Source organism: Hymenobacter sp. UV11, assembly GCF_004684095.1.
In the GTDB taxonomy this organism is placed as follows: Bacteria; Bacteroidota; Bacteroidia; order Cytophagales; family Hymenobacteraceae; genus Hymenobacter.
In genome coordinates this window covers 1-55,158 of sequence record NZ_SRII01000006.1, presented here as the reverse complement: position 1 = coordinate 55,158, position 55,158 = coordinate 1, and the positions used below count along the sequence as shown (strand labels likewise).

At 59.7% G+C, this 55,158-nt stretch carries 58 protein-coding genes; 29 read left to right on the top strand and 29 right to left on the bottom strand.

The window, feature by feature from the left end; genetic code table 11:
* Window positions 1–7: 7 nt before the first annotated feature.
* The 14 genes from secY to E4631_RS12095 all read left to right on the top strand — a co-directional run bounded on the left by secY (window position 8) and on the right by E4631_RS12095 (window position 10,099).
* On the top strand, window positions 8–1,324 hold the full coding sequence (secY, locus tag E4631_RS12160; RefSeq protein ID WP_133656916.1) for a preprotein translocase subunit SecY: 1,317 nt from the start codon (window positions 8–10) through the stop codon (window positions 1,322–1,324).
* Window positions 1,325–1,331: 7 nt separating this feature from the next.
* Entirely contained in the window at window positions 1,332–2,114 is a 783-nt protein-coding gene (map, locus tag E4631_RS12155; RefSeq protein ID WP_133656917.1) for a type I methionyl aminopeptidase, read from the top strand.
* Window positions 2,115–2,119: 5 nt separating this feature from the next.
* Window positions 2,120–2,338: a translation initiation factor IF-1 gene (gene infA, locus E4631_RS12150; protein ID WP_035567874.1), complete on the top strand. Its 219-nt coding sequence runs from the start codon at window positions 2,120–2,122 to the stop codon at window positions 2,336–2,338.
* A 23-nt stretch (window positions 2,339–2,361) separates the two neighbouring features.
* A complete protein-coding gene (rpmJ, locus tag E4631_RS12145; RefSeq protein ID WP_068340511.1) occupies window positions 2,362–2,478 on the top strand; it encodes a 50S ribosomal protein L36 in 117 nt (38 codons plus the stop codon).
* A 114-nt stretch (window positions 2,479–2,592) separates the two neighbouring features.
* On the top strand, window positions 2,593–2,970 hold the full coding sequence (rpsM, locus tag E4631_RS12140; protein WP_068343677.1) for a 30S ribosomal protein S13: 378 nt from the start codon (window positions 2,593–2,595) through the stop codon (window positions 2,968–2,970).
* Between the two features lie 139 nt (window positions 2,971–3,109).
* Window positions 3,110–3,502, top strand: coding sequence for a 30S ribosomal protein S11 (rpsK, locus tag E4631_RS12135; protein ID WP_133656975.1), 393 nt, complete (start codon window positions 3,110–3,112; stop codon window positions 3,500–3,502).
* A 26-nt stretch (window positions 3,503–3,528) separates the two neighbouring features.
* Window positions 3,529–4,134, top strand: coding sequence for a 30S ribosomal protein S4 (gene rpsD / locus E4631_RS12130; RefSeq protein WP_133656918.1), 606 nt, complete (start codon window positions 3,529–3,531; stop codon window positions 4,132–4,134).
* A gap of 183 nt (window positions 4,135–4,317) precedes the next feature.
* Window positions 4,318–5,307, top strand: a complete 990-nt coding sequence (locus tag E4631_RS12125) for a DNA-directed RNA polymerase subunit alpha (protein ID WP_133656919.1) — start codon at window positions 4,318–4,320, stop codon at window positions 5,305–5,307.
* A 160-nt stretch (window positions 5,308–5,467) separates the two neighbouring features.
* The gene (gene rplQ / locus E4631_RS12120) at window positions 5,468–6,055 is read left to right on the top strand and encodes a 50S ribosomal protein L17 (RefSeq protein ID WP_133656920.1); all 588 of its coding nucleotides are present in this window, start codon (window positions 5,468–5,470) and stop codon (window positions 6,053–6,055) included.
* A gap of 269 nt (window positions 6,056–6,324) precedes the next feature.
* Window positions 6,325–6,900, top strand: coding sequence for an RNA polymerase sigma factor (locus E4631_RS12115; protein ID WP_133656921.1), 576 nt, complete (start codon window positions 6,325–6,327; stop codon window positions 6,898–6,900).
* Window positions 6,901–7,044: 144 nt separating this feature from the next.
* Window positions 7,045–7,812, top strand: a complete 768-nt coding sequence (locus E4631_RS12110; RefSeq protein WP_133656922.1) for a hypothetical protein — start codon at window positions 7,045–7,047, stop codon at window positions 7,810–7,812.
* On the top strand, window positions 7,802–9,013 hold the full coding sequence (locus tag E4631_RS12105) for a hypothetical protein (RefSeq protein ID WP_133656923.1): 1,212 nt from the start codon (window positions 7,802–7,804) through the stop codon (window positions 9,011–9,013). The genes E4631_RS12110 and E4631_RS12105 overlap by 11 nt, the downstream gene beginning before the upstream one ends.
* 12 nt (window positions 9,014–9,025) lie before the next feature.
* The gene (locus E4631_RS12100) at window positions 9,026–9,544 is read left to right on the top strand and encodes a PPC domain-containing DNA-binding protein (protein ID WP_133656924.1); all 519 of its coding nucleotides are present in this window, start codon (window positions 9,026–9,028) and stop codon (window positions 9,542–9,544) included.
* Window positions 9,545–9,553: 9 nt separating this feature from the next.
* Window positions 9,554–10,099: a PaaI family thioesterase gene (locus E4631_RS12095; protein WP_240734849.1), complete on the top strand. Its 546-nt coding sequence runs from the start codon at window positions 9,554–9,556 to the stop codon at window positions 10,097–10,099.
* Window positions 10,100–10,113: 14 nt separating this feature from the next.
* Here the strand turns inward: E4631_RS12095 and E4631_RS12090 are convergent, their stop codons facing one another.
* Genes E4631_RS12090 through E4631_RS12080 form a run of 3 tightly spaced genes read right to left on the bottom strand, consistent with a single transcriptional unit; the run spans window position 10,114 to window position 12,932 of the window.
* On the bottom strand, window positions 10,114–10,464 hold the full coding sequence (locus E4631_RS12090) for a hypothetical protein (protein WP_133656925.1): 351 nt from the start codon (window positions 10,462–10,464) through the stop codon (window positions 10,114–10,116).
* Window positions 10,465–10,472: 8 nt separating this feature from the next.
* Window positions 10,473–12,020: a DNA integrity scanning protein DisA nucleotide-binding domain protein gene (locus E4631_RS12085; protein WP_133656926.1), complete on the bottom strand. Its 1,548-nt coding sequence runs from the start codon at window positions 12,018–12,020 to the stop codon at window positions 10,473–10,475.
* 57 nt (window positions 12,021–12,077) lie between these two features.
* The gene (locus E4631_RS12080; RefSeq protein WP_133656927.1) at window positions 12,078–12,932 is read right to left on the bottom strand and encodes an energy transducer TonB; all 855 of its coding nucleotides are present in this window, start codon (window positions 12,930–12,932) and stop codon (window positions 12,078–12,080) included.
* A 169-nt stretch (window positions 12,933–13,101) separates the two neighbouring features.
* Here E4631_RS12080 and E4631_RS12075 point away from each other — a divergent pair, with 169 nt between their 5' ends.
* The 3 genes from E4631_RS12075 (at window position 13,102) to E4631_RS12065 (ending at window position 17,239) form a co-directional block, all read left to right on the top strand.
* A complete protein-coding gene (locus E4631_RS12075) occupies window positions 13,102–14,067 on the top strand; it encodes a bestrophin family protein (RefSeq protein WP_133656928.1) in 966 nt (321 codons plus the stop codon).
* Window positions 14,068–14,247: 180 nt separating this feature from the next.
* Window positions 14,248–14,946, top strand: a complete 699-nt coding sequence (locus tag E4631_RS12070) for an ABC transporter permease (protein ID WP_240734918.1) — start codon at window positions 14,248–14,250, stop codon at window positions 14,944–14,946.
* A 97-nt stretch (window positions 14,947–15,043) separates the two neighbouring features.
* The gene (locus tag E4631_RS12065; RefSeq protein ID WP_133656929.1) at window positions 15,044–17,239 is read left to right on the top strand and encodes an FUSC family membrane protein; all 2,196 of its coding nucleotides are present in this window, start codon (window positions 15,044–15,046) and stop codon (window positions 17,237–17,239) included.
* 87 nt (window positions 17,240–17,326) lie between these two features.
* Here E4631_RS12065 and E4631_RS12060 read toward each other — a convergent pair whose 3' ends face one another.
* Window positions 17,327–17,506, bottom strand: a complete 180-nt coding sequence (locus E4631_RS12060) for a hypothetical protein (protein WP_133656930.1) — start codon at window positions 17,504–17,506, stop codon at window positions 17,327–17,329.
* Between the two features lie 150 nt (window positions 17,507–17,656).
* Between E4631_RS12060 and E4631_RS12055 the strand changes: the two genes are divergently transcribed.
* The 4 genes from E4631_RS12055 to E4631_RS12040 all read left to right on the top strand — a co-directional run bounded on the left by E4631_RS12055 (window position 17,657) and on the right by E4631_RS12040 (window position 20,521).
* Window positions 17,657–17,917 carry a hypothetical protein gene (locus E4631_RS12055; RefSeq protein ID WP_133656931.1) on the top strand — a complete coding sequence of 87 codons (261 nt, stop codon included), beginning with the start codon at window positions 17,657–17,659 and terminating at the stop codon, window positions 17,915–17,917.
* 30 nt (window positions 17,918–17,947) lie between these two features.
* Window positions 17,948–18,670: a hypothetical protein gene (locus E4631_RS12050; RefSeq protein WP_133656932.1), complete on the top strand. Its 723-nt coding sequence runs from the start codon at window positions 17,948–17,950 to the stop codon at window positions 18,668–18,670.
* Between the two features lie 28 nt (window positions 18,671–18,698).
* Window positions 18,699–19,457 (top strand): SHOCT domain-containing protein, encoded by a 759-nt coding sequence (locus E4631_RS12045; protein ID WP_133656933.1) that lies wholly within the window; start codon window positions 18,699–18,701, stop codon window positions 19,455–19,457.
* Between the two features lie 62 nt (window positions 19,458–19,519).
* Complete coding sequence (locus E4631_RS12040; RefSeq protein ID WP_166648021.1) at window positions 19,520–20,521, top strand: DUF3089 domain-containing protein; 1,002 nt, start codon at window positions 19,520–19,522, stop codon at window positions 20,519–20,521.
* On the opposite strand, the gene E4631_RS12035 is transcribed toward E4631_RS12040, so the two are convergent.
* The 11 genes from E4631_RS12035 to recA all read right to left on the bottom strand — a co-directional run bounded on the left by E4631_RS12035 (window position 20,507) and on the right by recA (window position 30,580).
* Window positions 20,507–20,797 carry a hypothetical protein gene (locus E4631_RS12035; protein WP_133656935.1) on the bottom strand — a complete coding sequence of 97 codons (291 nt, stop codon included), beginning with the start codon at window positions 20,795–20,797 and terminating at the stop codon, window positions 20,507–20,509. The two genes, E4631_RS12040 and E4631_RS12035, sit on opposite strands and share 15 nt — an antisense overlap.
* A 69-nt stretch (window positions 20,798–20,866) precedes the next feature.
* The gene (tsf, locus tag E4631_RS12030; RefSeq protein ID WP_133656936.1) at window positions 20,867–21,703 is read right to left on the bottom strand and encodes a translation elongation factor Ts; all 837 of its coding nucleotides are present in this window, start codon (window positions 21,701–21,703) and stop codon (window positions 20,867–20,869) included.
* Window positions 21,704–21,881: 178 nt separating this feature from the next.
* On the bottom strand, window positions 21,882–22,655 hold the full coding sequence (rpsB, locus tag E4631_RS12025) for a 30S ribosomal protein S2 (protein WP_133656937.1): 774 nt from the start codon (window positions 22,653–22,655) through the stop codon (window positions 21,882–21,884).
* A gap of 18 nt (window positions 22,656–22,673) precedes the next feature.
* The gene (rpsI, locus tag E4631_RS12020) at window positions 22,674–23,060 is read right to left on the bottom strand and encodes a 30S ribosomal protein S9 (RefSeq protein ID WP_133656938.1); all 387 of its coding nucleotides are present in this window, start codon (window positions 23,058–23,060) and stop codon (window positions 22,674–22,676) included.
* A gap of 45 nt (window positions 23,061–23,105) precedes the next feature.
* Entirely contained in the window at window positions 23,106–23,558 is a 453-nt protein-coding gene (rplM, locus tag E4631_RS12015) for a 50S ribosomal protein L13 (RefSeq protein WP_133656939.1), read from the bottom strand.
* 262 nt (window positions 23,559–23,820) lie between these two features.
* Window positions 23,821–25,359, bottom strand: coding sequence for a hypothetical protein (locus E4631_RS12010; RefSeq protein WP_133656940.1), 1,539 nt, complete (start codon window positions 25,357–25,359; stop codon window positions 23,821–23,823).
* Window positions 25,360–25,513: 154 nt separating this feature from the next.
* Entirely contained in the window at window positions 25,514–26,227 is a 714-nt protein-coding gene (locus tag E4631_RS12005; protein ID WP_133656941.1) for an RluA family pseudouridine synthase, read from the bottom strand.
* A gap of 127 nt (window positions 26,228–26,354) precedes the next feature.
* Window positions 26,355–27,446 carry a cell wall metabolism sensor histidine kinase WalK gene (locus E4631_RS12000; protein WP_133656942.1) on the bottom strand — a complete coding sequence of 364 codons (1,092 nt, stop codon included), beginning with the start codon at window positions 27,444–27,446 and terminating at the stop codon, window positions 26,355–26,357.
* Window positions 27,447–27,601: 155 nt separating this feature from the next.
* A complete protein-coding gene (locus tag E4631_RS11995) occupies window positions 27,602–28,321 on the bottom strand; it encodes a response regulator transcription factor (protein ID WP_240734847.1) in 720 nt (239 codons plus the stop codon).
* 121 nt (window positions 28,322–28,442) lie between these two features.
* On the bottom strand, window positions 28,443–29,255 hold the full coding sequence (locus E4631_RS11990; protein WP_133656944.1) for a DUF3108 domain-containing protein: 813 nt from the start codon (window positions 29,253–29,255) through the stop codon (window positions 28,443–28,445).
* A gap of 206 nt (window positions 29,256–29,461) precedes the next feature.
* Window positions 29,462–30,580 (bottom strand): recombinase RecA, encoded by a 1,119-nt coding sequence (gene recA, locus E4631_RS11985; RefSeq protein WP_133656945.1) that lies wholly within the window; start codon window positions 30,578–30,580, stop codon window positions 29,462–29,464.
* A 410-nt stretch (window positions 30,581–30,990) separates the two neighbouring features.
* Here recA and E4631_RS11980 point away from each other — a divergent pair, with 410 nt between their 5' ends.
* Complete coding sequence (locus E4631_RS11980) at window positions 30,991–32,040, top strand: hypothetical protein (protein WP_133656946.1); 1,050 nt, start codon at window positions 30,991–30,993, stop codon at window positions 32,038–32,040.
* A gap of 1 nt (window position 32,041) precedes the next feature.
* On the opposite strand, the gene E4631_RS11975 is transcribed toward E4631_RS11980, so the two are convergent.
* The 9 genes from E4631_RS11975 to guaB form a co-directional block, all read right to left on the bottom strand.
* The gene (locus tag E4631_RS11975) at window positions 32,042–32,611 is read right to left on the bottom strand and encodes a GNAT family N-acetyltransferase (protein ID WP_166648022.1); all 570 of its coding nucleotides are present in this window, start codon (window positions 32,609–32,611) and stop codon (window positions 32,042–32,044) included.
* 250 nt (window positions 32,612–32,861) lie between these two features.
* A complete protein-coding gene (locus tag E4631_RS11970; RefSeq protein ID WP_133656948.1) occupies window positions 32,862–33,278 on the bottom strand; it encodes a hypothetical protein in 417 nt (138 codons plus the stop codon).
* A gap of 95 nt (window positions 33,279–33,373) precedes the next feature.
* A complete protein-coding gene (locus tag E4631_RS11965; protein WP_133656949.1) occupies window positions 33,374–34,339 on the bottom strand; it encodes a MoxR family ATPase in 966 nt (321 codons plus the stop codon).
* A gap of 189 nt (window positions 34,340–34,528) precedes the next feature.
* The gene (locus E4631_RS11960; RefSeq protein WP_133656950.1) at window positions 34,529–35,920 is read right to left on the bottom strand and encodes a peptidylprolyl isomerase; all 1,392 of its coding nucleotides are present in this window, start codon (window positions 35,918–35,920) and stop codon (window positions 34,529–34,531) included.
* A 96-nt stretch (window positions 35,921–36,016) separates the two neighbouring features.
* Window positions 36,017–38,392 (bottom strand): peptidylprolyl isomerase, encoded by a 2,376-nt coding sequence (locus E4631_RS11955; RefSeq protein ID WP_133656951.1) that lies wholly within the window; start codon window positions 38,390–38,392, stop codon window positions 36,017–36,019.
* A gap of 228 nt (window positions 38,393–38,620) precedes the next feature.
* Window positions 38,621–39,037, bottom strand: coding sequence for an ATP-binding protein (locus tag E4631_RS11950; RefSeq protein ID WP_133656952.1), 417 nt, complete (start codon window positions 39,035–39,037; stop codon window positions 38,621–38,623).
* 88 nt (window positions 39,038–39,125) lie between these two features.
* On the bottom strand, window positions 39,126–39,455 hold the full coding sequence (locus tag E4631_RS11945; protein WP_133656953.1) for an STAS domain-containing protein: 330 nt from the start codon (window positions 39,453–39,455) through the stop codon (window positions 39,126–39,128).
* Between the two features lie 21 nt (window positions 39,456–39,476).
* The gene (locus tag E4631_RS11940) at window positions 39,477–41,582 is read right to left on the bottom strand and encodes a PP2C family protein-serine/threonine phosphatase (RefSeq protein ID WP_133656954.1); all 2,106 of its coding nucleotides are present in this window, start codon (window positions 41,580–41,582) and stop codon (window positions 39,477–39,479) included.
* 228 nt (window positions 41,583–41,810) lie between these two features.
* Window positions 41,811–43,289, bottom strand: a complete 1,479-nt coding sequence (gene guaB / locus E4631_RS11935; RefSeq protein WP_133656955.1) for an IMP dehydrogenase — start codon at window positions 43,287–43,289, stop codon at window positions 41,811–41,813.
* 168 nt (window positions 43,290–43,457) lie between these two features.
* Between guaB and E4631_RS25910 the strand changes: the two genes are divergently transcribed.
* A complete protein-coding gene (locus E4631_RS25910) occupies window positions 43,458–43,610 on the top strand; it encodes a hypothetical protein (RefSeq protein WP_166648023.1) in 153 nt (50 codons plus the stop codon).
* 314 nt (window positions 43,611–43,924) lie between these two features.
* Here the strand turns inward: E4631_RS25910 and E4631_RS11930 are convergent, their stop codons facing one another.
* Together E4631_RS11930 and E4631_RS11925 are read right to left on the bottom strand one after the other, a co-directional pair.
* Window positions 43,925–44,776 (bottom strand): FRG domain-containing protein, encoded by an 852-nt coding sequence (locus E4631_RS11930; RefSeq protein ID WP_133656956.1) that lies wholly within the window; start codon window positions 44,774–44,776, stop codon window positions 43,925–43,927.
* Between the two features lie 170 nt (window positions 44,777–44,946).
* Window positions 44,947–45,780 carry an oxidoreductase gene (locus E4631_RS11925; protein WP_133656957.1) on the bottom strand — a complete coding sequence of 278 codons (834 nt, stop codon included), beginning with the start codon at window positions 45,778–45,780 and terminating at the stop codon, window positions 44,947–44,949.
* A gap of 327 nt (window positions 45,781–46,107) precedes the next feature.
* On the opposite strand from E4631_RS11925, the gene E4631_RS11920 reads away from it, so the two are divergent.
* Window positions 46,108–47,106: an SGNH/GDSL hydrolase family protein gene (locus E4631_RS11920; protein ID WP_166648024.1), complete on the top strand. Its 999-nt coding sequence runs from the start codon at window positions 46,108–46,110 to the stop codon at window positions 47,104–47,106.
* Window positions 47,107–47,207: 101 nt separating this feature from the next.
* Here the strand turns inward: E4631_RS11920 and hrpB are convergent, their stop codons facing one another.
* On the bottom strand, window positions 47,208–49,865 hold the full coding sequence (gene hrpB / locus E4631_RS11915; RefSeq protein ID WP_240734845.1) for an ATP-dependent helicase HrpB: 2,658 nt from the start codon (window positions 49,863–49,865) through the stop codon (window positions 47,208–47,210).
* A 162-nt stretch (window positions 49,866–50,027) separates the two neighbouring features.
* Between hrpB and E4631_RS11910 the strand changes: the two genes are divergently transcribed.
* Both E4631_RS11910 and E4631_RS11905 read left to right on the top strand, forming a co-directional pair.
* Entirely contained in the window at window positions 50,028–50,642 is a 615-nt protein-coding gene (locus E4631_RS11910; RefSeq protein ID WP_133656959.1) for a GDSL-type esterase/lipase family protein, read from the top strand.
* 108 nt (window positions 50,643–50,750) lie between these two features.
* Entirely contained in the window at window positions 50,751–51,479 is a 729-nt protein-coding gene (locus E4631_RS11905) for an esterase family protein (protein WP_133656960.1), read from the top strand.
* Window positions 51,480–51,494: 15 nt separating this feature from the next.
* On the opposite strand, the gene E4631_RS11900 is transcribed toward E4631_RS11905, so the two are convergent.
* Both E4631_RS11900 and E4631_RS11895 read right to left on the bottom strand, forming a co-directional pair.
* Entirely contained in the window at window positions 51,495–52,256 is a 762-nt protein-coding gene (locus E4631_RS11900; RefSeq protein ID WP_133656961.1) for a YqjF family protein, read from the bottom strand.
* A gap of 162 nt (window positions 52,257–52,418) precedes the next feature.
* Window positions 52,419–52,742, bottom strand: coding sequence for a rhodanese-like domain-containing protein (locus E4631_RS11895; protein WP_133656962.1), 324 nt, complete (start codon window positions 52,740–52,742; stop codon window positions 52,419–52,421).
* A gap of 53 nt (window positions 52,743–52,795) precedes the next feature.
* Here E4631_RS11895 and pnuC point away from each other — a divergent pair, with 53 nt between their 5' ends.
* The 3 genes from pnuC (at window position 52,796) to E4631_RS11880 (ending at window position 54,913) form a co-directional block, all read left to right on the top strand.
* On the top strand, window positions 52,796–53,425 hold the full coding sequence (gene pnuC, locus E4631_RS11890; protein WP_133656963.1) for a nicotinamide riboside transporter PnuC: 630 nt from the start codon (window positions 52,796–52,798) through the stop codon (window positions 53,423–53,425).
* An 11-nt stretch (window positions 53,426–53,436) separates the two neighbouring features.
* A complete protein-coding gene (locus E4631_RS11885; protein WP_133656964.1) occupies window positions 53,437–53,949 on the top strand; it encodes an AAA family ATPase in 513 nt (170 codons plus the stop codon).
* Between the two features lie 79 nt (window positions 53,950–54,028).
* On the top strand, window positions 54,029–54,913 hold the full coding sequence (locus tag E4631_RS11880) for an aldose 1-epimerase family protein (protein ID WP_133656965.1): 885 nt from the start codon (window positions 54,029–54,031) through the stop codon (window positions 54,911–54,913).
* Window positions 54,914–55,158 lie beyond the last annotated feature (245 nt).

The following is a 55,158-nucleotide window of genomic DNA, read 5'->3' as shown; positions in this document are numbered from 1 at the left end:
TGTAGCAATGAATAAGTTTATCAACACGATAAAAAATATTTTTGCGATTGAGGATTTGCGTACGCGAATCCTCAATACGCTATTTTTCATTGCTATCTACCGCCTAGGTTGCTATGTGGTACTTCCTGGTGTTGACCCTACCCGTCTAAAAGCAGGTAGCGGTGGCGTATTCGGTATTTTAGATACGTTACTTGGAGGGGCATTTAGTCACGCGTCTATTTTCGCATTGGGCATCATGCCCTATATCTCAGCTTCTATTGTATTGCAGCTACTCACCATTGCTGTACCATACTTTCAAAAGCTTCAGAAGGAAGGCGAGTCAGGTCGTAAAAAAATTAACCAATATACCCGCGTTCTCACAATTCCAATTGTGATGGCACAGTCTGTTGGTTTCTTGGCTACTATCAATGCGGAAGCCATTGTTACTCCAGGTACCTTCTTTACCATTTCGACTATGCTCATTATTACAGCAGGAACGCTGTTTTGCATGTGGCTAGGTGAAAAAATTACTGATAAAGGTATAGGAAACGGTATCTCGATGATTATAATGATTGGTATTGTTTCGCGTCTGCCTGGTGCCCTTATTGGCGAAGCAGCAGCGAAGGGTATTAACAAGTCATTGATTTTCCTGCTGGAATTGGTTGTTCTCTTTCTAGTGGTAATGGCGGTTATCGTGCTCACACAGGCGGTGCGTCGTATTCCGGTGCAGTATGCCAAGCAGGTAGGAGGCACTACGCAATTGGATGCTCAACGGCAATTTATTCCATTGAAAGTCAATGCTGCTGGTGTAATGCCTATCATTTTTGCACAGTCATTGATGTTTGTGCCAAGTATTGCTGCTTCGGCTTGGGATAAGAATAGTGATTTAGCAGCTACCATTGCTGCTTATTTCTCACCAGAGCATTGGGTCTATAATACCGTGTTTGCTTTGTTGATTGTAATCTTCACTTATTTCTACACTGCTATTAGTGTTAATCCTAACCAGATTGCGGATGACTTAAAACGTAGTGGTGGTTTTGTGCCTGGTGTAAAGCCAGGTCGTGATACCTCAGAATTTATTGATGATATTCTAACTCGTGTTACCCTACCGGGTGCAGTTGCCTTGGCGCTGATTGCTATATTCCCAACTCTAGCTTTGTTATTGGGAGTAACTCGGCCATTGTCGTTGTTTTATGGAGGGACGTCGCTTATTATCATGGTGGGTGTGGTATTAGATACACTTAACCAGATAGAAAGCTACTTACTGATGCGTCATTACGACGGCATGATGAAATCGGGTAAACTACGTGGTCGGGCTACTGAGCCGATAGCGTTAGCCTCGTAAGTTATCTATGGCAACTGGTGTCATTCAGTTTAAAACTGAAGAAGAAATTGAGTTAATGCGCGCTGCTGGGCAACTATTAGCGCGTGCCCACGGTGAAGTTGCCGCGCTGGTGCGTGAAGGAGCTACAACACGGCAGCTTGACCGTCGTGCTGAAGAATTCATTCGAGATAACGGCGCTACCCCCTCTTTTAAAGGATACAACAACTTCCCTTATAGTCTGTGCTTGAGTCCAAATTCAGTGGTGGTTCATGGCTTTGCCACCGATGAACCGTTAAAAGGCGGAGACATTTTATCTGTAGACTGTGGAGTTTTCCTTAATGGCTATCACGCAGACAGCGCTTACACTTACCCAATCGGGGAGGTATCGCCTGAAGTACGGCAGTTGCTAAAGGAAACTGAAGCTTCACTGTATAAAGGTATTGAGCAGGCTATAAGCGGTAATCGCGTTGGTGACATCAGCTTTGCCATTCAGAACCATGTAGCACCGAAAGGCTACGGTGTGGTGCGTGAATTGGTAGGGCATGGGGTAGGAGCCAAGCTACATGAGAAACCCGAAGTGCCAAACTATGGTAAGCGGGGCTCGGGGCCACTCTTGCAAACCGGTATGACGCTCGCCATCGAGCCAATGGTAACCCTTGGCAAGAAAGACGTGGTACAGGAAAAGGATGGCTGGACCATTCGAACTCGCGATAAAAAGCCAGCTGCGCACTTTGAGCACACAGTTGTTGTTAGGAAAGACAAGGCAGAAATTCTGACCTCGTTTTCATACATAGAAAAAGCATTGCAGTAGCCCTTATGGCAAAACAAGCCTCCATCGAGCAGGACGGTACCATCCTCGAAGCCCTGTCCAACGCCATGTTCCGCGTGGAATTGGAAAACGGGCATCAGTTGATTGCCCATATCTCGGGTAAGATGCGGATGCACTACATCAAGATTCTGCCCGGCGACAAGGTTAAACTCGAAATGTCGCCCTACGACTTGTCAAAGGGTCGCATCAAGTATCGTTACAAGTAAATTTTTTCGTTCTTTTCAAGGTCATGAAAGTAAAAACCTCGGTGAAGAAACGTAGCGTTGATTGCAAAATCATCCGTCGCAACGGCAAGCTCTACGTTATCAACAAGAAGAACCCCCGCTTCAAGCAGCGTCAGGGCTAAATCAATTTTCAGAATCCCGGAGCCTTGGGTACTGGCTGGTTAGAGCATTTGTTCAGCCGGTCGCCTTCCAAGCCGCTGCCGGGCTTTCTGGTCCGCAAACATCTCACAACCACTATGGCTCGTATCGCAGGGGTAGACATCCCGGACAACAAGCGCGGCGAAATCGCCCTGACTTACATTTTCGGCATTGGCCGGAGTAACTCGGTTAAAATTCTTACCAAAGCTGGCATTGATGTCAACAAAAAGGTAAAGGATTGGACCGAAGCTGAAGCTGGCGAGGTGCGTAGCATCATCGCTTCTGAGCACAAGACCGAGGGTGCGCTTCGCTCGGAAGTGCAGCTTAACATCAAGCGCCTGATGGACATTGGCTGCTACCGTGGCCTGCGTCACCGTAAAGGCCTACCAGTTCGTGGTCAGCGTACCAAGAACAACTCACGTACTCGTAAGGGTAAGCGTAAGACGGTAGCCGGTAAGAAGAAAGCAACGAAATAAATTGTAGCGGCAATCGACTTTTGATTTAACAGTTATCAATTACTATTTAATAAGTGCTCAATTTAAAGAGCTTGTTAAATAGTAATTGATAACTGTTAAATCAAAAATCAACACCTGCCGCGTTTTTAGCGATAACCAAATGGCACAAAAAAGAAAAGACAAAGCCAAAAAGCGGCTTGTCATAGTGGAGCAGGTGGGCCAAGTCCACATCCGTGCTTCCTTCAACAATATCATCATCTCGGTTACCAACTCCAACGGCCAGGTTATTTCTTGGGCTTCGGCTGGTAAAATGGGTTTCCGGGGTTCGAAGAAAAATACACCTTATGCTGCGCAAATGGCAGCTACTGACTGCGGTAAGGTAGCCCATGATTTGGGTATGCGCAAAGCAGAGATATTCGTGAAAGGTCCAGGTGCGGGCCGTGAGTCGGCTATTCGCGCACTGGGTAACGTGGGCATTGAAGTGACGACCATTCGCGATGTGACGCCGCTGCCGCACAACGGCTGCCGCCCTCCTAAGCGCCGTCGCGTTTGATTTTCCAATTCTGTTAGCAACATCCCATGGCACGTTATACTGGCCCTACCGCCAAAATCGCCCGCCGCTTTTCGGAGCCGATTTTCGGGCCGAGCAAAGCGCTCAACAAAAAGAACTATCCCCCCGGCCAGCACGGCCGTGGCCGTCGTAAGAAACAGTCGGAATACGCTGTTCAGCTGATGGAGAAGCAGAAAGTAAAGTACCTGTACGGTGTACTGGAGAAATACTTTGAGAACCTGTTTCACAAAGCCGCTGTACTGCCAGGCATCACGGGTGAAAACCTGCTGGGCCTGTTGGAGTCGCGCCTCGATAACGTAGTGTACCGTCTCGGTATTGCTACTACTCGCCGCGCTGCCCGCCAGTTGGTGTCGCACAAGCACATCACTGTAAACGGTGAAGTGGTGAACATCCCTTCTTACAAGCTGCGTCCCGGCGATTTGGTTGGAGTGCGTGAGAAGTCGAAGTCACTCGAAGCTATCACTACCAGCCTAACTGTGCGCAACTCGCGTCAGTTCTCGTGGCTGGAGTGGGATGGCAAGGACATGGTTGGTAAGTTCACCAACATGCCATCGCGTGACCTGATTCCGGAGAAAATTACGGAGCAGCTCATCGTCGAACTGTATTCGAAGTAATAATGGCATCAAATGCGGCTCGACTTTGGTTCGGGCCGCATTTGTGCTAAGCCGTTGCTGAAGCCAACGCCTTGAGAAAGACGTTGAAAGGCACTAAAAATACTCTTTAAGAGTTTTGGCTGGCTACCAATTTAAAGGCAAGCTTCGGCTTGCTTTCTTCATACATAACTAATTGCCCCACATATGTCAATCTTAGCTTTTCAGATGCCGGAGAAGGTGGTGATGGAGAAATCCGACGACTTCACCGGGACGTTTGAATTCAAGCCACTGGAGAAGGGCTACGGCGTTACGATTGGGAACGCGCTACGGCGCATTCTGCTCTCGTCGCTGGAGGGTTTCGCCATTACGTCGGTGCGCACGACTTCGGTGCTGCACGAGTTTTCGACGATTGAGGGAGTGATTGAGGATATGTCCGAAATCATTCTGAACCTCAAGCAGGTGCGCTTCAAGAAAATCAGCGACGCTATTGAGGACAAGATTACGGTGCGCATTAGCGGGCAGGATACCTTCACGGCTGGCGATATCGGCAAATTTGCCGTTGGCTTCCAGATTTTGAATCCCAAGCTGGTTATCTGCAATCTTGACTCGGCCAAGGAACTGGAGTTTGAGTTGACGATTGCGCGTGGCCGTGGTTACGTGCCGGCGGATGAGAATAAGCCGACCGACCAGGTTTTTGGTCAGATTGCGATTGATGCTATTTACACGCCTATTAAGAACGTGAAATATAGCATCGAGAACACGCGTGTAGAGCAGAAAACTGACTACGAGCGCCTCGTAATTGAAATCCAGACGGACGGTTCTATCCATCCGGAGGAAGCACTGAAAGGTGCGGCTAATATCCTGATTCAACATTTCATGCTTTTCTCGGATAGCACGATGCAGCTGAGTGGCAACCGCCCGGTGGCTGCTGAGCCTATTGACGAGGAAACCCTTGCTATGCGTAAGGTGCTGAAAACCTCGCTCGGCGAGATGGACCTTTCGGTACGGGCTTACAATTGCCTGAAGGCGGCCGACATTAAGACCTTGGGTGAGCTGGTACAGCTTGACATGGCCGACATGATGAAGTTCCGCAACTTCGGTAAGAAGAGCTTGACTGAACTGGAAAATCTAGTAGAAGAAAAAGGTCTGCATTTCGGCATGGACCTGAGCAAATATCGCTTAGACGAAGATTAATTATTGGTTTCTGGCCACTGCCCTTCACTCAGTTGAGAGGGGGTAGGGGCCAGAAACTTTTTTATTTCACCCGCTACGCCCTCGGGGCTAGGGTTCTAATGAGGCTTTTGGGTCCGCCGTGGTCCTGGTCCGCAAGCGTAGCATTTAACCAACTTGTCCAATGAGACACGGTAAAAAAATCAACCACCTAGGCCGTACCGCCTCCCACCGCAACGCGATGCTGTCGAACATGGCTTCGTCGTTGATTATCTCGAAGCGCATTACCACTACGGTAGCCAAGGCGAAAGCCCTGCGCCAGTTTGTGGAGCCGCTGCTGACTAAGGCCAAAGACGATACGACGCACTCGCGCCGGACCGTGTTTGCTACTCTGCAAAACAAAGAGAGCCTGAAGGAGCTGTATGGTGAAATCGCCGGCCGCATTGCTACCCGTCCGGGTGGCTATACTCGCATTTTAAAGCTGAGCGCTACCCGTGCCGGTGACAATGCTGATATGTGCATCATCGAGCTGGTGGATTTCAACGACACTATGCTTGAAGCAAAGAATGCTTCCGAAGCCAAGTCGACTACTACCCGTCGTTCGCGTCGTCGTGGTGGCAAGAACGAAGCTGCGGGCAACGAAACCGGTACTTCGGCTGCCGAAGTACAGGCTGATGCTCCGGCTGCTACTACTACCCAGTCGGCCCCCGCTGACACGGCTACCGATACGCTCACCAACGGCGAAACCCGCGAGGAAGCCACGGCTGAGTAATCTCCGAAAAAGAATTGAGAAGGACCTGCCGAAAAGCAGGTCCTTTTTTTGTGTCTTTACTGACGTATGCTCTGAATAGGGGGGTAGGGCCAAATCTCTTGCCGCCAGCTACGTGGTGCCGGGTGAGTAATAGACTGCCAATAGAATATATTTACGTAAGCTAGTGTCGTTTTGTGGGCTCTGTGCAACCTAGCCGCGTAAGGGCTTGTCTGTTGCGTATAGTACGAAAAGCTGCCAACCTTTGTGCCTACCCCAAGCTTAGTTTGTCTATGGAAGCCGTTGCGTATATTGATATTAATGCACCGCTGGTAGAGCGGTGCCGGGTAAACGACCGGCAAGCGCAAGCTGAGTTGTACCGGCGTTACTCAAAGGCAATGTTTAATGCCGCGCTCCGTATCACGGGTGACTATGCTGAGGCGGAGGATGTGCTGCAGGAGTCTTTCCTGAGTGCGTTTAGAGAGCTAAGCGGCTACAAGGGGGACTCGTCGTTTGGGGCCTGGCTCAAGCGGATAGTGGTGAACAAAAGCATCAATTGCCTGCGGCAGCGACGCTTGCAGCTGGTGCCACTCGAAGACTTTCACCACGATAGCTCGCCGGCTGAAAGCGTTTCACCGCACGCGAAAGAGGATGCCGAAGAGCAGCAATACCGCGCCGATGTGCTGCGGCGTTGCATTCAGGAACTGCCGGATGGCTACCGGGTAGTGTTGTCACTGTATTTGCTGGAGGGCTATGACCACTTGGAAATCGCAGGTATTCTGGGCATTACAGAATCGACCTCTAAGTCGCAATATAGCCGGGCCCGGCAGCGCTTGCGGGAACTGGCCGCTGAGCGCGGATTAAGCTAAAACCGCTATGCTTCTGGCCACTTGGCCCATTATTTGCCCTTTTTTCATCCTTTCCCACCCTTTCCTGCCGGCTTCTACCGCCGGGCAACCGTATTAGCTCGTGGCGTAATAGTAACCTGGGCAGCAACGGGGTGCTTATTCATTATGGAACCTATCAATCCTTATTCACTAGAAAAATACGCGGAGCGGCATCGGGCCGACTTCGACTTGCACGAGCCGCGCCCAGAACTTTGGACCACGCTGGAAAAGCAGCTGCACGGCGAAACTCCGAGTGAGGAGCGCCCCGTAATGGGCATAGCAAAGGATAACCACGTACCGGCCGACCGCCCCGCAGCCCAGCCTGCGATACACGTGCAGGCCACTAAGCGCTGGCAGCACTACGGCCTGGCTGCCGCGCTGGCGGCGTTGGTGATTGCGGCAGGGGTAGGGGAGAGCTGGAAGGCTAATCATGCGCCGGTAGTAGCTGCTAGTTCTGCTGCGGATGCCGGCCTCTACGTAGGGCCTACGACTAGCTTATTGACGGCCAGCCACGGTGAGGGAGCCGACGTGGATGCGCGCCTCGACACGGCGGTGCATGGAATGGAACGCTACTACATTGCGCAGCTGAACGACCGCAAATCGCAGCTGGGCCAGCTGGCGCCATCGGCCACGGCCGAGTGGGCGCACGAGTTGGTAGGGCTCGATTCGAGCTATCAGCAGCTTAAGCGCGAGCTGCCGCAGCACCCGCAGCCAGAAGTGGTGCTGACGGCTATGAACCGCAACCTGCAAATCAGGCTCGATATTTTGGACCGGCAGTTGGAGCTGCACGGCGACGACCAGGCCGCGCTTGCGGCGGGCAATTCCAGCGAGTATGTGCTGGCTGATAGCCGGATGGTGGCTGATAACGTAGTAGTGCGCCGCCATGGGCGTTAGGGTTTACCAGCTATTGCTGGCCGGCCTGAGCTTTACGCTGCTAGGCCACGCGGCGCAGGCCCAGGCGAGCGCCGACCAGGCTACCGAGCGCACGCAGACCAACTACGTGGCGCCGGTGGTAGGCAGTGCGCAGGAAGTGCCGGTGGCGCAGGTACCGGACCAGCAGGAGGCTACCCCCCCCATTGAGCAGCGACGTCACTTTAGCCGCAGCATTAAAGTGACGAAGGTGGGTCAGTCTTTCTCGCTCGATACCCGCTACGGGCGGGTGCGGGTGAGCGCCTGGGACAAGCCGGAAATCAAGGTAGAGGCGGAACTGATAGCCCGCGCCGAAACTCCGGTGGCAGCTACTCAGCTGCTGGATGCCCTAAGCGTGCAGTGGCTTGACTATGACGCCCGCACCGGCGGCGCGGCCGTCTGCTCGCAGTTTGGGCCAGAGTTGAAGGGCAAATGCAGCGGCGCGGGCTGCCGCTACGAAATTAGCTATACTGTGTGGCTGCCGAGCACTACGGCCCTGCACATCAAAACTAAGTTTGCTGATGTGACGGTGGCCGGCGACTGGCAGGGCCCGGCGCAGCTCGATGTGAACTACGGTACCTTGCGCACGGCGCGCCTCAACGGCACGGGCAACGTGGTGCACATTGCCAACGGCGACGCTACCCTGCCCTACGCTCAGCAAGCTACGCTGCAGGCCGACTACGCCAAGCTGCGCCTCGATGCGGGCGAACAGATTGAGCTGCTTACTAATTATTCGGATGTGGATATGGGTACGGTGCGCGACCTGACGGTGCATAGCAAGTACGGCGATGTGGCGCTGGGCAGCGTGCGGACGCTGCGGGGCTCGTCGGGCTACTCGCATTTCAGCGTCGATAAGCTGAGCGAGGGCCTGGATATGGCCGTGCGCTACTGCCCCGATTTTGAGGTGCGCGACATGGGCGCCAACTTCCGGCAGGTAACGCTGGATGGCGGCTACAGCACCATTCGGCTGGGTTTTGCGGAGGCTACCCCCAGCTTTCGCTTCGATGTGAGCACCGAGCAGGGCCAGCTGCTGGTGGATAAAAACCAGGTACGCGTGCTGTCAACGGGTGGCAAAGCGGACGGCATTGCCGATGTAATGGGCGTGTATGGCAGCCGCATGCCGGCGCCGGGGGCGGGCAACGTCAATATCAAGGTGCGCTACGGTACAGTGCGCTTCAGCAAATAGCTTTGTGGGGTGATGCGCCCTCTTCTTTTTCTATTCTTCAGCTGCCTGGCCGGCCCGGCGCTGGGGCAGGCAGCGCCTCCGGCTATGCCTCCTACCCCCTCCTCCAGCGTGCAAGCCTACGCGCTGCGCCTGCGGCCCGGCGATGACCTGCGCCAGCAGGTGCTGGCCTTTGTGGCGGCGCACCACCTGGAGGCAGGCGCGGTGCTGACCTGCGTAGGCAGCCTCACCGACGTGAGCCTGCGCCTGGCCAACCAGGAAGCCGCTACCCATTACCACGGGCATTTTGAAATAGTGTCGCTGGTTGGCACGCTCTCGGCCAGTGGCGGCGGGCACCTGCACCTGGCCGTGGCCGATAGCACCGGGCGCACGCTGGGCGGCCACCTGCTCGATGGCTGCCGGGTGTACACAACGGCGGAGCTGGTGCTGGGCGCGCTGCCAGCGTTGCGCTTTGAGCGGGAAAAAGATGCTACCTATGGCTACAACGAGCTGGTGGTGAAACCGGCCCCGGCCCGAAGCCGCAAAAAGCCCTAGCTTCGCCCGGTGCCGGCCGGGTTCGTTGCGGTGGGCGCTGCTACTATGCTCCCTACCCCCCTCGCCGCCGCCGACTCGCCCCAAGCCGCTGCCTTTCGCCGCCAGGTGCTGAGCCCGGCTAAGCTACGGCTTTTTATGCTGCGCAAGCTGCCGATGGCCTGGCTGGCGGGCCTGCGCCTGCGCGCGCTCACGCCCGAGGCCGCTACCGTGACGATACGCTATAAGTACCTGACCCAAAACCCATTTCGCAGCATCTACTTTGCCTGCCTGGCAATGGCAGCTGAGCTGGCATCGGGTATGCAGGCCATGATGCAGGTGCAGGGGGCGCGGCCGGTATCAATGCTGGTGGTGGGCCTCACGGCCGAGTTCAGCAAGAAAGCCACCGGCTTCATCGCCTTCACCTGCCCCGATGGCGCAGCTATCGCCCTGGCCGTGGCCGAGAGCCGCGCCACCGGCGAAGGCCGCACCGTGGTATGCACCAGCACCGGTGTGGATGAAGCTGGCGATGTGGTGGCGGTGTTTAAGATTACGTGGTCGTTTCGGGCGAAGAGGTAAGCAGTTAGCAGCGTTTACCTCAGTAAGCGCCAAGCAATAAAACAAAGCAAACAAAGCAGCAATAGCAGCCCGGCTGAACGGATTCTGCTCTCGCGGCGGCGCAACTGCTGTTGATAAACAATGGCCTCCGTGACTGGTAGAAAGTAGCCGCGCCACGCATTGTCGGGAGTAGCAAGTGCCCACTGCTCAGCTGTGCCGGACAGTTCATAGCAGGCATCGGGCTGATAAGGCAACAAAAAATCAGCCGCTGATTGCTGGGATATCAGCGCTGCTTGCCCCGCAGCCAGTAACCGCGTAAGCACCGCGTCGAATGCTTCAAATTCTGCCTGGCTGGCAAACCCGTAGTAAGATTTCAGTGGAGACATGCTGATTTCTAAGCGATTCGGCTTTCCGCAAGGTTTTCCTTGGTGAGCACGTCCACCATGCCGTCTTCGCTCACTACCACTACCAGGCAGGGGTAGGGCGAGCTTTCGACGTAGCGCATGGCCGAGTTGTAGCGCGCGCCGCGGGTGCCGTTGCCGTTGCCGGTGGCCACGCCATCGAGGATGACGCCGATGGAGTAGCAGTAGCCGTCGGGGTCGAGTAGCACGGCGCCGTCGATGCTGGTGATGAGCTGGGTAATGAGCGGAGTGAGCGGTACCGGCTCAATGAGGGTGCATTGCAGCTTGAGGCGGTCGGCCTCGGCCAGGGCCTCGGTGGTAATGACGAGCAGCGTGCCCGAGGGCTGCCGGCTGGCTTCGAGCACCACGTCCCAGAGATGGGTAATCTTCTCGGGCTTGACCAGGTCGAACGTGCGCTTGAGGTCACGCTTGAAGCGGGTGCGGTTGAGGCGTGGGCGCGGCAGGTTGGGCAGGCCGTAGCGGGCCCGCAGGAGCACCTGCCCGGCGTGGGAAAATTCCCAGGCGTAGTGCTTTACGAAGTGAATGTCGAACAGGTCCTCGCGGTGGGCATTGTAGTGGCCCACCTGGCGGCCCAGGGCATATACTTTTTCGCCGTCGGCGAGCAGGTGCACGTCGTGGCTAGTCATTTCGAGCAGCTTGCGCACGGCGCGGTAGTCGCTAAGCTCGGTGGGGCAGGTGAGGGCAAATACCTCCTCCACGTTGGGGTGGCCGCGCTGGGCCAGTAGCAGCCGGCCAATGCCCTCCGAGCCCTCGTAGCGCAGGCTGGAAATGGTGTTGAGGGTATAGAAAAGGTTGGCAACGCCGGGGTCGGCGCCCAGGGCGTGGGCGGGCGTGTCGAGCAGGCTTTTGCCGGCGGCGCGCAGCAGTTCCTCCGTTTCGCGGGGCCGGAAGAGGAAGCCCGCGCCCGGCTCCGGCTCGGTCAGCGACTTCAGGCACTCCTCGTTGAAACGGTACATGGCCGCCACCAGCAGCGAGTTGGCCAGCGGCTTGCCACTGGTATAGAAGCGGTTGGGCTGCAGCGACGGGTACGAGCGCAGCGGCTTGCGCCGCACTTGCAGCAGCGTAAACACGAAGTAGCCACCCACCCGCACCGGCCAGCTGATAAAGTGCTGGTGGTGCGTACCCTCATCAAGCGTATTCAGTAGCTCCTGCACCACGGTGCGCACGCCGTAGTTTTCGTAGCGCTGGCGCAGTAGGGCCGGGCTCATCTCCGAATCGAAAGCCAGCGCTGTGGGGGGGCGCATGTCCTGTTGCCGCTCCAGCCCCCGCGCCACGGCCCCGTCGAAGATGTCGCAGGGCAAGTCGCTTTCGGCCGGCTCCTGGCAGGTGGGTAGCCCGGCGGCGGGGTCCATGGGCAGGGCCAGCAGCTGCACGTGGGGGTGCAGGTCGTCGTCGAGGGCATCGAAGAGCGCCTGGGCAATATTCTGCGCGGCCTCGCGGTAGCGCCGCTGGTGCTGCCAGATGTAGTTGGATATAACCGTGGGCTGGGACGGCGGCGAGGGGGCGAGGGTAGCGTGCATAGCAGAAAAGGCGCGAAAGCCGGAGCCGCGCGCCTCCTTCTGGCCATGCGCGAAACTCTACAGCTGAAATATAACCGGCAAGGTCATCTTTTGCTTTATTGGCTTGCCCTGGTACGTGGCCGGCTCCCACTTGGGGGCTGCCTTAATGAGGCGTACGGCTTCCTCATCCATGCCCGAGCCGTGCTTCTGCACCACGCGCACATCGGTGAGCGAGCCGTCGGGCTGCACCGTAAACTCTACGGGCACTTTGGCTTGCATGTGGCGCTTGCGGGCCAGCTCGGGATACTTCTGGTTGGCCGCAAGCCAGGTAAAAAAAGCAACGTTGCCGCCTACCGGCTGCGCCGATTTTTCGGGCCGGATGATGGCCGCGCCGTTGGCCGCCGTGCCTACAACTGAGGTGGTGCCGGGTGCGGACGCCACCGCGCCGGGGGGTAGGGGCTGGTCGGGGTTGCTTGCGCCGGGGGCGGGCACCTCTATCACCTCGCCCGAGCCGGGAGCCAGCACAAAACTCACGGGCACCGTTACGCGCTGGCGCACGGTTTTACCCTGCTGGTGGGCGGGCATCCACTTTGGCCCGGCTTTTATGACCCGGATGGCCTCGGCATCGAGCAGCGGTGCTACGGGCTGCTTCACTTCAACCGCGCCTACGCTGCCGGTGCGCTCCACTACGAAAGTGACTAGCACGGTGCCTTCCTGGTTGGCCCGCAAGGCGGCAGTGGGGTATTTCTGGTGGCTTTGTAGGTACTCGGCGTAGGCAGCAGGGCCGCCCCTGGGCACGGCCGGCTGCTCCACGGCGTCGTAAATGTGCTGGGGGTCGTCGGGGGCATACTTGAGTTTAACGGGTTTTTGCGCCAGGGTGGGGGTAGCAGACGCTAATACCAGCAATAAAGTGAATGGACGAAGATTAAACATGGATTAAAAATGGAATTTAGGCCGGCAATAAGCCGCTACAACGCGTATAGAATACGTGCGGTAGTGGACGAATTTTCCGGTTAGCTTTCGGCAGTGTTAGACAAAGAACGCGCCGAGCAACCTGTCATAAGCGTTTATTTGCTAAAAATTACAATTAGGTTTAACTTCTATGTACGTTCGAAAAAATCTACGAGCCAGCTTTGTTTGGCGCCAGTATGGGTGGCGGCCGCTTACCATTTTTGCTCTCTACGACGCCTTTATCTGCCTGCTCTACGGGCCGCTCAATATTCACTGGCTCGACATTCCGTGGCAGCCGGTGGCGCTGCTGGGTACGGCGGTGGCCTTCTACATCGGGTTTAAAAATAACGGCTCCTACGACCGCTTCTGGGAAGGCCGCCAGATATGGGGCTCCATCGTGAACACATCGCGCTTCTGGACCTTGCAGTCGTTCGACTTCATTAGGGATGCGCCCGGCAACTACACCATGAGCCCCGAAGAGCTATACGAAACGCACCGCCGCATGGTGTACCGGCAGGTGGCCTGGTGCAATGCGCTGCGCCTGCACCTGCGCCGCCAAACGGCGGAGTTCTGGCAGACCGACGTGGTGCCCTTCCTACTCGACCCCGCCGATTGGGAGCTGGCCACGATGGCCAACCCGCCGGCCCACCTGCTGCGTCATCAAAGCCGTAAAATTCAGGAGTTGAACGAGCGCGGCCTGCTGACCGAGTACCGGCACGTGGCCATGATGGAAACCATTCAGGATTTATTTAATACGCAGGGAGCTTGCGAGCGCATCAAAAACACGCCCTTCCCGCGGCAGTACGCTTTCTTTAGCTATTTCTTCGTCTGGATTTTTGCCGCACTGCTGCCGCTGGGTCTGGTAGAGGAGTTTGACCACCGCGTGGCACTGGGCCCCTTCCACGTGTGGCTGATGGTACCCTTCGCGGCCGTGGTTAGCTGGGTGTACAACACGATTGAGCGGGTAGGCCACCGCAGCGAAGACCCCTTTGACAACCTGGAAAACGATGTGCCCATTACGGCTATCTGCCGCAGCATCGAGATTGACCTGCGCCAACTGCTGGGCGAGGACCGCACCCCCAAGCCCGTGCAGCCTGTGGCAGACGTGCTCTTTTAGTGACTAGTGACGAATGACTAGTGACGAATGGCGCCTCATCAAATAATATGGGGCGTCATTCGTCACTAGTCATTCGTCACTAGTCGTTAATTTCAGGGGTACCTTTGTGGTCTTATGTTAGGTGGAGTGAAGTATAGATACCCCCGGCCGATTTCCGCGTTTGGCCGCTTTGTGTTGTTGATGCAGAGCATGGTAACGCGGCCCGAGCGCCGGCAGGTTCTTTGGGAGCGCACGCTTGAAGAGGCTGTGGAAATTGGGGCGGGCTCGGTGTTTATTGTGGGACTGGTGGCCACCTTCATCGGGGCCGTTACCTGCGTGCAGATTGCCTACAACATGGTGAACCCGCTCATCCCGATGAGCACGGTGGGCTTCATGGTGCGCGAAATGACCATTCTGGAACTCGCGCCCACCATTATTTCGGTGGTGCTGGCTGGCAAGGTAGGCTCGGCCATTGCGGGCAGCCTGGGCACCATGCGCATCACGGAGCAGATTTCGGCCATCGACGCGATGGGCATCAACTCGGCTTCCTACCTAGTGCTGCCGCGGGTGCTGGCCTCGCTCTTCGTGTTTCCGCTGCTCGTTATTCTGGCCATGAACCTGAGTATTCTGGGTGGCTACATTGCTACCCAGCTGTCGGGCGCCATGCCGGGGGCCGATTATATTGAGGGTATTCGCTACTCGTTTAAGCCCTTCACGGTAGTGTTTTCGCTCATTAAGTCGGTGGTATTTGCCTTTTTGGTGTCGGCCATCTCGTCGTACAAAGGCTACACGCTGCGCGGCGGTGCCCTCGAAGTGGGCAAGGCCAGCACGGCAGCCGTTACCAACTCGATTATCTCCATTCTGCTGGCTGACTACGCGCTGGCTAGCATATTGCTGTAGCAAGAGGGGGTAGGGGCCACGCGGTAATTAGTAGTTTGGGGCGTTAGTTGCGTAATGGCTGTTGGCCACCGCTCCTTGCCAACCTGTTCCTCTCCCAATGCCGCTCGCTTTGCCCCGCGTGTCGCGCCGCGACCTATCGTACTTTTTCTTTAGCCAGCAGTTTTCTGATGGGCTGCGCACCACAATGGCCATCTTGCTGCCAGCGGTGGCCGGGGCGCAGTGGGGCGAGTTTGCGGCAGGCATTACTATCTCGACCGGGGCCGTGTGCCTGAGCGTGACCGACACGCCGGGCCCGCCGCAGCACCGCCGCAATGGCCTGCTGGCCGCCCTGGTACTAGTGTTTGTGGGCGCGCTGCTCACGGGCGGGCTGGCGCCCTACCGACTGTGGCTGGGCATCGTTATCGTGGCGCTGAGCTTTGGGCTAACGATGCTGCTAGTGTGGGGCGCGCGCGCGGGCGCGGTGGGCTCGGCCACGCTGCTGGGCATGGTGCTCACGCTGGCGCACCCGCCGGTGGGCTGGCGCGAAGGCCTGCTGCACGCCGGGCTGCTGGCGCTGGGCGGCGGCTGGTATTTGCTGCTAGCCTTGGTGCAAAACCAGGTGCAGCCCTACCGCTCGGCCCAGCAGGCGCTGGGCGAGTGCCTGCACGCCGTGGCGGGCTTCCTGCACTGCAAAGCCGCTTTTTACAATGCTGCTACCGATTTGGAGGAAGATTACCGCCGCCTAGTGGCCCAGCAGGTGGTGGTGAATGAAAAGCAGGAAGCCGTGCGCGACCTCATCTTCCGCTCGCGCCAGATTGTGAGCGAAAGCACCAGCACCAGCCGCCGCCTAGTGCTCACCTTCACCGAAACGGTGGACCTCTACGAGCATATTACGGCGGGCTATTATGACTACGCCGCCCTGCGCACGGACTTCGGCAGCACGGGCGTGCTGGCCGAGATGCAGGCGTTTCTCAGTCGCCTGGCCACCGACCTCGACTACCTGGGCAGCGCCGTGCTAGCCAACCGCGCCTACGGCAGCCCGCCGCCCGACCGTCTCGCCGAACTCACGCGCCTGCAGGCCCGCATCGCGGCCCTACCCCCCCCCGCCGACGCCACTGGCCCGAGCACGCTGGTTTTGAAGAAAATTTTGGTCAATCTGCGCGACCTGCACAAGCGCGTGACCAGCATCCGGCGCTACTTCGACGAGGCGCAGGCCGCCGCCCTACCCCCCGACCCGCGGCGCGTAGCCAGCCACACGCAGTTTGTGGCTCAACAGGAGTTGGAGTGGAGCGCATTCAGCGAAAACCTGACGCTAGGCTCGTCGGTGTTTCGGCACGCCGTGCGCATGGCCGTGGCCTGCGCCGTGGCCTACGGCGTGGCCGAGTTGCTGTGGCATGGCCAGCACAACTACTGGATATTGATGACCGTGACGTTTATGCTCAAGCCCGGCTTTAGTCTCACGCGTGAACGTAATATTCAGCGTATTATGGGAACTTTAGTGGGTGGGGCGTTGGGCGTGCTAGTGCTGTGGTCGGTGCCCAACGGCGACGTGCGCTTCGGCCTGCTGCTGGTGTTTATGGTGGTGGCCTATTCTTTTCAGCGCAGCAAATACCTCGTTACGGTCATATTTCTGACGGCCTATCTGCTCATCATGTTCAGCTTCCTGGGTCTGAGCTACCTAGGTGTGATTGAGGAGCGTCTCACCGATACGGTGCTGGGCTGCGCCATTGCGCTGGCCACGGCCTACCTGCTGTTTCCGCGCTGGGAGGGCGACCAGCTACCCAGCCTGCTGGCCGCCACGCTGCGCGCCAACCTCGCCTACCTGCGCCAGCTGGCCGACCGCCTGGCCGGCCGCGAGGTGCCGCCCACTACCTACCGCCTGCTGCGCAAAGACGTGTACGTGGCCTCGGCCAACCTCGCGGCGGCCTTCCAACGCATGCTCTCGGAGCCGCGCCGCACCCGCCGCCACCCCACCGAGGTGCACGAGTTTGTGGTGCTCAATCACATCTTATCGGCCAATATTTCGGCTCTTACTACCACCTGGCAAGACGAGGCCACGCCTAACCCCAGCGTGCCGCCCGAAAGCCGCCGCGTGCTCACCAGCGCCCAGGCGGCCCTCAGCAAAAGCCTGGCGCGCCTGGCCGCCGCCCCGGCCGATGGTCCTACCCCCGCCCCGACGGCGCTACCGCCCGAAGTGCCAGCCGACACCCAGGCCGACACGGCCACCGCCGACCGCACCTTGAGCGAGCAGTTGGCCTTTTTGCAGAAGGTAAGCACCGACCTGAGCAAAGTGACGGAGGCGCTGGTTGCGTAAGCAGAGGCTGACAAGCAGCCTGATTTTTAGCTGCCCTGCACGCGCTTGGCGCTACCGCTTGCCTGGGCCGAGCAATGGGGTAGGGGCTTACTGTTTACGGCCCGAGCCGTCGGGCTTTTTGCCGCCGCCGTCCTGCTTGTTTACCGTGGCCCAGGCGCGGGCTTCGGCTTCGTCGGCGGACACGCCCTTTTGTTGGTAGCCTTCTTCGATGTGCTCGGCCTGGCGTTTTTGCTTGTCGGTGTACTTCGACTTATCTCCCTGTGGCATCGTAGTAAGAATAAACGTGACAAAAACCAGCCCTGCGTGGCGGGCCGGACTACAGTTTATACGTGGTCGCCGTGGGCTGCGTTAAAGTAGCGTTTAGCTCGACGGGTGGGGTAGGAGCCTTATCTTCGGCCATTTCCCTCTTTCTTTCGCATGCGTCACGTCGCCGATATTCCCTATCCGCAAGTCAAAATCACCCTGCTCGCCTGGAATGGCAAGTACCTGCTCAAGCTGGAGCAGGGCCCGCTGGAGCAGACCTACAAAGTACCCGAGCTGGACCTGAGCGGCATCGTGCCGCCCGACGTGGAGATTCGGCAGTTGCTCGACGACGAGTTTCTGACCGCCGCCGTGGCCCGCTTCCAGCTTATGCAGCAGGATATGCGCGCCGCCTTTGCCCGCCACGACCTGCGCTGATTTCCTACCCCTACCTTCTTTCTTCTTGCCATGCTAAAATCGTGTATTCTATTGCTGCTGACTTGTTTGCCAGGCTTAGTCGCTGCTCAAACTGACCTGTACCTGGTGAAAAACGGCCAGCTGCCCTACGCCGGCCGCACGCAGCAGAGCGTGAACGTGGTGGTAGAGAGCCCGGTGAACGATTCGCGCGACTTTTTCCAGGCCTTTATGAAGGAGAATTACCGCATGTCGTTCAAGGGCGGGTTGGGCGGCTTGCTGGGCAAAAACAGCATTCTGTCGGTGAAGCAGGTGCCAGGTACGGCCATTTCGAGCCGGGCCGTGGACCTGTACACCGCCTTCACGGCCCTCACCGACTCGACCACGGAGGTGGCCATGTTTGGCGGCTTTGGCGAAAAGACTTTTTTCTCGCCCGACCTTACTTCCGTAGAATTCAAGCGGATGCAGGCTATGCTGGAGCGCTTTGCGCCCGCCGCCCGCGCCAATGCCTACCGCCAGCAGGTAGCGGTGGCCGAGGCCAAAGTAGTTGCCATTGATAAGGAAAAGGACAAGCTGAACAAGGCCATGCAATCGGCCCGCGACAACACGGCCGCCAACCTGCGGCGCATCGACGAGCTGCTGCGCCAAAACCAGACCAACGCCCAGCTGTTGCGCCAGGATAGTACCCAGCTCGTGGGCAACGGCCAGCTGCGCGAAGTGAGCCAGGCGCAGCTCGAACGCCGCCGCGAACGGCTAACCACCGTAGAACACAAATAATTATTCGCCCCCGCCGCCGCTGCCCACTATGAGTCCGTCCGATGCCCATTCGTCGCTTGCTGCCCTCCGGCAGCTCAAAGAAATGCTGGACGCGGGCACCATCACGCCCGCCGAATTTGAAACGCTGAAGCGCCAGCTCATCTTTGGGAATGAGCCGTTCGCGCCACCAGTGGCGCCTACCCCCCCCGCATCAGCCGAAGCAGTGCTGGTAGCGCTGGGCCCCGACCCGGCCAGCTACCCTGGCCTGAGCCCGGAAATACCAGTCGAGCCCGCGCCTACCCCGCCCCCGGCAGTTGCCCCCGATTGGCTGGCTGCTGCCGCACCGGGCCTACCCCTCATCGACGAGGCTAGCCTGCCGCCGCTCGCCGAGCGCCGCAATCCGCTCAGCTTCGTCTTCCTTATGGGCGGCGTTCTGGTGCTGCTGGGCATTGTGCTCTTCTTGTTTATGGACCGCCCCAACAACCCCGATGAGCACCTGACCAGCGCCAGCCAGACCGCCGCCGACTCAGTAGCCACCGTGCCCGAAGTAGGCCCGCAGGCCGAGCAGATAACCCTACCCCCCGCTGCCGCGCCCGAAACCATTCGGGTAGCTCCTGTGATACGGCCCGCGCCAGTAGTTCGCCCCCTCAGCGTTGATACGGCGACGGTGCCAGCCCCGGTCGTTGCTGCGCCGGTAAGCAAAGCGCCTGCCCAGGCCGCGCCGGTTGCCCCGCCTGCCAAGGCCCCAGCCGCTGTAAAGCCCGCCGCCCCGCCCGCGCCCAAAGATTCTACCACCAAGACGCCGTAGCCGTGCAGCCGGGTTTTCTACGTTGGTGCCTGCTAGGTAGTAGCTTCTTGATAGGTAGCTGCTTGAGTAGCTGCGTCACCGTTATCAAGCCTATTCATAAGTTTTCGGTTGAGAACGCCGGGCCCGCGCCCGACTACACCGACTCAACGGCCTGGGCCGCGCTGCCCGGCCACTACACGGCCGCCCAGCAGCGCCCACCTGGCCTGCCGCGCCCCGCGCCTACCCCCGCCGATACGGTGGCCGATGTATTCTACGTGCATCCAACTACGTATTTCTGGAAGCTGGGCTACTGGAACGCGCCACTGCGCCTGAAGCGCCTGCGGCGTTTCACGGCCCGCACCTGCCTGCGCAACCAGGCCAGCTTATTCTACGACGCGGGCCGGCTCTACGCGCCGCGCTACCGGCAGGCCACGCTCTACGCTTTTTTTGCCCCAAATCATATCAATAGCAAGCCCGCACTCGACCTAGCGTATGCCGATGTGAAGACTTCTTTTCTGTATTATCTCGCGCACTATAATCACGGCCGGCCGTTTATCCTGGCCGGCCACAGCCAGGGTACTACCCACCTCGCCCGCCTGCTGCACGAGCTGGTAGACGGTAACCCGCAGCTGCGTAAGCAGCTGATTGCAGCCTACTTAATCGGTCGCAAAATAAAGCCCAACGAATACCTACACCTGCCCGCCCTGCGCGACTCGCTCCAAACCGGTGGCATTATTGCCTGGAATACTACCTCGCGCGGTGCCGAGTTCCCGCCTTATCGTGGTCTGCTCGTTACCAATCCGCTCACCTGGACGCTCGACTCGGCCGCTGCGCCCGCCAGCCTCAACCGTGGCGGCGTGCCGCTCACCTTCAACCGCATCGACCCGCATGTAACCGGTGCGCAGGCGCACCACGGCCTGCTCTGGGCCAGCCCTACCCACCCCTCGGGCTATGAGCACCTGCACATCCCCGGCGAGTCGGAGCTAAGTGCTTCTTATCACTTAGTTGATTACAATTTCTTCTACCTCAACATGCGCGAGAATGCTCGGGCACGGGTGCGGGCGTGGCAATCAGCTCATAAATAGCGCTAATTCAAACGTTTTGCGGTAGTGAGAAAGCTGCATGTTAGGATTACGCTGATTAAATTCATTGATGCCGGCCCAAAAGGCTGTCTCATCAAAAGCGGTGAAATCATTCACAGAAGCTAGCGCTAAGTTGTGCAGTTGGTAAGCTACTGGCCCCACAAAGCGTCCAATTCTTACAGCCTGCTCATCGTCAGTCAGGGGTAGTGGAACATTTCGTATATCCAATAAGAACTGGTATACGATGCTACGATAAGCAGCTTTATGTTTGTCGTCCATACCACAAATAAAAAGCCCGCTAGCTCATTGCCAGCGGGCTTTTTATTCCAAAGCAAATCAGGCCAAAAACTAGGCGCCGATTGCTACGCGCTTGAACGCCTCTACCGTCATGCCTTTCGACGTTTTGTCGAGCAGCTGAGCGATGGTCATCGAGTTGTCCTTCACAAATTCCTGGTTCAGCAGGGTGTTGTCTTTGTAGAACTTGTTGAGCTTGCCCTGAGCGATTTTCTCCAGCATAGCTTCGGGCTTGCCTTCGGCACGCGCCTGCTCCTTGCCGATTTCGATTTCGCGCTCTACTGTGCCAGCGTCCACACCGTCTTTGTCAACGGCAACGGGCTTCATCGCTACGATTTGCATAGCTACGTCGCGGCCGATGGCGGCCGTGTCGGCGCTACCCACGTTTTTCAGGCCTACGAGTACGCCCTTCTTGTTATCCGAGTGGATGTACGAAGCTACTTTCTCAGCGGTCAGGGTAGCGTAGATAAGGTCGAGTTTCTCACCGATTTTGCCGGTCAGCTCGGTGATGTGCTCCTGCACGGTGCGGCCATCAGCCTCTTTGGTAGCCAGCAAATCTTCCTTGGTGCCGACGTTGGTTTTCACGGCAGTGTCCAGGATTTGCTGCACCAGGGTGCGGAAGTCAGCTACTTTAGCTACCGACTCCGTTTCGCAAGCCAGGGCAACCAGCTTACCGATGGTGCCATCCTCGCTCACGTTGACCAGTACCAAGCCTTCCGACGTGGCATTGTCGGCGCGCTTGTCAGCTATTTTCTGACCCTGCTTGCGCAGAATGTCGCGAGCGGCTTCGAAGTCGCCATCGGCTTCGGTCAGCGCTTTTTTGCAATCCATCATGCCCGCGCCAGTCATGGTGCGGAGCTTATTTACGTCTGCGGCGGTGATAGTGGCCATTAGGGTAAGGGGATTGTAAAACGCAGTGGCACTGCGTTTAATCGTTGTTTAAATAGAACGGCAGAACCGCTTTAACGGGAACGGAGTGCCACTCCGTTCTACAGGTAAAAAATAAAAAAGGGAACCGCCAAGCACTTGCCTCGACCGTTCCCTTTTTCGTCAAGCTTTAAAAAGCGGCTTAGGCTTCGGTGTCAGCTTCGGTTTTTTCGGCAATAGCGGCCTCATCGGCTTCCTTGCGGTCGGCATCTTCCTTATCAACCTTGCGCTCCGACAGGCCATCTTCGATAGCCTTGCCAATCACGTTCATGATGAGTTGAATCGACTTCGAGGCGTCGTCGTTGGCCGGAATCGGGAACTGCACCAGCTCGGGGTTCGAGTTCGTATCCACGATAGCGAAAACCGGAATGCCCAATTTCTGAGCTTCTTTCACGGCAATGTGCTCACGCTTCACGTCAACTACGAACAGGGCAGCGGGTAGGCGGCTCAGTTCGGCGATACCGCCCATTACGCGCTCTAATTTGTCACGCTCACGTGACATCATGAGCTTCTCGCGCTTAGCAAGGGCGGCGTAGGCAGTGTTTTCTTTTACCATCTTGTCGATGGTGCTCATCTTTTTCAGCGACTTGCGGATGGTGGCGAAGTTCGTCAGCATCCCGCCCAGCCAGCGGTCAGTAACATATGGCATCTTGAGGCGCTGAGCCTCAGTCTGCACAATTTCCTGGGCCTGCTTTTTGGTAGCCACGAACATGATTTTGCGGCCGCTTTTCGCAATGTTGCGAATAGCTGAGGCAGCATAATCGAGCGAAGCCAGCGTCTTGTTCAGGTCGATGATATGGATGCCGTTCTTCTCCATGAAGATATACGGCGCCATTTTCGGGTCCCACTTGCGCGTAAGGTGACCAAAGTGGGCACCCGCGTCAAGCAGCTCTTTATAAGTGGTGGTCTGAGCCATGATAGTCTGCTTCGGATTTTAGCGTTTAGAGAACTGGAACGAGCGACGAGCTTTGGCTTTGCCAAACTTCTTACGCTCGACCATGCGGGGGTCGCGGGTCATAAAGCCTTCCTTGCGAAGGGCCGATTTAACCTCAGCGTTGTCGCTTACCAGGGCTTTCGAGATGGCGAGGCGGATAGCCTCAGCCTGGCCGGCGATACCACCGCCGCTCACGTTCACCTTGATGTCGTACTGGCCCACCTGCTCGAGGGTAGCCAGCGGCTGGTTCACGATGTTCTCCAACAGTTCGTTGGCGAAGTAGGACTTCATGTCCCGGTCATTGATAGTGATATTCCCTTGCCCGGCCTGCATGTAGATGCGGGCCACCGAGGTTTTTCTTCTACCAGAGGTGTTAGTAGTTGCCATTTAGTGGAAAAATGTGCGACCAAAATTGGTCGTAAGGACAATAATTTACAGGTTCTTCAGCTCGTATACCTGCGGCTGCTGCGCCTCGTGCGGATGCTCGGTGCCAGCGTATACGTACATGTTGCGGTACTGGGCGGCGCCCAGGCGGTTGCCTTGCAGCATGCCTTTCACAGCGTGCTCGATGGCCTTGCGCGAATCGCGGTTCATCTGCTCGCGCAGGGTGCGCTGCTTCTGGCCGCCGGGGTAGCCCGAGTGCGAGATGTAGATTTTCTCTTCCATCTTCTTGCCCGTAACGCGCAGCTTGTCAGCATTGATAACGATAACGTTATCGCCGCAGTCGGAGTTCGGGGTGAAGGAAGGCTTGTGCTTGCCACGCAACAGGTTGGCAATTTGGCTGCACACGCGGCCCAGCGGGGCCACGCTGGCGTCTACGATAACCCAGTTTTTCTGGGCGTTGGCCTTGTTGACGTGGGTCGTCTTGAAGCTCAGGTGGTCCATAGGGATGGTAAATAATTACCGGCTAAACAATTGACAATAAGCCCTAAGCCGGACGGGCTTGGGGAAAAACGGACACAAAGGTACTCTTTTTCTGGCAGATTACCAAGCGTATACCCAGGCTAAATGCAGGAAAGACCCCACGATGCCCCGCTAATCAAGCCTAATAACGGCACTCAGGAAACAAAAAACAGCCTGCTACCCTTGCCGCTGATTGACTCGGTGTATCTATTCTGTAGAGAATTTTCTGCTCTTCCTCAGGTAGTTAGCGACTACCATTTTCGCTTTTGGTGGTGGAGCCCGCCCGCTCGTATAGCTCCAGCAGCCCAGCCGGCGAGCGGTAGCGCAAAGCAAAGTGGAAGTGCTGGAGATACTGGGTGACCGCGCCTGCGTTAGCAACGCTGCCGGCTGGAGCCGACGCCCGCTCTACCAACAAAACGTAGGTAGGCAGGTGGGCAGCGGTATATATGATGGGGGCTAGCCGCGGGGGCAGCTGCGCTGAGGCAAGGATGGGGTTGCTGCCAGGCCGCCACACTAGGGGAAAGTAGCCGGTAGCAGCTTCATAGTTGCCGTAGCACAGCAACTGCCGCTCTACTGCCAGGTAGTTGACCGCTTCTGACAGCACGCTGATGTACGTGCCTGGTTCTAAGCTGCTTGGTAAGTGATTGGCATCGCCGTACGAGATAGGTAGCAGCGTCGTGCCCGGCCGCAGGTAGGGTAATAGTGACTGGTATTCGGCCAGGCCGGGTTGAAAATCCTGTAGTTTTTGCACACGGAAACTCAGTAGCGCCGCCGCAATAATCGTGCTCAGGCCGATGCCTAGTAGGCGCACGCGCGGCGACCACGGCACCGCCGCCAGCCCGCCCAACAAGGCCAGATAGCTGAGCAGCCCCCAGCGCGGGCGGGTAATGCTGCCCCCAGCTACTTCGTCGGGCATTATTACGTAGGCAGCCAATAGCAGCAGCGTACCCACGGCCCATGGCCACACTTGCCGGCTCGCCCTGCCGCGCAGTACCTGCCGCAGCGCAAGCCCAGTAGCTCCCGCCAGCAGGCCCGCCACCAGCCAGCGATACGTGCCCTCAGCGGAGCCTGCGTAGTGGATAGGTTCGAGCCGGAACCAATTCCACAGGTTTTCGGCATAATGCTCGGCGGGGTTTCTCATAGTGGCGCCCTGCTGCCAAATGTACCAGCCCATAAGAGGCAGGCTAGGTAAGTAAGCAAGCAACAAGACGCCTAACTCGCGCAGCCGGGCCGGCCACTGCCGCTGGCTGCCGGCCACCACCAGCAGGCCCAGTAGCAGCCCCGACACTAGGTAGGACATGGGGTGAGCGAAGTAAAGCAGCATGAGCACCGCCGCCAGCCCCAGGATAGTGGAGAGCCGCCACCGGCCTGCGTGGCGCTGCCAATAGCCTAGCGCCAGCAGTAGCACTACTAAGCTCAAGCAGAAATTATAAAACCCCCAGACTAATACAACGCTGTAAATAAACGGAAAGCCCAGTAGAGCCAGCCAGCTTGCCCCCGTGGGGGACGCGCGCAGGGCATAGCGTAGGGCTAAGGGTAAGCCAAGTACGTAAAGCGTTAGCAGTAGCTTTTCGGCTAGCCAGGGTGCCGCAATGCTCAGCAGGCCAGCCAGTAGAACGTGGCTCAGGTAGTTGGGCTCGGCCGCAGAATTAAACGCTAGGAGCTGGTGCGCCGGGTGAGCGGGCTCCAGTAGCATGGTCTTCCACAACCACGCATTGTAGAGGTGGGTAGGTCCATCGGCCGTGAGGAAATAGTGGTAGCGCCAAACGGGTAACAGGTGCAAGACAAGCAGCAACCAAAACGCTACCCGTTCCCAAAAGCTAGCCGCAGATGACAAGCTCCGATGCCTTAAAAGTCTAATCACAACAGCCTCAAGAGTGGTGAGGGAACAAGGCCGGCTTCGGTAAGGAAGAAGTACTCCCGCAAAGCACCGGTATTTACTGGTACTGCCGCAGCGTTTCGACCAGTACCCGAAAATCTTTAGGGTAGGGCGCTTCCACCTTTATGGGAGTGCCATCTAAGCCCGTAAAGCCGAGCTCTTTCGCGTGCAAAGCAAAGCGTTTGATGAACGGCTGCTCGGTTTCGCCGTCCTTGAGGTTGAATTTCTTCTTGAGCGAAGAGAGGAAAAATTCCTCGCCACCGTAGAGCGTATCGCCCACGATGGGCGTTTCTACATAGGCTAGGTGCAGGCGAATCTGGTGCATGCGGCCCGTTACCGGCTCGCACTGCACGAGGGCGTGGCGGGCAAATGTTTCAAGGGTAGTGAAGCGCGTTTCGGCAGGCTTACCCTTGAAGGCCAGGCGCGCCTTGCCACTCTTGGTGGTTTCAATATTGCGCTCCACGATAAACTTTTCGAGCGGCGGCGCGCCCCAGGTCACGGCGTGGTACACCTTGTTCACCTCGCGGTTTTCAAACTGCATCGAGATGTGGCGGTAAGCCTCGGGGTGCTTGGCCAGCACCAGCGCGCCGCTGGTGTCGCGGTCAAGGCGGTGGCCTACCTGGGCATCGTCGGCATACTCGCGGGCCAGGCGCAGCAGGCTGGCGGCCACGCCAATGCGCTCGTCGAGGGTAGAGAGAAACGGCGGCTTGTTGACGACGATATAATCGTCGTTCTCAAACAGAATCAGGTCTTTGAACTTGGGTGGCTTCATGCGAGCCACGAAGGTACGAAGGGGGTAGGGGAGTGTGCGGTAAGCTTCGGCTTGCCGGGAGGGCCGTGCGGTAAGCGGAAGCTTGCCGGGCGTGCGGCAGCGTTTCCCAAAAACGGCAAGCTGAAGCTTACCGCACGTTCTCGTGGCCCTTTATCTCCTTGGGCTTGGGTAGCTTGAATTCCAGCGTGGTGCCTTCATTCAGCACGCTGTTGATGTGGATGGTCGACTTATGTGCCTCCACAATGTGTTTGCTGATGGCCAGGCCCAGCCCCGAGCCGCCCGCCGCGCGCGACCGGCTCTTGTCGACGCGGTAGAAGCGCTCGAAGATGCGCGCCTGGTGCTCGGGGGCAATGCCGGCGCCGTTGTCGCGCACGGCCACGCGCACGCCGTTGCGGCCCGGCGTGAGGGCTACTATAACGTGGCCGTTGTGCTCGCGGCCGTACTTTATTGCGTTGTCTATCAGGTTAGTAAGTACCTGGCGAATGCGGTTGCGGTCGGCAATAACCAGTAGTTCCTTCTCGGCCAAGTGCGGCGGAAACAGCTCCAGCGTTGTGCCGCGTCGTTCGGCGTGCTGCTCCAGCAGCTCGAACAACTCTTTCACCAGCGCTACGAGGTCGAAACGCTGGCGGCGCATGCGGATGACGCCTTTTTCGAGCTGCGAAATGGTAACCAGGTCCTTCACCAACGCGTCGAGGGCGTCGAGGCTGGCGGCCGCGCGCTGCAAAAACTTGCGCCGGATGGCCGGGTCCATGCCGCCGTATTCTGCATCGTCTTCTTCCTCATCCAGAATGGTGTGCACGAAACCCTGGGCGGCGAAAAGCGGCGTTTTCAACTCGTGCGATACGTCGGCCAGAAACTCGCGGCGTAGGGCCTGCAGGCGCTTGAGCTCGTCGAGCTCCTGCTGGCGGCGCTCGGCCATCTGCACTATCTCATCGCCGATGCGCTGCAGCGGTTCGGGGCGAAACAAAAACTTATTGCTCAGTTTCTTGAACTCCTTACGCTTGATATGCTCTAGGCGAGAGTAGATGCCGTTTATCTCCCGAAAAATCAGGGCTTCAAACGATAAATACACCAGTAGAAAGCACGCCGCCACCGTGATGCCCGCCGCCAGAAAGGCTTGGTGCGTGGGCAGGGTAGGCGCCACGTAAGCAAACGTGGTAAGCACTCCCGCCACCACGAGCGCAATGAGAACGGCAACGGTGCGGGAGGAAAGAGTCATGGCGTGCGGCGGTAGGGGGTAGTAAAATAAAAAGCAGAACGTCATGCTGAGCTTGCCGAAGCATCTTGTTCGCGCCGTTAGGGTACTAACCTACGCGGCGCAAACAAGATGCTTTGGCAAGCTCAGCATGACGTTCGAATTGTTGCTAATCGAAATCAGTCCGCGTTGAATTTATACCCTACCCCCTTGATAGTCTGGATATGGTGGTCGCCAACCTTTTCGCGCACTTTTCGCACGTGCACGTCCACGGTGCGGGCCAGCACAAACACGTCGTTGCCCCAAATATTTTGCAGCAGTTCATCGCGGCTGAACACTTTGTGCGGGGCGGCGGCTAGAAAGGCCAGCAGCTCAAATTCCTTTTTGGGCAGCGTGATTTTGCGGCCGTCCTGGTACACGGCGAAGGCAGTGCGGTCGATGCGCAGGCCATTGATATCGATGGCCTCGACGCCGGCGTGCGGGTCCTGGTCGCGGCGCACGATGGCGGCCAGGCGGCTTAGCAGCGCGCGGGGCTTAATGGGCTTGGCCAGAAAATCGTCGGCACCGGCCTCAAAGGCCGCTACTTCCGAGAACTCCTCGGCGCGGGCTGTGAGGAAGAGAATGTAGGTATCCTTGAACTTGGGCTGCTCGCGCAGCATGCGGCAGGCAGCAATGCCGTCGAGGTGCGGCATCATCACGTCGAGCAGGATAATGTCGGGGCTGAATTCCTGGGCCACGGCCAGCGCCTGGCGGCCGTCGCCGGCCGAGGCGGTGAGGTAACCTTCTTTCTTGAGGTTGAACTCCAGCAGCTCCACGATGTCGGGGTCGTCGTCGACAACCAGAATCTTGTAGGCAGCGGTCTTGGCTTGCGCTGACCGTTGATTGGCGGGGGTAGCCACGGCGGGAATGCGAGAGGGGTAAGGACTTTCGCGCTGCAAAATTACCCAACCTGCCGCGGCACGCATGTTACGTTTATGTGACGTGAAATGCGCCGGGTAAACATGCTTGAAAAGCAGTAGGTTAGCGAGCCATATTTAGCCGGTATTTCAGGCCCTCATACTTGTACATGTCCACTTTCACCGAGCCCACGAGCAGTTCGGCCTGGAAGAGCACCGGAATCTTGTTGTGGTCATCGGAGAGATAAATCTTGATGGCTTCCTCGCCGCGGAAGATGCGGTTGGCCGGCATTTTGGGCACCAGCTTCAGCACGTGAATGGGACCGGCCTTGGTTTCAATTACCTCCCTACCCCTGAAAATGACGTCCATGTTGAACGTCGATTCATCAAAGAAGCCACCCATGTGGATGACCTCGCCGGGCTTCATGCGGTCGTAGCTGAGGGTACGCAGGTAATAGAAGCCGCTCACCAGCTCCTGCACATTGTTGGCCACCTTAAAGGTATAGCGAATGGGCTCCTTGGTATGGGTCTGGAGCACGTTCACCGTGGCGTGTTCCTGGTCAAAATCAACTACTTCCTTCTTACGATACGAGCTTTCCTCGATGTCGCGCGAGGAGCGCAGCGGCAAGATGCTAGCCGTGTCGATGTAGGAGCGCCACTGGTCGCGCACGTGCAGAAAGAAGTCGAACGAGCCGGTGGTGCGGCCGCTCACGGTGGCCCGGTAGCAGGGCCGCCCCGCCACGCGCTCCAGCGAGCCGGAGGTTTCGACGGTGGCTTCGGCCGCGTTCAGCACCCCGTAATGCACCTTGTAGCGAATGGTTTCGCCGGCCTTGAAGCTGGAATTGGGCCACAGCCGCACTGGCTCCGCAGAGCCGGACGGTTGGGTCCAGGCACCGCACAGCAGGAGCAACGAAGCAAGCAGCCAACAACGGGGCATGGGGTAGGAAACTAGAAAATGACAGTAGTGCGGGTGCAAACGCAGTGCCAGCGCGTAAAAATACGTAGTTACCCGTGCCCCCGGCTTGCCAGCCAGCCATAAAAGAGCCCCGCTGCCGGTGGGCAGCGGGGCTCTTTTATATTAATTGGAGCTCAGTGGCAGGCAGCAGGTACTAAGTTACCCCCTCGCTACTGGCCGAAGCTGGCCTACAGCGTGTCGTCGCCGTCTTCGGGGCCGCTCATATCCACGGGGATGATGTCGGTGTCTCCCTTGGCCATGGCGCGGATTTTGGCTTCGATGGTATCAGCCAGCTCGGGGTTGTCGAGCAGCAACGTCTTCACGGCTTCGCGGCCCTGGCCGATTTTGTTGCCGTCGTAGCTGAACCACGAGCCCGACTTGCCGATGATGCCCATGTCCACGCCCAAGTCCACGATTTCGCCGACTTTAGAAATGCCCTGGCCATAGATGATGTCAAACTCGACCACCTTGAAGGGCGGCGCGACTTTGTTTTTCACCACCTTCACCTTGGTGCGGTTGCCAGTCACGTTGTCCTTGTCTTCCTTAATCTGGCCAATGCGGCGAATGTCAAGGCGCACCGATGCGTAGAATTTCAGGGCGTTACCGCCGGTCGTGGTTTCGGGCGAGCCGAACATCACGCCGATTTTCTCGCGCAGCTGGTTAATGAAGATGCACAGGCAGTTCGTCTTGTTAATCGTGCCGGTGAGCTTGCGCAGCGCCTGGCTCATGAGGCGGGCGTGCAGGCCCACTTTCGAGTCGCCCATGTCGCCTTCCAGTTCGCCTTTCGGCACGAGGGCGGCCACGGAGTCAATTACGATAATGTCAATCGCGCCCGAGCTGATGAGCTGGTCGGCGATTTCGAGAGCTTGCTCGCCGTTGTCGGGCTGCGCGATGAGGAGGTTATCCACATCAATGCCCAGCTTCTTGGCGTAAGTAGGGTCGAAGGCGTGCTCGGCGTCGATGAAAGCGGCGGTGCCGCCGGCTTTCTGGGCCTCGGCGATGGCGTGCATCGTCAGGGTCGTCTTGCCGCTCGACTCGGGGCCGTAGATTTCAACTACGCGACCGCGGGGCAGCCCGCCGATGCCGAGGGCAATATCCAGCGAAAGCGAACCCGTGCTGATGGCCGGAATGTCGTTTACCTTCTGGTCCGAGAGTTTCATCACGGTACCTTTGCCGAAGGCTTTGTCGAGCTTCTCCATCGTCAGCGCGAGGGCCTTGGCCTTTTCGGCGGCGGGGCTGGAGGGACCGGCTTTTTCAGCTTTATCGACCGTTTCTGTTTTTTCGGCTTTTTTGGTTGCTAAGGCCATGAAGGAGGGGGTAGGGAAAAGAAACTTAAAGTTTGTAAAAATACGATATTTTGGCTTGCTGCCCCAACGCAGCGTAGCAGGGGGGTAGGGCTCGCTACCGTTCTGTTTTTAGGCGGCCATTTCTAACACAGCAGCCGTCGGTTTTGTGCCGGCTAAGGCACAAATTTATGGGGAAATTTCTAAAAATTTTAGTTAGCGTTGGGTCTGTGTTATTTACGGCCGCGCCAGCTTGGGCACAGCTGGATAATCGGGCGTTTACGTCGCCTACGCCGGGTGGAACAGACGACACTTTATATCTCAAAAATGTAGCTCCTGAGAGATGGTCTAGAGAGGATTCTAAGCAAGTTGACAAAAATGACAAACGAGCAGATAGTCTAAACTCAGTTATAAAAGCACGGTCTGCGTATCGTTTGCCACAAGCGGGCGACCTCCGAGTATCACTCAATGCCTTCACGTTCTTCAAAGACAACGAGTATTTCAACGATATTGTCGAAGGCTATACGCTATTCGGCACGCAGCTGAACCCGCAGCTGGTTTACTACCCTACCAAAGACCTGCGGCTCGAAGCGGGCGTATTTCTCTGGAAAGACTTTGGCAACCCCGTGCTGCGGCAGGTGCGCCCCACCTTCCGCGCCACCTGGACGCACGGCAGCAGCGAGTTTATTTTCGGCAACATCAAGGCGAATCTCAACCACGGCTACATCGAGCCGCTGCTGGACTTTGAGCGCGTGATGCTAAAGCCGTTGGAGGAGGGCTTGCAGTACCGGCTCAACACCAAGCGCGTGTTTCTGGACACGTGGGTTGATTGGCTGAAGCAGGAGTATCCCGGTGTGAATTATCAGGAGCAGATTGCTGGCGGCCTCAGCAGCAGCTTCCGCCTCACGGGCGACAACAGCCCGGTACAGCTGTCTATTCCGGTTCAGTTCACGGCCCGGCACTTCGGCGGGCAGATTGACACGCTGCACATGCCGGTGCAAACGCTTTTCAACTACGCGACGGGGGTAGTGGCGCGGGTGCCGCTGGGCGGGCGCGTACTCCAGGCCGTGCGGCTCAATGCCTACGGCCTGCTCTTCGACGACCACTCGTTTTCTAACTACCGGCTGCCCTACCAAAGCGGCAACGGTCTGTATCTCAACGGCACCGTCGAAACCAGGTATGTGGACCTGATGCTGAGCTACTGGCAGGGACACCAGTTTTTTGCGCCCCTCGGTGGGCCGTACTACCAGTCCATTGCCTCGCGCTACGGCACGCCGGGCTACACCGACGCCGAGCGCCGACTGCTGCTGCTGCGCCTGCTGCGCGACTTCCGTATCTCGGACGCGGCGGCGCTCACGGTGCGCGTCGAGCCGGTGTACGACTTTAACCGCAGCCTACTCGACTTCTCTTTTGGCGTGTACCTCAATTTCCGGCAGGAGTGGCTGCTCGGCAACCTGGCCCGGCGGGTACGGGTAGGGCAGTAGCTTAACGGCGATTGACTACTGGGCTGCTGGCGGCGGTGCGCACAAAATGCAGGATGGTAGAAGCTGGCTCGGGCTGCCGCCGAAAACTAAAGCGCCGCCAGCCCGCAGCGTCGGGCAGCGCCTGCGCCGCAAAGCCCAAGGCGCGGGCCACCGCTTGCCCGCGCACATTGTCGGCAAAGCAGCGAATAAGTAGCTGCTGAGCGCCCAAAGACTCGAAGCCAAACTCGCAGATGGCCGCCAGTGCCTCGCGGGCGTAACCCTGGCCTTCGGCCTCGGCCGCCAGGTAGTAGCCGATTTCGGCCTGCCCGTGCCGCTGCGGCATCAGGCAGATATCGCCCAGGTAGTCAAGACTTTCGCGGTGCCAGATGCCCAGCACGTAGAACCGTCCCGTTTGCCAGTCGTCGGCAAAGGCGGCGAGCTGCACCGGCGCATCAGCTAGGCTGCGCACCGCCCGCAGGCGGTCGGGAAACGACTCGCGCAGCCGCGCGCGGCTGCGGTCGAGTAAGCCAAAAAATGCTTCTGCATCGGTGAGCTGATAAGCCCGGAGCACTAGCCGAGGCGTTTCTAACAAAGTAGGTAAAGGAGTAGAAATAGGCATCGCTAGCTTACTCGGAGAATAGCAACCGGCCTGCCGCTTGCCCGGCGGCAGTGGAAAAGGATAGGAAGTCGTTGTACGTGTATAAGGTCTGAATGCAACATAAAAACCGGACCAGTAGCAGCAACAGCGTGGGCCATTATGCCGAAACCGATGGCCCTCGAAGCAAAAAGAGGGGGTAGGGATGACTGCCATCCCTACCCCCTCGTCTACGGCTAATGTGTGGCTAGCTAGCGTATTGCCGGGGGCTACCCAGCGCCTGCTGGGTGCGCATCACGTTCACCTGCCGGGCCGCTTCATTGAAAAATTCTAGTCGGCGAATCAGCATTTCTTTGGTGAAAACGCGGCCTTCGGGCGTGCGCATGATGGCTTTTTGGTCGGCCAGCACGCGCTGCATGGCTGCCAGCGTCTGGTCCTCATGCTTCATAAACTGCTGTTGAAACTCAGCCAGCCGGGCCACACCCGTGGCCGTGAGCGTAAAGTGCTCGCCGGCGCCTTGGTTCAGTACTTCGCACAGCACATATACCTCTAGCGGTAAACTGGTTTCGAGCGATGTAGTGCGCAGGTCGAGGCCGGCCGCCAGCGCGTCGAGAATAATGCGCACATTGCGCTCAAATTGTTGGTAGTACGCTTGAGCTTCCAATTTCAGGGAGTTATGAGTTAAAAGTTAGGAGTTATGAGTTGGGGCAGGAATGAATGCTAATAGCAACTCATAACTTCTAACCCATAATTCATAACTCACAAAAGTTCTTTTACAATCTGTTCCACCGTCACGCCTTCGGCCTCGGCCTTGAAGTTGCGCACGATGCGATGGCGCAGGATGGGCAAAGCTACGGCGCGCACGTCTTCGATATCGGGCGAATACTTGCCGTTGAGCAGCGCGTTGCACTTGGCGGCCACCACGAGATACTGGCTGGCGCGGGGGCCGGCGCCCCATTCGAGCAGCTGCTTGGCGCGGGGCGCGGCGCGCTCGCCCTGGGGGCGGGTTTTGTGCACGAGGTTCACGGCGTATTCCACCACGTTGTCGGCCACGGGCACGCGGCGCACCAGTGCCTGGTAGGCCTGAATATCAGCCGAATGCAGTAGCTTATTAACCGTAGGCTTGCGGTCGGAAGTCGTATTTTTGACGATGTTCAGCTCTTCCTCGTAGCTAGGGTAGCCGAGCTGGATGTTGAACATAAAGCGGTCGAGCTGCGCCTCGGGCAGGGGGTAGGTGCCTTCCTGCTCAATCGGGTTTTGGGTGGCCAGCACGAAAAACGGGCGCGCCAGGGGGTAGCGCTGCCCGGCCACCGTCACGGCGTATTCCTGCATGCTTTCGAGTAGCGCGGCCTGGGTTTTGGGAGGCGTCCGGTTGATTTCGTCGGCCAGAATAATATTGGCGAAAATCGGCCCCTTCACAAACTGAAACTCGCGCTGTTGGGTCAGCGTCTCCGAGCCCACAATGTCGCTGGGCATCAGGTCGGGCGTGAACTGGATGCGGTTGAAGCTCAGGTCGAGTGAGTCGGCAATGGTTTGGATGAGCAGCGTCTTGGCCAGGCCCGGCACGCCCACCAGCAGGCAGTGGCCCTGCGCGAACACGGCCGTGAGTACCAGCCGCACCACTTCGTCCTGCCCCACAATCACTTTCCCGATTTCCAGCCGCAGCTGCTGGTAGGCGCGGGCCAGTGAGTCTGCCGCCTCTTTGTCGTTTTGAAATGGAGCCATTTAGAATAAAAATACACTAATAAAGAAAAAGAACGTCCTATCAAACCCGTTAGAATACGAGAACGTCATGCTGAGCTTGTCGAAGCATCTCGGCAGGAATAGTAATCTCCGCCGTTAGAGGTTACTGCTGCACGCGAGATGCTTCGACAAGCTCAGCATGACGTTCTTTTTTGAATCTTTAGTACCCAATTACTCAGTGCTGGCCGTCAGTACCTTACACTGTGCATATTCCGGGGCTACTTCCAGGTACACGGTGCTGCGGTTCTTCTCGTACCAATCGTCCAAGGCACGGCTCTTTTTCTGCGACAGCGCGGCCTGCGATATTTTCTGGTAGTCGTCGAGCAGGTTGGCTTGGTGGGGCGGGGTGTTGCTCTTGAGGTACAGAATGCGCATGGCGTCCTTGCCATCGTCGGTGCGGTAGGGTAGGGGCGGCGTAATGTGGCCCACCTTCATCGTGTCGATGATAAAGAAGATGGCCGGGTCGAGCTTGTCAAGCGGCAGCCGCGAGCCGCCGTCCTGGCGGTTGGCCAGCAGGCCGCCGTTGGCTGCGCTTACCTTGTCGGTGCTGAAATCCTTGGCCGCTTTGGCAAAGGTGATGCTGTCCTTCAAAATCTGGCTACGAATGCGCGTGAGCTTGGTAGCAGCCACGCTGGCATCGGCCGTGCCGGTAGCGGGCTTGAGCAAGATGTGGCGCGTCGAGTACGAATCACCTTTACGCTCAATGAATTGAATAAGGTGAAAGCCGAATTGCGACTCTACCACCGGCGACAACTGGCCGGGCTCCAGCTTGCGCGAGGCAGCCTCGTACTCGGGTACCAGCTCGCCTTTTTTGAAGAAGCCCAGGTAGCCGCCTTGCGCCCCCGAGCCGGGGTCCTGCGAGTATTTCTTGGCCAATTCCTCGAAGCTCGCGCCCGCCAGCACCTGCGCCCGCAGGTCGTTGAGCTGGGCGATGGACGCTTGCTTAGCGGCATCGTTCACCTGGGCCGGGATAACAATCTGGCCCACTTCTACTTCCGTGGAGAAGTACGGGATGCTGTCCTTGGGCACTTTGTCAAAGTATTCTTTCACTTCGCGGGGCGTCACGGCCACCTTGCCGGCAATCTGCTCCTGCATTTTTTGCTGCACCAACTGGTCGCGCACCTGCGAGCGCAGGTCTTCTTTGAGCGCCCGCAAGGGCTTGTTGTACATTTCCTCCAGCTTCTTCTCCGACCCTACCTGCTGCACAAAGTAGTTCATGCGGCGGTCGAGCTCGCCACCCACCTGCGCGTCGGTCACGGTCACGGAGTCAACCTCGGCGCGGGCAATCATCAACTTATTGAGCACCAGGCTTTGCAATATCTTGCAGCGCAAGTCAGGGGGTAGGGCCTTGCCCTGGGCGCGGGCCTGCTCCTGGGCCATAATGCCCTCAATCTCGGAGCGCAGAATAATCTGGTTGTCCACCTTCACCACGATGCCATCGAGAATCTGCTGGCCGCGGGGGCGGCTCATGCCCAGCTGGGCAAAGCTAGCGTGGGGCAGGGCCAGGGCGGCCGTTAGGGCGAGTAGGGAGAGGGCGGAAAGCCGCCGAAAAATACGTTGCATAGAATAGAGAGTCACGCGGCGGGCCAGAGGTTGCCGCCCGTATGGAGATAACATAAGCAAGCGGGTAGAAAATTCGGCCAGCGGCCGCAAAAAGGCTTATTTCGTCACCAGCTTAGTCACTTCTTCTTCGTTTATTTTCACTGGGTATTGCTGGCGCAGCTCTTCAATCCACTGTTTTTCGAGGTAATTCTGGTAGTCGCTGGTGGCTTGGCCGCGGGCGTCGCTCAGGGCTTTGGGGCCGGCGGGCAGGCTCTGGTTCATCATAATGGCGTAGTAGCGGCCGTCGCGCTGGGTGGTGTAGGTGCCGGCCGGGCGGGTGAGGTAGTCGTCCATCACCTTATTGTCGCCCTTCTGAAAGATACGCTGTTGAATTTGCACCGCCAGCGGGTTTTGCTGGTTGAGGCGGGCTTCGAGCGCGCTGGGCGAGTTGCTAAATAACGCCATGCGGGTATCGCCATTGGCCGTGGCGGCTGGGCTGCTTGGCGCAGCCGTGAGGCGGCGGCGGGCAATCTTACCCGTCTTGGCCAGGTAGTCGAGGGCCGCCGTGGTGCGCTGGCGGGCCAGTGCGGCACTCTCGCCTTTGCGAATATGGCCGGCCACGGTCACGGTCAGTGCGGTGTCCTGGCTCAGGCGGCGGGCCACGTCGTCGAGCACAGCCGAGCCGTTGCTGGTGGCGGGGGTAGCCGTGCCCAGCTTGAAGTGCACCAGTGCCGCGCCGGCTTTGCCAACTACGGCGTAGCGCCCGGCTGGCAGCTCGCGCTGGGCGCGGGCGAGCAGCTGCGGCGAGGCTGCCGCAACGACCGTACCCCGCGCCCGCTGCCCAAACTGGTAGTTGGCCTGGTTAGCCATAAAGAATTTCTTCAGGCCGGCCGTGTCCTCAATGGCCTTGCTCCACACCTTCTCGTCCATCAATTGGAAGAGCAGAATGCCGTCGCGGTACTCTTGCACCAGCATGCGGTAGTCTTCGTACTTGGTGGGCAGGCTGGTTTTCTCAAAGTCAGTCAGGCTCTGGTCCACGTATTGGTCGTAGAGTTGCTGCATGGCAAACTGCGGCTGCGCGGTAGGGCGCGGGCGCTGGTTTTGCTGCGCAAATGCCAGGAAGTCAGCTACCAGATAGGGCTTATTCATGATGGTGAACAGCGGCAGCTTGTCGCCGCCCGCTTTCACGGTTTTCTTCGACGCCTTGGCGCCGCTGGCCGTCATGGTGGCGCCGTTAAACTTGTAGCGGCCCTTCACCAGCGCCGTGTCGGCCTGGGCAAAGGCCAGCTCCTTGGCCGCCGGAATCTCCCGGAACTGGTCCTCCAGCCGGATGCGCTTGAGGAATGCCGCCCGGTTCAGCTCCGAGCGCGAGTCCTTGGCCACCTTGCTCTTGAGCGTAGGCTCCAGGGTAGCGAAGGGGGGTAGGGGCTGCTTCTCTACGAGCTTGATGATGTGCCAGCCGTAGGGCGTTTGCACCGGAGGGGCAATGTCGCCGGGCTTTTGCAGCTTGAACGCAACTTCCTCGAACGACGGAATCATACGGCCCGTGCCGAAGGGCGGCAGCTCGCCGCCGTTGGGCGCCGAGCCGGCATCTTCCGAAAACTGCGCTACCAGCTTGTTCCAGTTCTCGCCCTTGCGCAGGCGGGCGTAGAGCTCGCTGACTTTCTTGTGGGCGGCAGTTGAGTCGGCTTTGGGCGCCTGGGGCGTTACGCGCACCATCAAGTGAGCTACTTTGATTTCGCCCTGCGCCGCCCGGCGGTCATTCACCTTAATAATATGGTAGCCGAAGCGCGTGCGAATGGGCTGGCTCACCTGCCCCACCGGTGTGCGGTAGGCTGCCGACTCAAACGGGTACACCATCTGCATGGCGGTGAAGTAGCCGAGCTTGCCGCCGTTTTCCTTGGCCGAAGGGTCTTCGCTGGTGGCGCCGGCCACAGTGCCAAAATCCTCGCCGCTCGTGACACGCTGGCGCAGGGCCATTATTTTCTGGTAAGCGGCCAGCGTGTCAGCCGGCGAAGCATCGGGGGCCACGCGGATGAGGATGTGCGAGGCATTTACCTCCTGGCTCATGCGGTCGTAGGCCTCGTGCACGAGCTGGTCGGTTACGCCCTTCTCGGTTAGGTAGGGCTGGGCCAGCTGCTGCTTGTAGCCGTCGAGCTCGCGCCGAAACGCCTGCGTGGTATCGAGGCCGTGCTTCTCGGCATCGAGTACTTTCAGCCGGAAGTTGGTGTAGAGCGTGAGGTAGTCCGTCACGCTCGGGCGGGTGCCGTAGTCGGCGGCCGTGCCGTTATTCTTTTTGTAAACGTAGGCAAACTCGCGGGCCGACACCGGGTAGGCGCCCAGGGTTTCGATGGCGGGCCCGGTAGCTACCGGCTGGGCCATTGCCGCGCCGGTAGGCAAAGTAGTGGCAGTGGTAGGCTTGCTGGTTTGGCAGGCAGCCAGCTGGAGCAGCGTGGCGGCAGCGGCCCCAGCCAACGGAAGGCGGGAATGCATAGACAAAAGAAAGGTACTGGCCGAGGTAAGGCGCGCGACAAAACGCAACGCTTCGGACCCAATGCTGGTACAATTTTACGAACAAATTAGCGCCCCGTGCGCCGGGGTGGGGTAGGCGGCGCGGCCAAGGGCCAAATCGCTGGCCAGCAAGGCCCCTAAACGCACCACGGGCAGCCGGCAAGTGCAGCCGGCTGCCCGTGGCAGGCGTAGAAAAATAAAACAAGACAGTTAAAGCAATTCCTTGCTTAAGTGGCAAACAGTGTGCGAGTTGCGCTCAAAAAATTCTACCCGGTCCATAATGCGCGACACCAGGGCCATGCCCATGCCGCCTTTGCGGCCCTGCTGAATGTATGCGCGCAAGTCGGGGGTAGCAACTTTGCCAGGCGGCAAAAACAGCGTGGCCCCATTATCCTCAATCTCGATATCGAGCTGCTGGCCGGCCAGTACCAGCAGTAAATCCAGAAACTGCGTAGTGTCTTCGCCGTTGGCGTGAATAATGAAGTTGGCTACTACCTCATCCACAGCTAGTACCACTTGATTTACTATCAACTCACTACGATTGGCCGCCAGCAAAAAGCTGCGCACGAAGTCACGCACCTGCTGGAGGTTGTGGCGTGAGCAACTAATGCGAATGCGGTCTTGCATTTTGGTGAGTTATGAATTATGAGGTATGAGTTAGAAGTTGAGGTTGTTAACGTGCATCCGTATCCTCAACTTCTAACTCATAACTCATTTAAACGGCCTGTGCCTCCTGCTCGGTTGGCACGATGGTCATCAGGGAGTCAAGACCCAATATTTCAAAAACATTGAATACTTTTTCCTGCATATTGTAGAAAACCAGCTTCACGTTGGAGTCCTGCAAGCGTTGCAAGTGCGAAATAAAAACTCCCAGGCCCGCCGAAGAGATATAGCTGAGGCGCTGACAATCAATGAGTACTTTTTTGTATTTGAGGAGCTCAGGCTTATTTAGCTCCGTATCGAGCACTACGGCCGAAGAGGCGTCGAGCTCCCCGTCCAGGATAAGCGTGAGGGTAGTGTCGGTGGGTTGAGCGGTTACTTTCATAATAGGCTCCATACGGGGGAGCTACGGTTGGGGTTGAGCCGCCTTGAACTTGATAACAAGCAGCGTTTGGTCATCGTGAAGGGGTAGGCCCTTGCTAAATTCCAGCACATCCTGACGGATATACTGGTTTATTTCCTCGGCGGATTGGTAGAAGCACTGCTCCAGCATCTGGGCCAGGCGGGCCTCACCGTATTCATCGCCCTCGCCGTTGCGGGCCTCCGGAATGCCGTCGGTGTAAATCACCATCACATCGCCGGGATTGTAGTCCCAAAACTGATTCTTGACGTGGCGGCCGTAGCTGGCGTCGCGCAGAATGCCCAGCCCCAAGCCTTCGCTCTGAAAGTAGCTAACCTCTTCTTTGATAGAGTGATAATACAGCGTGTGGCAGTGCCCGGCGCGGGCAAAGCTGAAGCCGCCCGCCTCGTAATCAATCAGGTAAAAGGAGGCCGTGATGAACGACGAGCGTTCGAGGCAATGGGTGAGGGCCTCGTTGGCCAGCACCATAAAGCGGTGCGGGTCGGGGTAGCGGTCGCGGTCCTTTTTGGCCAGCGGGTTGGGCTGCATCAGGGCGTGAAAGATGCCCTTCATCTGGGCCGTGTGAAAGGCGGCCGTCACGCCCTTGCCCGACACGTCGCCGATGAGCACGGCCAAGCGCTGGCCGGGCAGGTGCAAAAAGTCATAAAAATCGCCGCCCACTTCCTTCGCCGCCTGGGCGTAGGTGCTGATTTCAAACCAGTTGTCGGTGGGCAAGTGCTTCGGAATGAGTCGCTCCTGCACCAGGGCCGCAATGCGCAGCTCGTCCTGGGCGCGCTGACTCACGCGGGCCTCCTGGGCCAGCTGCAGGTTTTCGAGGCTGAGGACGGTTTGCGTCGTGAAGGTGTGCAGAATGCTCAGGTCTTCGGGGTCGAAGCCGCCGAGCTCTTCTTTCAGCAGTACCAGCACGCCATAATCATGCGTGGCGCTGCGCAACGGGAGCACGGCCGCCGAGCAGTAGGGCTTGCTTAGGTCCGTGAAGCGCTGCGAACGGCTTAGGTCATTGTCAATCAGCTCGTTTTGCTCCTTCGTAATCAGCGGAGTGAGCTGAGTACGGAGCGTATTGAGGTCGGCCAGCGTTAGCTCGTGGGCGAGCGGAGGGGGGGTAGGGCCCACCAGTTCGGTGGGCTGCAGCTGGGCGTCGAGGTAAGCGGCATCGGCCCGGATAGTTTGCACTGCCGAGGTAAACAGCGCCTGGTAGATTTCCGGGGCCGTTTGGCCGCGCTGGATAATCTGGCTCAACTGCTGGAGGCTGAGAATTTCGGCCCGCCGCTGCTCATATACATCGGCAATGGGCAGGTTGAAAAACGAAACCAGCAGCCCGGCCACGGCATAAAACACCGCGAAGAAGGACGCCAGCACCAGAAAAGCCTGCTGCGTGGGCGGGGCCAGCAGCGCGGAGTTGGCCTGGGCTCCGCGCAGGTAAACCAGGAAAAGCAGCATAAAGCTCAGCACCCCCAGCTGCAGCATAATAACCTGCAGCTTCTGCCCTTGGCTGAGGTAGGCAATCCAGCGTTGGTGGCCGCTCAGGTACACGCCAAATAGGCCCAAACCCAGAATAACGCCCACGTAGAGGAAATCAGGAATCTGCCACACGAATAGCTGCAGCAGCAGGGCCGCGCCCAGCAGCAGCTCAAACGCCAGCCACTCGCGCCTAATCTTGCCCGAGCCCCTAAACTGCACCAGCGAGCGCCAGGAGTAGAGCGTTAGGGAAAGCAGCAGAATAAACAGCCCCAGGTTGATGGTGTAGCCCACGGCCAGCGTCAGGTTGCCGGGTAGGGGTAGGGACTGCGCAGCCGTGAGCCGCTCAACGGCCCAAACGGCCACCAGCCCGGCCGTGAGTATCAGCCCGCGCCAAAACAGGAGGCGCAGCACGGCCACAAACCCGTGGCCCCGCAGCGCATCGGGCTGGAGGCGGGCATACATAAATATGCTGGCGGCAAAGCTACCCTGCGCCAGCAGCACCAGCCAGCGGGGCCAGTTGGCCGGCAGGCCCAGCACCGGCTGGCCCTGGCTAATTGTGCTGAATAGCAGTAGCAGCCAGCATACAGCGGCTACGACCAGCAGCCAAGCAGAGCGGCGAATTTTAAGCATAGACTACTAGGGCGAGAACAAAGCAAGGCTACTCCGCCGCACCGTGCCCTCAGATATCTTGCCAACAAAGGCAAAACGCAAAACTACGCGCTGGCCGTTGGTTCCGGGTTGCTACGTATAGGGTAAGCTTGAACTTGCCGTAATTCAGAAAAGCGCCCGATTGACGGCTGCCTGGTTGGCAGTCTGCTCTCCGAATACCCGGCAAGCTAAAGCTCACCCTACGCTTACTTACCGGCTCGAATAGTTGGGGGCTTCGCGGGTAATCTGCACGTCGTGGGGGTGGCTTTCGCGCAGGCCGGCCCCGGTGATGCGCACAAACTGCGCGGCTTGCAGCGCCGCCAGGTCGGGGGCGCCCACGTAGCCCATGCCGGCGCGCAGGCCGCCCGCCATCTGGTACAGCACCTCGCCTACCCCCCCCTTGAAGGGCACGCGGCCCACGATGCCCTCGGGCACCAGCTTCTTCACGTCGTCCTCGGCATCCTGGAAGTAGCGGTCCTTCGAGCCGTCTTCCATGGCCTCCACCGAGCCCATGCCGCGGTAGTTCTTGTACTTGCGGCCTTCGTAAATAATGAGCTCGCCGGGCGATTCCTCGGTGCCGGCTAGCAGCGACCCCACCATCACGGCGGCGGCCCCGCCGGCCAGCGCTTTCACGATGTCGCCCGAAAACTTGATGCCGCCGTCGGCCACGATGGTGGCGCCGGTGCCTTCTACGCCGCGCGCCGCCTCCAGCACCGCCGACAATTGCGGTACTCCAATGCCGGCAATAATGCGGGTGGTGCAGATAGAGCCCGGCCCTACCCCCACTTTCACCACCTCGGCCCCGGCATCGGCCAGGGCGCGAGCGCCGGCGGCCGTGGCCACGTTGCCGGCCATGATGTCGAGGGTAGGATATTCTTGCTTGAGCATTCGCACAGCGTCGAGTACGCCCTTGCTGTGGCCGTGAGCCGTGTCGATGCTGATGATATCAACGCCGGCTTCCACGAGGGCGGCCACGCGCTGGAGCAGGTCGGCCGTGACGCCCACGGCGGCGCCCACGCGCAGGCGGCCCTGGCCGTCTTTGCTGGCCTGGGGCGAGCGGCGGCGCTTGCGGATGTCCTTGTAGGTCATCAGGCCGGTGAGGCGGCCGTCGGCATCTACCAGCGGCAGCTTGTCCACCTTGCTGTCTTGCAGCATGTTTTCGGCGGCCGTTTGGTCGATGCCGGCGGGGGCTGTTACGAGGCGGGCCAGCGGCACCATCACGGTGGTCACGGAAGCATTGAAATCCTTTTCGAAGCGCAGGTCGCGGCTGGTGAGGATGCCTACCAGGCGCCGGTCGGCCTCCACCACCGGAATGCCGCCGATGTTGTGCTTGCGCATCAGCTGGCGGGCGTCGGCCAGGGTGGCGGAGGGGGGTAGGGTGAACGGGTCCTGAATCAGGGCCGACTCGCTGCGCTTGACGCGCCGCACCTGCTCGGCCTGCTTGTGGATGCTCATATTCTTGTGCACGATGCCGAGGCCGCCGGCCTGGGCCAGCGCAATGGCCATGTCGGCTTCCGTCACGGTGTCCATGGCGGCCGAGATGAGCGGGAGGTGCAGCCGAATGCTGGGGGTGAGCTGGGTGCCGGGGTCGCAGTCGCGGGGTAATACCTCCGAGTAAGCGGGCAGCAGCAGGACGTCGTCGTAGGTCAGGGCCTCGAAGGCGATTTTGGGGGTGGCGTGGTCGGCCATAGCAACAGGTATTTAGCAGAAATCCTTATTGCCAGACAAATATACGGCGAATTGTGGCGACGGACGCCCGGTATTTACCGATAAGTCCGTCAACCATGCTTCTTCATCTGCCGTTTAGCTAAGTAAGAATTTATTCCTACTTCATCACTCCCTAAAAAACCTTCTGCAATGGTAAAGAAACTCATTCGGCACATCCTGCCCCTCGCCGTACTCGGCGCTCTCACACTTTCTTCGTGCGTAGTGCACGAGCACGACCGAGGCGGGCGCGGCCACGACCGCGGCTACCGTGACCATGGGCGCGGCCACGGCCGGGGCTACTAAGCCAGGCTGGTCGAAAAGGAGCCAAAAAAAAGACCCGTCCCAAGCGGGGCGAGCCTTTCCAACAGGTTCCTTTTCCACAAGAAAACCAAAATCGTTTACCGGTTAGCCGGTGCAATAGTGGTGCCAAAAGCGCGGAACGAAGTGCCGCCGCCTGGCCTGCCGAAGCGCGTGGAGCAAATGCTCTGCGCGCTTTTTTTTAGCAGTTGATAGGACAAAGCTAAGTCAGCGTCCGGCGCATAAGCTAGTAACAATCGCTCAGTACCCCAATATTCTTGCTGAACGTCGAATATAGGTAACTGAATAGCCGTGAGCAACTAGCCAGGTAATTCGGCACCTTCGCCCGTGGCGGGGCGGCCCTGGGCGGCCGAATAGTGCCGGTGCAGCCAGCGGCTGAGGCCGCCCAGCCCCGGCATCATCACGCGCTCGGTGATATTTGCCTGGTCCAATTTGTCGCGCACTTCCCACTTCAGCCGGGCCGGAATACGAATGCGGAAGTACAATTCGGGGTGCTGGGTCAGCCAGTCGTGCAGCATGGCCTCGGGTGTATTCATGAGCGAAAACAGGGCGTACTGGTGCACAATGCGCGCATCGAGCGAAGGCGGCTCCAGAAATAGCACGAAAGGCTCGGGCTGCAAGGCGGCCAGGCTAGCCAGGCTAGGCACGGTGGGCGCCAGCAGTTCGGTGGTAAATACGTTGGAGCCCTCACCGGCCAGCGCATCGCGCAGGGCGGGGGGTAGGTGCTCGGCCGCCTTCACGTAGTTCAAGGCCCAAATAATACCGTCTTGGTGGTAGGCGTGCAGGTCGTCGGTGGCGAAGTGCAAGGCCACGTAGGGCGAATACGTCCAGTCGAGCAGGCGGGTGGGTAGGCCGTGGTGCTGGGCCAGCGCCAGCCAGTCCCACACGGTGGCGCTGGGGGGGGTAGTGGTGTCGCGGGCGTATTTGCGGAAGTTGCGTAGCAAGTGGTGCTCCAGCTCGTGGTAGTTGCCGCCTAGGCGTTGTAGGCTGGTGCTCAGCGAGTAGCCAAAGCTGCGCATGCCTCGGTACACAAACGGCGAGCGGTAGCGCCCCAGCCGGGCATCCCAAGTTTCGCGAAAGAGCAGGTCTTGCAAATGCTGCCAGCTCTCGGCTTGGTGGTCGTTGGCAGTGGGCGAGGTAGCAGTAGGCATAGCAGTGAAGATACGGTAGGGCCGTAGGTAGCAGGCTAATTGAAAAAGAACGTCATGCGGACGGCAGGAAGCGTCCCGCTCACGCCGTTAAGAGGAGTAATTCCAACGGCGTAAGCGAGATGCTTCCTGTCGTCCGCACGACGTTCTCTTAACTCGGTTTCAGCGAAGTATTAGCTCGGAAAATCGGCGCCGTTGCCGATGTGGGCGTACTGCTCCACTTCCTTAGTGATGGTGGCAAACTTGTCGAGCGCACCCTTTACGGCCGCCTTGCCCAGCGGCAGGTGTACGGGCGGGTTGTCCATGCGCACGAGGTCGAACATGGCCTGGGCGGCGCGCTCGGGGTCGCCGGGCTGCTGGCCGCTGTAGCCCTGAATATCGGCCATGTTCTTGCCCGCCGTGGGGCGGTAGTCTTCAATGGCGGGCTCGGTAAAGGTGGCCGAGCGGCCGGCCCAATCGGTGCGGAAGCCGCTGGGCTCCACGTTGGTAACTTTAATGCCGAGCGGCCCAACCTGCGCGGCCAGGCTCTCCCCAATGCCCTCAAGGGCGAACTTGGAGCCGTTGTAAATCCCTACCCCCGGAAAAGAGCGCAAGCCGCCGATGCTGGTGATATTCAGGATGTGGCCGCTCTTGCGCGCCCGCAGGTGGGGTAGCACGGCGCGCAGCACCCGCAGCGGGCCAAATACGTTGATGTCGAACTGCCGCTGCACCTCCTCGTCGGGCACTTCCTCGATGGGCCCCATCGAGCCGTAGCCGGCGTTGTTCACGATAACGTCGAGGTGGCCGAGGGAGGCAATGGCGTCGGCCACGGCCTTCTTTACGGCGGCCTCATCGGCCACATCGGCTACCAGGCCAATGCCGTTGGCACCGGCTTTCTGGGTGAAGTCGTCGGCCTGCGCCTGCTGGCGGAAAGTGGCGGCTACTTTGTCGCCCTGGGCGAGGGCGAGGGCGGCCAGGTGCTTACCAAAGCCGGTGCTGACGCCGGTAATAAACCAATGCTTAGTCATGGAATGTCGGGAAATACTAGACGAAAAACTGTGAGGTATAAGACGCCCAAAGCCGACTGATTGTTTAGGTAGGCCTGAAAAAGGCGCTGCGCAACCCGCGTTTGCTACCCCATCGGCGCCGGCTTAGTCCGGCTGGCAAGTGGCACCGGCGGCCACTACATTTGAAAGGGGACAACAGTAAGAATGTTTATCAAAATTCAATAAATCAGTATGTTGCGTAAAATAATTGCTGGGTATTGCCTGCTGCTAGCCGCGGGCAGCACTGCCTTGGGCTGCACACCCGCTCGAATAGGCACTAAGCCAATTGATACTTTACCAGCAAATGCTTTGCAGCCATTGGGCCGCACGCTGCTCAACGGCGGCCAGCAGCTGGAGCTAATCAGCTCGGCGGCACACGTCGGCTTTCAATTCGAGGGTAGGGAGTGCCAGGTTTTTGCCGCGCTGCCGGGCGGCCAGGGGCACAATTATCTGCAATACGAGCTCGACGGCGTGTACCAAAAGCGCCTGCGCGTAGAGGGCAGCTCGACCGCGCCGCTGACTATTACGGCGCCCACGGCGGGCCGGCATACGGTCTGGATTTACAAGGCCACCGAAGCGCACACCGGCCCCATCGCCATCCAGAAGATTACGGCGCCGCGCATCAAATCCCTACCCCCACCGGCCGGCCCGCTCATCGAGTTTATTGGCAATAGTATTACCTGCGGCGCGGCCGCTGATGCCTCGGAAGTGCCCTGCGGCACCGGCGAGTACCACGACCAGCACAATGCCTACCAGGCCTACGGCCCCCGCGTGGCCCGCGCCCTGCACGCCAATTTTCTGCTGAGCAGCGTGAGCGGCATTGGAGCCTATCGCACCTGGAACAACACCGGCCCCAGCATGCCGCAGGTGTATGAGAAGGTCGATTTTCAGGAGAAAAACCCGCAGCGCTGGGATTTTACCACCTATAAGCCCGCCGTAGTCAGCATCGCGCTGGGCACCAACGACCTCAGCAACGGCGACGGCAAAACGCCCCGCCTGCCCTTCGACAGCACCACGTTTGTGAACACCTACACGCAGTTTGTGCAGCTCGTAAAAACCAATTATCCGCAGGCCCGCATCGCGCTGCTCAGCAGCCCCATGCTGAACGGAAAAACCCGCACCACCCTGCAAAACTGCCTGACCGCGATAAAGGCTAAAACCGACGCCGCCTACCCCTCCGCGTCGCCGGTAGCGCTGTTCTTCTTCGAGCCCATGCAGCCCCGCGGCTGCAACGGCCACCCCAGCGTGGAAGACCACTCGCTGCTAGCCCAGCAACTCGAACCATTCTTTAAAAAGCTGCTTTTGTAACGCTACCAGCTCAGCAGCAAGCCAATAGATAATTTAAATTTTATGCTGCCGCAACTTATTTTGTGCTGGCTGGTGAACTCCTTGTACTCGTCTACTAAATTCTAGGACGTTTCGAGGCGTTTTTTGGTGAGTTTGGTGGGTATGTGTTTCATGGGCTCGTCGGGCCAGGGGTGGCGGGGGTAGCGGCCCTTCAGGTCCTTGCGCACCTCAAAATAGCCCTTCTCCCAGAAGCTGCGCAGGTCGCGGGTGACCTGCGCCGGCCGCCCGCCCGGCGACAGCAGGTGCAGCAGCAGCGGCACCCTACCCCCCGCCACGGTGGGCGTTTCGGTGAGGCCGAATAATTCCTGCAGCTTCACGGCCAGCACCGGCGCGGCGGGGTCCTGGTAGTCGAGGGCCACGTGCGAGCCGCTGGGCACTTCGAGGTGGGTAGGGGCGAGGCGGTCGAGTTCCTGGCGCTGGGCCCAGCCGCCGGGCAGCCGGGCCAGCAGCGGCTCCAGCAGGTCGAGGCGCTGCACTTGGTCGAGGCTTTTGAGGCCGGCCAGGTGCGGGCCCAGCCAGGCCGGCAAGTCGGCCAGCAAAGCGGCTTCATCGAAGGCCAGCCAGTCGGCCGCCACTTCCCCAAAATGCTGCCGCAGAAACTCCAGTCGCTGTTGCAACTGGCGGGCGGCGGGCGTCCAGCTCAATTTATCCAGCCCCGCTTCTTGCAAATAGCTGAGTAGCGCCTGGGCCACCAGCTCGGTATTGGGCTGGCCGATGACTTTTTCTTCCAGCAGCAGCGCGCCCAGGCGGCGCACGCGGCGGCCCGTCACGCGCTGGGTGGCGGGGTCGAAGCGCACTTCCTCGGTGGTAGTTATTTGCTCCGCGAAAGCCATTTCCAGCTCCGCGTGGTCGAGGGGCGCGGCCAGGGTAGCGCGGGGCGCATTGCCCTGGCCCGCCAGGTGCGCCACTGCAAAGAACTCGGCCTGCGAGTCCACGTCCTCCGTGCGCAGGCTCACGCGCTGGCCGGTCACAAGGCGCAGGCGGTCGGGCGCCTCGCGCTGGGCCAGCCGGTCGGGGTAGGCTAGCGCCGTGAGCAAGCCCACCGGTGAACTGGTGAGGTGGTGATTTGGTGAGTTTTCCTTGGCGCTACCCAGGCGGTTTTGCAGGTGGCGGGCCACGTTGCGCACGCGCTGCAAGGTGGCGTGGTGCAGCGCGAGGCCGGCCATTGGCGTCCGGCCGCTGGCCAGTGCTTCCAGCCTCAGGCGCAGGTCGGGGGGTAGGGGGCGCGGGTCATTAGGCGTGGCCCAGCGTAGCAGGTCGCGCTCGGCCAGCAGGGCGGCCAGCGCGGCGGCGGCTGGGCCGTGGCCCAGCGCCGCGCCGCGCACCACGAGGTGGCCCAGGCGCGGCGGCAGGCCCAGCTTGGCCAGCTGGCGGCCGTGAGCCGTAGGTTTCAGTGAAGAGTCTGCAGTGAGCAGTGAATAGTTGTCGCGTGGTATTTGCTCCCTGCTCATTGCTAACTGCTCACTGCCTAGCGCGCCCAGCCGCCCCAATAATTCGCGCGCCTGGGCCACGGCTGCCGCCGGCGGCACGTCGAGCCAGCGCAGACTGGCCGGGTCATTCGCCCCCCACAGCGCCAGCTCCAGCACCAGGCCACTGAGGTCGGCGGTCTGGATTTCGGGCGGGCGATGCGCGGGCAGCTGGTGGTGCTCGGCCTCGGTCCAGAGGCGGTAGCAGGTGCCGGGGGCCAGGCGGCCGGCGCGGCCCCGGCGCTGGTCGGCGGCGGCGCGGGCCACGGGCACGGTTTCGAGCGAGGTGAAGCCCGTGCGCGGCGCAAAGCGCGGCACCCGCGCAAAGCCGCCGTCAATCACTACCCGCACGCCCTCGATGGTGAGGCTGGTTTCGGCAATGCTGGTGGCCAGTATCACCTTGCGGCGGCCGGCCGGGGCGGGGCGCAGGGCGGCGTCCTGCACTTCGAGCGGCAGCTCGCCGTGCAGCAGATGCAAGTCGGTGAGGGGGGGTAGGGAACCTTCGAGCTTGCGGGCCACGCGCTGCAAGTCGGCCACGCCGGGCAGGAATACCAGCACGTCGCCTTCGTGCGCCGCCAGCGCGGCGCGCACCTGGCCAGGCACCGTTTCGGCCAGCCGCTCGCCGGGCTTGTTGGGCAGGGCGGCGGCGCGGCGCGGGTCGAGGTACACGGTGTCAATCGGAAATAAAAAGCCGGCGCTACTCACCACCGGCGCGGGCAGCCACTGCCCCAGCCGCTGCGCCTCCAGCGTGGCCGACATTAGCACAATGCGCAGCTCGGGCCGCAGCACGGCCTGCGCATCCAGGGCCAGCGCCAGGCCCAGGTCGGCGTTCAGGCTGCGCTCGTGAAACTCGTCAAATACCACGCAGGCCACGTCTTCCAAGGCCGGGTCGTCTTGCAGCATCCGGGTCAATATTCCTTCCGTAATCACCTCGATGCGGGTGGCGGCGCTCACCTTGCTGTCTAGGCGCACGCGGTAGCCTACGGTGCGGCCCACGGGCTCGCCCAGCAGCTGAGCCAGGCGGGCGGCGGCGGCGCGGGCGGCCAGCTGGCGCGGCTCCAGTACCAGTATTTTTTGCTCGGCCGGGCGCCAGGCGGCGGCCAGCAGCGCCAGCGGCACTACCGTGGTTTTGCCCGCGCCGGGCGGCGCTTCCAGCACGGCACGCGGGCTGGTTTCGAGGGCCGCCAGCAGCTCGGGCAGGGCGGCTACAACGGGTAAATCGGGCAGGGGGGGTAGGCGGAAGGCAGCGGACACCCGCCAAAATTACGGCACGCTCGCAATGACAAATTGCTTTCGCGTAAATCCTGCGTGAGCGAAACATCACCTGCGCTTAACATGCGCCAGGCACCGGCGGCAACAATTATCTTCGACCTTTGCGCAGGTCAATAGCCTGATTATTTAGCTTTTCCGCAACGTATGCAGTGGTACCAGGATGAGATAGCGCGGCTGGCGCGGCAGGACACCGAGCGCCACGGTGCGCAGCCCAAAGTGGTGTTTTACGGCAGCTCTACCTTCACGCGCTGGCCGGAGCTGGCGCAGGGCTTCCCGCAGGTGCAGGCCGTAAATATGGGTTTTGGGGGCGCGACGCTGGCGGCCTGCGCCTGGTTTTTTGAGCAAGTAGTGGTGCCGCACCGGCCCGATGCGCTGCTGCTATATGCCGGCGACAACGACCTCAGCGACGGCCGCAACCCCGAAGAAGTGGTGCTGTTTTACGAGCACCTGCTGGCCTCGGTGGCCGCTACCCTGGGGCCCATTCCGGTGTGCTTCGTGGCCATCAAGCTGAGCCCGGCGCGGCTACACCTGCGCGGCAGCATCGACTACGCCAATGCCTGCATTCGGCAGCGGGCCGTGGCGGCGGGCAAGCCCCTGGCTTACCTCGATTTTAATGTGCGGATGCTCGACGCCCACGGCCACCCCCAGCCGGCCCTATTTGAGGCCGATGGCCTGCACCTGTCGGCGGCGGGCTACACGCTCTGGCAGCAGGAAATAGGCACCCGGCTCGACCAGATTTTTCCGCCAACTGCCGCCTGACCCAGTAGGTGCAAGCTGCTTGCTAACTCGGTTGTATTTTATTGATTGATAGCGATTAAGTGAAAATCGCTTATCTTTAAACCACGCCCTACCCCCTCTTGCCAAGCTATGTGTCGCCACTACTACGAATGGGTGAGCCCGGCCCTGGGCCGCCGCATGGAGCTGCTCGTTTTCGGCGAGGCCGGGGCGCGGGTGCTGCTGTTTCCGACCCGCAAGGCCCACTTCTACGACTACGAGGGCTGGGGCGTGGTGGAGGCGCTGCGGCCCAAGATTGAGGCCGGCCACCTGCAGCTCTATTGCCTCGACAGCCTCGACGCCGACAGCCTCTACTGCCCCCACAAGTCGCCGGCCGAGCGCATTCGGCGGCACCAGCAATACGAGCAGTACGTGCTGGCCGAAGTGCTACCCCTCACCCGGCAACTCAACCCCAACATGTGCCTGGTGGCGGCCGGGTGCAGCATGGGCGCCTACCACGCCGTGAACCTGGCCTTCCGGCACCCGCAGCTGTTTGGTAAAGTGCTGGCCATGAGCGGCCGCTACGACCTCACCCAGGCCATGGGCTGCTTCCCCGACCTCTTTGAGGGCTACGTTGATGAGGAAGTGTACCTGCACACGCCCAACCGCTTTCTGCCCTGCCTCACCGATGAGTTTTACCTGGCCCACCTGCGCCGGCTCGACATCACGCTGGTCATCGGCGAGCAAGATGCTTTCCTAGACAACAACCTGGTGCTGAGCCAGCAATTGCACCAAAAAGGCATCAATCACCAGCTGCACATGTGGGGTGGCGAAGCCCACCGGCCCACCGACTGGCAGCGCATGGTAGACCTCTACCTCTAGCCGCCCCGGCCGGGCCTACACCCGCCGCAGGCGCCACAAATCCACGCTCACGTGGCCGCCCGCGTGCAGGATGGGCGCGCTGGTGGGGGTAGGCAGGCCGTGGCCCTCCACCAAGTCCGAGTTATAGTTCAGCAGCTCCACCGCGTGCAACGGCCAGGAAGTGTGCGCAATGCGGCCCCGGTACAGCTTGTCGCCGTGCCCCGGCCCCATGCCGCCGGCCGCATACAGGCAGTAGCGCTCGGTGAGGAAAAACGCCAGCGAGCCCGGCTCGGAGGGGGGTAGCACGGCACCCACCCGCCAGGTGGCGGCAAAGTGGCCCTCGGGCGCGCCGTTGTGCACGCGATGGCCCACGTAGTGCAGCTCATCGGCGGCGGGCCGCTCCAGCTTGAGCTGCGCCCGAAAGTAGGGCAGGTGAAAAAACGTGCGAGCCGCCCACACCGCCAGCGGGTTGCTGGCATCGAGCGAGAAAAACCAGACGCCGGGCACGCCGTCGAGGTGCACGTAGGTGCGCACGTTCAGCTCCAAAAACTCGCGCACGCCGGGCACGGGCGGCGTCACGCGGCTGCGCACGTCCCACATCCGAAAGGGTACCACCGCCAGCCACGCCATGCCGTCGTGCACGTCCACCTCTAGGCGGGGGGGTAGGAGGGCCTGAATCAGCTCGGCCGGCACCGGCCAGTGCATAAAGAGCAGGTCGCCCCATTCCTGGTGCATCAGTGGCCGGCCGGCGGGGCGCTCGCGCAGGGCCAGGCGGTCGGTGAGGGTGGGGGAAGGCATCTAGTTGATTGAAAATAGGAGTTTTGTCATTGCGAGCGCAACGAAGTGGAGCGCGGCAATCTTTCCTGGTCGTTCGCTTCAGTGAAATAGTAACCCTAACATGCAGGAAAGATTGCCGCGCTCCACTTCGTTGCGCTCGCAATGACAATATTTCCTTAACCGTCAATACAGCGCCACGCTGGGGTCCACGTCGTGGCTCCAAGCGTCGATGCCACCCTTTAAGTTAAGCAAATTTTCGCGGCCCAGGCGGTGCTGCAGGTAGCCCAGCGCCTGCGCCGAGCGCACGCCGTGATGGCAGATGAGCACTACTGGCCCTTCGGTGCGGATTTCGGCGGCCCGGCGCGGCACCTCGCCCAGCGGAATGAGCGCGCTGCCCGCAATGCGGCAGTAGTCAAACTCCATTTCCTCGCGCACGTCGATGAGCTGGATATCTTCGCCGGCCGTGAGGCGGGCGTGCAGGGCGGCGGGGGTAATGTCGGGCAGCATGGGGCAAAAGTACCCCGGCCGGCTACCTTGCGCGGCTTTTCTGCCCTTGCTGTATGTTGCTCTTTACCCTTGCCAACCTGCCCGCCGATATTCTGGCCGCCGTGCGCGCCACCACCGGCCTGGAGTGGGCGGCCGTGCTCACGGGCTTCGCCTGCGTGTGGCTGGCGGCCCGCGAGTCGCTGCTCAATTTTCCGGTGGCCATCGTCAGCTGCCTGCTCTACGTGGTCATTTATTACCGGCAGGGCCTGTATTCGGACAGCGGCCTGCAGGGGATTTTTATCGCCCTCAGCGCCTACGGCTGGTACGAGTGGCGCTACGGCGGCCGGGGCGCCACCGCGCTGCCCGTGGCGCACGTCACGCCCGCCGAGTGGGCGCTCAGTGCCGCCTTCGTGCTGGCCTACACCCTGGCCTCGGGCTACTACCTGGGCCACCACACCGACTCCACGTTTCCGTTCTGGGACAGCTTTACCACCGGCACCAGCATTGCCGCGCAGTTTCTGCTCATGCGTAAGCGCCTCGAAAACTGGTGGCTCTGGATTTTGGTCGATATTATTTACGTGCCCATTCTGTGGGTCAAGCACCTGTATCCTACCAGCTTGCTCTACGCTCTCTACCTGGCGCTGGCCGCCTACGGCTACTGGGAGTGGCGACGCGATATGCGCGGTAAGCCCACAGCGGCCTAGCGGGTTTTTGTATGCAGCGCATCTCCCTCACCGGCCCCGAATCGGCGGGCAAGTCCACGCTGGCGGCGCAGCTGGCGGCGCACTACGGCACCGTGTTCGTGCCCGAGTTTGCCCGCGAATACCTAGAAAAAAACGGTCCCGCCTACGCCCTGCCCGACCTCGAAGCCATCGCCCACGGCCAGCTCGCGGCCGAAGACGCGGCGGCTACTCAGGCTACCCGCCTGCTCTTTTGTGATACCGATTTGCTGGTTATCAAAATCTGGGCGGAGAATGCCTTCGGCACCTGCCCGGCCTGGGTGCTGGCCGAGCTGGCCAAGCAGCGCTACGCCCTTACCCTGCTGCTGGCGCCCGACCTGCCCTGGGCGCCCGACCCGCAGCGCGAGCACCCCGACCCGGCCCAACGCTGGCGTTTTTACGACCTGTATAAGGCTGAATTGCAGAGGCGCGGCTGGCCATTTGCGGAGGTCGGCGGCCCGCCCGCGCAGCGCCTGGCGCAAGCCATCGCGGCCGTGGATGTAGCATAAGTTTTAGCTTGTGCGTAGTAATAATCGCTAACCACCTACCTGCCCTACCGCGGCAAGCTAAAGCTTACCCTACACGCTTATGCCTACTCTCACTTCTGCCACCGCCCGCGTCGAAATTGCCCTGAAAGGCGCCGAGCTCACCAGCTTTATCGGCCTCGCCAGCGGCCTGGAATATATGTGGCAGGCCGACCCCGCGCAGTGGGGCCGCCACGCGCCGCTGCTGTTCCCCATCGTGGGCAAAGTGCCCAATGACAGCTATTTATACGAAGGCGAAGAATACAAGCTGCCGCAGCACGGTTTCGCCCGCGACCAGGAGTTTCAGCTCATCTTGCAGGACGCGCACAGCCTCACGTTTCAGCTCATGGCCAGCGCGGCCAGCAAAGAAATTTACCCGTTTGAGTTTGAGCTGCGCGTGCGCTACGAGCTGCGCGGCAGTGTGCTCACCGTGGGCTGGCACGTGCGCAACCCGGCCGCCGCGCCGCACGAGCTGCTGTTCAGCATCGGGGCGCACCCGGCGTTCAACTGCCCACTGCGGCCCGCGGCGGGCGAGCAATTTGCGGACTACTCCTTCCACTTCGACCACCCCGTGACCCTGCACCGCCAGCTGCTGCACGGCGGCCTACGCAGCGGCGAAACGGCGCCCGTACTCGCTGCCCAGCATTCCCTACCCCTCACCTACGAGCTGTTTGCCGATGATGCGCTGGTATTCGACCACTTCGACTTCACCCGAATTACCCTGCAAAAAGCCGATAAAACCGGTCCCTTCGTGCGCATGCAGTTCGACGGCTTTCCCTACCTCGGCCTCTGGACCAAAGGCCCCGGCGCGGCCTTCGTGTGCATCGAGCCCTGGCAGGGCGTGGCCAGCCCCGTGGGCGAGTCGCAGGAGCTGCGCGATAAAGAAGGTATTTTGACCCTGGCCCCGAGCCAGGAGTTTGAGGCGAGCTACTCGATTGAGATAGGGTAGGGACTACGAAAAAAACTAAAAAAGAACGTCATGCTCATCTGGCGTCCGCTTGTCGAAGCATCTCGCTCGCATCGTTGGGTTAGTGAATTCAACGATGCGAGCGAGATGCTTCGACAAGCGGACGCCAGATGAGCATGACGTTTTATAGTATACTCGTCGCGAATAGGATTGCGAGAGAAGTCAGCTAAAAGTACTAAACTTGTTTGATGAACATAAGCTTGACACCGGCAGAGCGGGCGCAGTTG

Excerpts from the sequence above, each read along its gene's own strand:
- E4631_RS11925 (WP_133656957.1), bottom strand. The coding sequence starts at position 45,780 with ATGACTAAGCATTGGTTTATTACCGGCGTCAGCACCGGCTTTGGTAAG.
- E4631_RS12035 (WP_133656935.1), bottom strand. The coding sequence starts at position 20,797 with ATGGACGACAAACATAAAGCTGCTTATCGTAGCATCGTATACCAGTTC.
- secY (WP_133656916.1), top strand. The coding sequence starts at position 8 with ATGAATAAGTTTATCAACACGATAAAAAATATTTTTGCGATTGAGGAT.
- recA (WP_133656945.1), bottom strand. The coding sequence starts at position 30,580 with ATGGCCTTAGCAACCAAAAAAGCCGAAAAAACAGAAACGGTCGATAAA.
- E4631_RS11885 (WP_133656964.1), top strand. The coding sequence starts at position 53,437 with ATGCAGCGCATCTCCCTCACCGGCCCCGAATCGGCGGGCAAGTCCACG.
- E4631_RS11950 (WP_133656952.1), bottom strand. The coding sequence starts at position 39,037 with ATGCAAGACCGCATTCGCATTAGTTGCTCACGCCACAACCTCCAGCAG.
- E4631_RS11945 (WP_133656953.1), bottom strand. The coding sequence starts at position 39,455 with ATGAAAGTAACCGCTCAACCCACCGACACTACCCTCACGCTTATCCTG.
- infA (WP_035567874.1), top strand. The coding sequence starts at position 2,120 with ATGGCAAAACAAGCCTCCATCGAGCAGGACGGTACCATCCTCGAAGCC.
- rpsK (WP_133656975.1), top strand. The coding sequence starts at position 3,110 with ATGGCACAAAAAAGAAAAGACAAAGCCAAAAAGCGGCTTGTCATAGTG.
- E4631_RS12115 (WP_133656921.1), top strand. The coding sequence starts at position 6,325 with ATGGAAGCCGTTGCGTATATTGATATTAATGCACCGCTGGTAGAGCGG.
- tsf (WP_133656936.1), bottom strand. The coding sequence starts at position 21,703 with ATGGCCACTATCACCGCCGCAGACGTAAATAAGCTCCGCACCATGACT.
- E4631_RS11910 (WP_133656959.1), top strand. The coding sequence starts at position 50,028 with ATGCAGTGGTACCAGGATGAGATAGCGCGGCTGGCGCGGCAGGACACC.
- E4631_RS12100 (WP_133656924.1), top strand. The coding sequence starts at position 9,026 with ATGCGCCCTCTTCTTTTTCTATTCTTCAGCTGCCTGGCCGGCCCGGCG.
- rpsI (WP_133656938.1), bottom strand. The coding sequence starts at position 23,060 with ATGGCAACTACTAACACCTCTGGTAGAAGAAAAACCTCGGTGGCCCGC.
- rplM (WP_133656939.1), bottom strand. The coding sequence starts at position 23,558 with ATGGACCACCTGAGCTTCAAGACGACCCACGTCAACAAGGCCAACGCC.
- E4631_RS11880 (WP_133656965.1), top strand. The coding sequence starts at position 54,029 with ATGCCTACTCTCACTTCTGCCACCGCCCGCGTCGAAATTGCCCTGAAA.
- E4631_RS11960 (WP_133656950.1), bottom strand. The coding sequence starts at position 35,920 with ATGCAACGTATTTTTCGGCGGCTTTCCGCCCTCTCCCTACTCGCCCTA.
- E4631_RS11905 (WP_133656960.1), top strand. The coding sequence starts at position 50,751 with ATGTGTCGCCACTACTACGAATGGGTGAGCCCGGCCCTGGGCCGCCGC.
- guaB (WP_133656955.1), bottom strand. The coding sequence starts at position 43,289 with ATGGCCGACCACGCCACCCCCAAAATCGCCTTCGAGGCCCTGACCTAC.
- rpsD (WP_133656918.1), top strand. The coding sequence starts at position 3,529 with ATGGCACGTTATACTGGCCCTACCGCCAAAATCGCCCGCCGCTTTTCG.
- map (WP_133656917.1), top strand. The coding sequence starts at position 1,332 with ATGGCAACTGGTGTCATTCAGTTTAAAACTGAAGAAGAAATTGAGTTA.
- E4631_RS12000 (WP_133656942.1), bottom strand. The coding sequence starts at position 27,446 with ATGACTCTTTCCTCCCGCACCGTTGCCGTTCTCATTGCGCTCGTGGTG.
- E4631_RS25910 (WP_166648023.1), top strand. The coding sequence starts at position 43,458 with ATGGTAAAGAAACTCATTCGGCACATCCTGCCCCTCGCCGTACTCGGC.
- rpsB (WP_133656937.1), bottom strand. The coding sequence starts at position 22,655 with ATGGCTCAGACCACCACTTATAAAGAGCTGCTTGACGCGGGTGCCCAC.
- E4631_RS12050 (WP_133656932.1), top strand. The coding sequence starts at position 17,948 with ATGCTAAAATCGTGTATTCTATTGCTGCTGACTTGTTTGCCAGGCTTA.
- rpsM (WP_068343677.1), top strand. The coding sequence starts at position 2,593 with ATGGCTCGTATCGCAGGGGTAGACATCCCGGACAACAAGCGCGGCGAA.
- E4631_RS12085 (WP_133656926.1), bottom strand. The coding sequence starts at position 12,020 with ATGCACGCTACCCTCGCCCCCTCGCCGCCGTCCCAGCCCACGGTTATA.
- E4631_RS12080 (WP_133656927.1), bottom strand. The coding sequence starts at position 12,932 with ATGTTTAATCTTCGTCCATTCACTTTATTGCTGGTATTAGCGTCTGCT.
- E4631_RS11900 (WP_133656961.1), bottom strand. The coding sequence starts at position 52,256 with ATGCCTTCCCCCACCCTCACCGACCGCCTGGCCCTGCGCGAGCGCCCC.
- E4631_RS12090 (WP_133656925.1), bottom strand. The coding sequence starts at position 10,464 with ATGTCTCCACTGAAATCTTACTACGGGTTTGCCAGCCAGGCAGAATTT.
- E4631_RS12075 (WP_133656928.1), top strand. The coding sequence starts at position 13,102 with ATGTACGTTCGAAAAAATCTACGAGCCAGCTTTGTTTGGCGCCAGTAT.
- E4631_RS11930 (WP_133656956.1), bottom strand. The coding sequence starts at position 44,776 with ATGCCTACTGCTACCTCGCCCACTGCCAACGACCACCAAGCCGAGAGC.
- E4631_RS11895 (WP_133656962.1), bottom strand. The coding sequence starts at position 52,742 with ATGCTGCCCGACATTACCCCCGCCGCCCTGCACGCCCGCCTCACGGCC.
- E4631_RS12055 (WP_133656931.1), top strand. The coding sequence starts at position 17,657 with ATGCGTCACGTCGCCGATATTCCCTATCCGCAAGTCAAAATCACCCTG.
- E4631_RS11965 (WP_133656949.1), bottom strand. The coding sequence starts at position 34,339 with ATGGCTCCATTTCAAAACGACAAAGAGGCGGCAGACTCACTGGCCCGC.
- E4631_RS12065 (WP_133656929.1), top strand. The coding sequence starts at position 15,044 with ATGCCGCTCGCTTTGCCCCGCGTGTCGCGCCGCGACCTATCGTACTTT.
- E4631_RS12060 (WP_133656930.1), bottom strand. The coding sequence starts at position 17,506 with ATGCCACAGGGAGATAAGTCGAAGTACACCGACAAGCAAAAACGCCAG.
- pnuC (WP_133656963.1), top strand. The coding sequence starts at position 52,796 with ATGTTGCTCTTTACCCTTGCCAACCTGCCCGCCGATATTCTGGCCGCC.
- E4631_RS12070 (WP_240734918.1), top strand. The coding sequence starts at position 14,248 with ATGCAGAGCATGGTAACGCGGCCCGAGCGCCGGCAGGTTCTTTGGGAG.
- rplQ (WP_133656920.1), top strand. The coding sequence starts at position 5,468 with ATGAGACACGGTAAAAAAATCAACCACCTAGGCCGTACCGCCTCCCAC.
- E4631_RS12110 (WP_133656922.1), top strand. The coding sequence starts at position 7,045 with ATGGAACCTATCAATCCTTATTCACTAGAAAAATACGCGGAGCGGCAT.
- E4631_RS11940 (WP_133656954.1), bottom strand. The coding sequence starts at position 41,582 with ATGCTTAAAATTCGCCGCTCTGCTTGGCTGCTGGTCGTAGCCGCTGTA.
- E4631_RS12045 (WP_133656933.1), top strand. The coding sequence starts at position 18,699 with ATGAGTCCGTCCGATGCCCATTCGTCGCTTGCTGCCCTCCGGCAGCTC.
- rpmJ (WP_068340511.1), top strand. The coding sequence starts at position 2,362 with ATGAAAGTAAAAACCTCGGTGAAGAAACGTAGCGTTGATTGCAAAATC.
- E4631_RS12105 (WP_133656923.1), top strand. The coding sequence starts at position 7,802 with ATGGGCGTTAGGGTTTACCAGCTATTGCTGGCCGGCCTGAGCTTTACG.
- E4631_RS11955 (WP_133656951.1), bottom strand. The coding sequence starts at position 38,392 with ATGCATTCCCGCCTTCCGTTGGCTGGGGCCGCTGCCGCCACGCTGCTC.
- E4631_RS12125 (WP_133656919.1), top strand. The coding sequence starts at position 4,318 with ATGTCAATCTTAGCTTTTCAGATGCCGGAGAAGGTGGTGATGGAGAAA.
- E4631_RS11990 (WP_133656944.1), bottom strand. The coding sequence starts at position 29,255 with ATGCCCCGTTGTTGGCTGCTTGCTTCGTTGCTCCTGCTGTGCGGTGCC.
- E4631_RS12005 (WP_133656941.1), bottom strand. The coding sequence starts at position 26,227 with ATGAAGCCACCCAAGTTCAAAGACCTGATTCTGTTTGAGAACGACGAT.